At 40.3% G+C, this 47,617-nt stretch carries 36 protein-coding genes and 3 riboswitches; of the genes, 12 read left to right on the top strand and 24 right to left on the bottom strand.

Features of this window, described 5'->3' with window-relative positions; genetic code table 11:
- A riboswitch (purine riboswitch) is annotated at positions 1-64 on the bottom strand. This riboswitch is flagged as partial in the annotation.
- A gap of 179 nt (positions 65-243) precedes the next feature.
- From guaA to R2B77_RS15450, 7 genes are all read right to left on the bottom strand, one after another.
- Positions 244-1,554, bottom strand: a complete 1,311-nt coding sequence (gene guaA / locus R2B77_RS15480) for a glutamine-hydrolyzing GMP synthase (protein ID WP_203249032.1) — start codon at positions 1,552-1,554, stop codon at positions 244-246.
- Positions 1,555-1,675: 121 nt separating this feature from the next.
- Positions 1,676-3,865, bottom strand: coding sequence for a DUF4129 domain-containing transglutaminase family protein (locus R2B77_RS15475; protein ID WP_203249027.1), 2,190 nt, complete (start codon positions 3,863-3,865; stop codon positions 1,676-1,678).
- Positions 3,862-5,076 (bottom strand): DUF58 domain-containing protein, encoded by a 1,215-nt coding sequence (locus R2B77_RS15470; protein ID WP_203249026.1) that lies wholly within the window; start codon positions 5,074-5,076, stop codon positions 3,862-3,864. Before R2B77_RS15470 ends, R2B77_RS15475 begins: the two co-directional genes overlap by 4 nt.
- Positions 5,073-6,023: an AAA family ATPase gene (locus R2B77_RS15465; protein ID WP_203249025.1), complete on the bottom strand. Its 951-nt coding sequence runs from the start codon at positions 6,021-6,023 to the stop codon at positions 5,073-5,075. The genes R2B77_RS15470 and R2B77_RS15465 overlap by 4 nt, the downstream gene beginning before the upstream one ends.
- Before the next feature lie 220 nt (positions 6,024-6,243).
- Entirely contained in the window at positions 6,244-7,065 is an 822-nt protein-coding gene (nadE, locus tag R2B77_RS15460) for an ammonia-dependent NAD(+) synthetase (RefSeq protein WP_203249024.1), read from the bottom strand.
- Positions 7,066-7,170: 105 nt separating this feature from the next.
- Positions 7,171-8,646 (bottom strand): nicotinate phosphoribosyltransferase, encoded by a 1,476-nt coding sequence (locus R2B77_RS15455; RefSeq protein WP_203249023.1) that lies wholly within the window; start codon positions 8,644-8,646, stop codon positions 7,171-7,173.
- 161 nt (positions 8,647-8,807) lie between these two features.
- Positions 8,808-9,350 (bottom strand): DoxX family membrane protein, encoded by a 543-nt coding sequence (locus tag R2B77_RS15450; protein ID WP_212391906.1) that lies wholly within the window; start codon positions 9,348-9,350, stop codon positions 8,808-8,810.
- Positions 9,351-9,654: 304 nt separating this feature from the next.
- Here R2B77_RS15450 and R2B77_RS15445 point away from each other — a divergent pair, with 304 nt between their 5' ends.
- The 5 genes from R2B77_RS15445 (at position 9,655) to metC (ending at position 14,879) form a co-directional block, all read left to right on the top strand.
- Positions 9,655-10,686, top strand: coding sequence for an AI-2E family transporter (locus R2B77_RS15445; protein WP_203249021.1), 1,032 nt, complete (start codon positions 9,655-9,657; stop codon positions 10,684-10,686).
- A gap of 49 nt (positions 10,687-10,735) precedes the next feature.
- Complete coding sequence (locus R2B77_RS15440) at positions 10,736-11,467, top strand: ABC transporter ATP-binding protein (protein WP_203249020.1); 732 nt, start codon at positions 10,736-10,738, stop codon at positions 11,465-11,467.
- Entirely contained in the window at positions 11,464-12,210 is a 747-nt protein-coding gene (locus tag R2B77_RS15435) for an ABC transporter permease (protein WP_203249019.1), read from the top strand. The genes R2B77_RS15440 and R2B77_RS15435 overlap by 4 nt, the downstream gene beginning before the upstream one ends.
- 126 nt (positions 12,211-12,336) lie before the next feature.
- Positions 12,337-12,442, top strand: a riboswitch (SAM riboswitch).
- Between the two features lie 128 nt (positions 12,443-12,570).
- Positions 12,571-13,692 (top strand): methionine biosynthesis PLP-dependent protein, encoded by a 1,122-nt coding sequence (locus tag R2B77_RS15430; RefSeq protein ID WP_203249018.1) that lies wholly within the window; start codon positions 12,571-12,573, stop codon positions 13,690-13,692.
- Positions 13,689-14,879: a cystathionine beta-lyase gene (gene metC / locus R2B77_RS15425; protein ID WP_203249017.1), complete on the top strand. Its 1,191-nt coding sequence runs from the start codon at positions 13,689-13,691 to the stop codon at positions 14,877-14,879. Before R2B77_RS15430 ends, metC begins: the two co-directional genes overlap by 4 nt.
- Before the next feature lie 49 nt (positions 14,880-14,928).
- On the opposite strand, the gene R2B77_RS15420 is transcribed toward metC, so the two are convergent.
- Positions 14,929-16,197 (bottom strand): diguanylate cyclase domain-containing protein, encoded by a 1,269-nt coding sequence (locus R2B77_RS15420; RefSeq protein ID WP_203249016.1) that lies wholly within the window; start codon positions 16,195-16,197, stop codon positions 14,929-14,931.
- A gap of 137 nt (positions 16,198-16,334) precedes the next feature.
- The gene (locus R2B77_RS15415) at positions 16,335-18,203 is read right to left on the bottom strand and encodes a bifunctional homocysteine S-methyltransferase/methylenetetrahydrofolate reductase (RefSeq protein WP_322555745.1); all 1,869 of its coding nucleotides are present in this window, start codon (positions 18,201-18,203) and stop codon (positions 16,335-16,337) included.
- Between the two features lie 121 nt (positions 18,204-18,324).
- Positions 18,325-18,432: riboswitch (SAM riboswitch) on the bottom strand.
- 217 nt (positions 18,433-18,649) lie between these two features.
- Here R2B77_RS15415 and selD point away from each other — a divergent pair.
- Together selD and mnmH are read left to right on the top strand one after the other, a co-directional pair.
- On the top strand, positions 18,650-19,702 hold the full coding sequence (gene selD / locus R2B77_RS15410; RefSeq protein ID WP_404830761.1) for a selenide, water dikinase SelD: 1,053 nt from the start codon (positions 18,650-18,652) through the stop codon (positions 19,700-19,702).
- Positions 19,703-19,724: 22 nt separating this feature from the next.
- Positions 19,725-20,762: a tRNA 2-selenouridine(34) synthase MnmH gene (gene mnmH / locus R2B77_RS15405; RefSeq protein ID WP_203249014.1), complete on the top strand. Its 1,038-nt coding sequence runs from the start codon at positions 19,725-19,727 to the stop codon at positions 20,760-20,762.
- A 179-nt stretch (positions 20,763-20,941) separates the two neighbouring features.
- Here mnmH and R2B77_RS15400 read toward each other — a convergent pair whose 3' ends face one another.
- The 10 genes from R2B77_RS15400 to R2B77_RS15355 all read right to left on the bottom strand — a co-directional run bounded on the left by R2B77_RS15400 (position 20,942) and on the right by R2B77_RS15355 (position 32,795).
- Positions 20,942-22,015 carry a sugar ABC transporter substrate-binding protein gene (locus tag R2B77_RS15400; RefSeq protein WP_203249013.1) on the bottom strand — a complete coding sequence of 358 codons (1,074 nt, stop codon included), beginning with the start codon at positions 22,013-22,015 and terminating at the stop codon, positions 20,942-20,944.
- Positions 22,016-22,221: 206 nt separating this feature from the next.
- Positions 22,222-23,769: a response regulator gene (locus R2B77_RS15395; protein ID WP_212391904.1), complete on the bottom strand. Its 1,548-nt coding sequence runs from the start codon at positions 23,767-23,769 to the stop codon at positions 22,222-22,224.
- Complete coding sequence (locus tag R2B77_RS15390) at positions 23,744-25,207, bottom strand: sensor histidine kinase (protein WP_203249011.1); 1,464 nt, start codon at positions 25,205-25,207, stop codon at positions 23,744-23,746. Before R2B77_RS15390 ends, R2B77_RS15395 begins: the two co-directional genes overlap by 26 nt.
- Positions 25,207-26,184 (bottom strand): substrate-binding domain-containing protein, encoded by a 978-nt coding sequence (locus tag R2B77_RS15385; RefSeq protein ID WP_203249010.1) that lies wholly within the window; start codon positions 26,182-26,184, stop codon positions 25,207-25,209. The genes R2B77_RS15390 and R2B77_RS15385 overlap by 1 nt, the downstream gene beginning before the upstream one ends.
- Before the next feature lie 117 nt (positions 26,185-26,301).
- Positions 26,302-27,477 carry a sugar ABC transporter permease gene (locus R2B77_RS15380; RefSeq protein WP_203249009.1) on the bottom strand — a complete coding sequence of 392 codons (1,176 nt, stop codon included), beginning with the start codon at positions 27,475-27,477 and terminating at the stop codon, positions 26,302-26,304.
- A gap of 11 nt (positions 27,478-27,488) precedes the next feature.
- On the bottom strand, positions 27,489-29,009 hold the full coding sequence (locus R2B77_RS15375; protein WP_203249008.1) for an ATP-binding cassette domain-containing protein: 1,521 nt from the start codon (positions 29,007-29,009) through the stop codon (positions 27,489-27,491).
- 90 nt (positions 29,010-29,099) lie between these two features.
- Positions 29,100-30,206 (bottom strand): sugar ABC transporter substrate-binding protein, encoded by a 1,107-nt coding sequence (locus R2B77_RS15370; RefSeq protein ID WP_203249007.1) that lies wholly within the window; start codon positions 30,204-30,206, stop codon positions 29,100-29,102.
- Positions 30,207-30,489: 283 nt separating this feature from the next.
- Positions 30,490-31,218: an amino acid ABC transporter ATP-binding protein gene (locus R2B77_RS15365; protein ID WP_203249006.1), complete on the bottom strand. Its 729-nt coding sequence runs from the start codon at positions 31,216-31,218 to the stop codon at positions 30,490-30,492.
- Positions 31,215-31,859: an amino acid ABC transporter permease gene (locus R2B77_RS15360; protein WP_203249005.1), complete on the bottom strand. Its 645-nt coding sequence runs from the start codon at positions 31,857-31,859 to the stop codon at positions 31,215-31,217. The genes R2B77_RS15365 and R2B77_RS15360 overlap by 4 nt, the downstream gene beginning before the upstream one ends.
- A gap of 144 nt (positions 31,860-32,003) precedes the next feature.
- Entirely contained in the window at positions 32,004-32,795 is a 792-nt protein-coding gene (locus R2B77_RS15355) for a transporter substrate-binding domain-containing protein (RefSeq protein WP_203249004.1), read from the bottom strand.
- Positions 32,796-33,069: 274 nt separating this feature from the next.
- On the opposite strand from R2B77_RS15355, the gene R2B77_RS15350 reads away from it, so the two are divergent.
- Both R2B77_RS15350 and R2B77_RS15345 read left to right on the top strand, forming a co-directional pair.
- Positions 33,070-34,299 (top strand): ATP-binding protein, encoded by a 1,230-nt coding sequence (locus R2B77_RS15350; RefSeq protein WP_203249031.1) that lies wholly within the window; start codon positions 33,070-33,072, stop codon positions 34,297-34,299.
- Between the two features lie 4 nt (positions 34,300-34,303).
- Complete coding sequence (locus tag R2B77_RS15345) at positions 34,304-35,236, top strand: response regulator (protein ID WP_203249003.1); 933 nt, start codon at positions 34,304-34,306, stop codon at positions 35,234-35,236.
- An 83-nt stretch (positions 35,237-35,319) separates the two neighbouring features.
- Here R2B77_RS15345 and R2B77_RS15340 read toward each other — a convergent pair whose 3' ends face one another.
- A complete protein-coding gene (locus R2B77_RS15340; protein ID WP_203249002.1) occupies positions 35,320-35,919 on the bottom strand; it encodes a hypothetical protein in 600 nt (199 codons plus the stop codon).
- Between the two features lie 269 nt (positions 35,920-36,188).
- On the bottom strand, positions 36,189-38,312 hold the full coding sequence (locus tag R2B77_RS15335; RefSeq protein WP_212391902.1) for a glycoside hydrolase family 3 protein: 2,124 nt from the start codon (positions 38,310-38,312) through the stop codon (positions 36,189-36,191).
- 151 nt (positions 38,313-38,463) lie between these two features.
- On the opposite strand from R2B77_RS15335, the gene R2B77_RS15330 reads away from it, so the two are divergent.
- Positions 38,464-39,372 (top strand): helix-turn-helix domain-containing protein, encoded by a 909-nt coding sequence (locus R2B77_RS15330; protein ID WP_203249001.1) that lies wholly within the window; start codon positions 38,464-38,466, stop codon positions 39,370-39,372.
- A 793-nt stretch (positions 39,373-40,165) separates the two neighbouring features.
- On the opposite strand, the gene R2B77_RS15325 is transcribed toward R2B77_RS15330, so the two are convergent.
- The 3 genes from R2B77_RS15325 to R2B77_RS15315 all read right to left on the bottom strand — a co-directional run bounded on the left by R2B77_RS15325 (position 40,166) and on the right by R2B77_RS15315 (position 45,150).
- On the bottom strand, positions 40,166-41,980 hold the full coding sequence (locus tag R2B77_RS15325) for an ABC transporter substrate-binding protein (RefSeq protein ID WP_203249000.1): 1,815 nt from the start codon (positions 41,978-41,980) through the stop codon (positions 40,166-40,168).
- Positions 41,981-42,218: 238 nt separating this feature from the next.
- Complete coding sequence (locus tag R2B77_RS15320) at positions 42,219-43,715, bottom strand: ABC transporter permease (protein WP_203248999.1); 1,497 nt, start codon at positions 43,713-43,715, stop codon at positions 42,219-42,221.
- 13 nt (positions 43,716-43,728) lie between these two features.
- Complete coding sequence (locus tag R2B77_RS15315; protein WP_203248998.1) at positions 43,729-45,150, bottom strand: ABC transporter permease; 1,422 nt, start codon at positions 45,148-45,150, stop codon at positions 43,729-43,731.
- A 124-nt stretch (positions 45,151-45,274) separates the two neighbouring features.
- On the opposite strand from R2B77_RS15315, the gene R2B77_RS15310 reads away from it, so the two are divergent.
- Together R2B77_RS15310 and R2B77_RS15305 are read left to right on the top strand one after the other, a co-directional pair.
- Complete coding sequence (locus R2B77_RS15310; protein WP_232843524.1) at positions 45,275-47,014, top strand: ABC transporter ATP-binding protein; 1,740 nt, start codon at positions 45,275-45,277, stop codon at positions 47,012-47,014.
- A gap of 236 nt (positions 47,015-47,250) precedes the next feature.
- On the top strand, positions 47,251-47,550 hold the full coding sequence (locus R2B77_RS15305) for a hypothetical protein (protein WP_203248997.1): 300 nt from the start codon (positions 47,251-47,253) through the stop codon (positions 47,548-47,550).
- Positions 47,551-47,617 lie beyond the last annotated feature (67 nt).

The raw sequence follows: 47,617 nt of genomic DNA, 5'->3' as shown, positions 1-47,617 counted from the left end.
TGTCTCGGTAGAAACTTCTGGGCCATATCCCCAGCTTTATACGATAACTTCTATTTTATTCAGCAAAAGACTCCCACTTCCATAGGTGGAGAGATTAACGTGATTTTGTTCCTTGCTCAAGGAGTATTCAAACACCCGCTGAACAAAATAGAGCCTCCGGCGGATGTCACGGATTTTGAAAGGTGTCAATCGAGCTTGCTCGATTCAAAATTCGGACGCAATTACGCCGAGGCGTAATTGATTTTATTCCCACTCAATAGTGCCGCCCGGTTTCGGAGACAAGTCATAGCACACGCGATTAATATTTTTCACTTCATTAATAATCCGATCAGTGATTTTCAGAAGGATTGGCCATTCGATTTGTTCTATCGTTGCTGTCAACGCATCTACAGTGTTTACTGCACGAATAATGACTGGATATTCATATGTCCGCTCATTGTTTCGTACACCGACAGATTTGAAGTCAGGCACAACTGTGAAGTACTGCCAAACCTTTTGGTCTAATCCCGCGAGTGCAAATTCTTCACGTAAAATAGCATCTGATTCGCGTACTGCTTCCAGGCGATCAGGCTCAATTTCACCTAAAACACGCACACCTAGACCTGGTCCTGGGAATGGTTGGCGATATACCATATCATGCGGAAGACCTAACTCAACACCACATGCACGTACTTCATCTTTGAATAATTGGAATAACGGTTCCACTAATTCAAATTGCAAATCTTCTGGAAGTCCTCCAACGTTATGGTGAGATTTAACGACTTTATGCGTTTTCGTGCCGGATTCTACAATATCCGGATAGATTGTTCCTTGTGCCAAGAAGTCGATTCCTTCAAATTTACGCGCTTCTTCTTCAAATACACGAATAAACTCATTGCCGATAATTTTACGTTTCTCTTCTGACTCGCCTACCCCTTTTAGTTTACCTAAGAAACGCTCGCTTGCATCCACGTAAACAAGGTTTTCCTCCAAGTCTTTTTCGAACATTTGAATAACGCCCTCAGACTCGTTTTTACGCATTAAACCGTGATTTACGTGCACACAAACTAATTGCTTACCAATTGCCTTAATTAATAATGCCGCAACAACAGACGAATCTACTCCGCCTGAAAGTGCCAACAATACTTTCTTATCGCCTACCTGTTTCCGGATTAAAGCAACTTGGTCATCAATGAAATTTTTCATATTCCAGTTCGCTTCCGCCTTACATATATGGAACACGAAGTCTTTTAACAATGCTTTTGTTTCTTCTTCACTTGGCCATTGCTCGAGCACTTTCAATGCTTTTGTTGATGGGTGGTTTACGCTAATGACCGGAATATTTAGAGCGTAAATTTCATCTAATACATCAATCGCTTCTCCATCAATGACATTATTTTTACCGCCATTTACAATAATTCCTTTTACCGTTTTTAACTGTTCAATATTTTGAGATGTAATATCATGAGGATGAATCTCGCTATACACACCTAGTTCACGAATCCAACGGGCAATTGTCGTATTCTCACTACTACCTAAATCCAACACTAAGATATTGTCCTGCTTCAAGTTGATACAACCTCCTCTTAATCCAACTATTCTACACCTTTTCGGCTGTTTCAACAATTACTTTTTTTCTTCATCGGTAACCAAATTAAATCCTGAATATTTTATCTCTTACGACTATACCTCAAAATCACCCCGAAGTCCTTTTGATTAAATCTTCCCACATTTCCTTCAAACTTACCCACTCATGATTGGTTGTATTTCCACCATACAAACCTTTTTCATAAGCAGTCGTCAGTTTCCTCATTGTATCCCCACCAAAGTAGTCGTCCACAATCATTGCATAATCGGATAAAGTCATACCACTGGCACGCTTCAGTCCAAGACGATCAAGTTGTTTCAACAAACTTGTATACTGCTTACTGAATGTTTCCCAATCTTCTTTTCCAGAGCGACTTGCAAAAACTAGTATACGTGGCAGCCATTTTACTCGCATGGCAAATATTCGCCAAGCAACAAATACTAGCACAGCTGTACTAACTGCTAATACCCATTTGTTATCTTTCACCCACGTTACAATAGAATCTACGTACTTTGTAAATGCAGCATTTCCATTCTCTTTTGCAGGTTTTTTCACCTGCTCAGACTTCGGTCGTTCGGGCTCTTTCACTTCCGGATATTCTGGATTCGCTAAATCTAGCTCCAAATCATAATCGACATCCGCTAGGCCACCAAAGCCAATGGTCGGCTCAAATGGCATCCAACCAACTCCAGGCATGTACGCCTCCACCCACGAATGTGCTTCATTATTCGTAATCTTAAAAACTCGTTCTCCGCTTTCATTTAGTACAGATTCCCCCGGCGCAAAGCCTTTTACCCAACGCGCGGGGATATCAAGAGCGCGTAGCATGACAACCATTGATGTTGAGAAGTTATCACAGTAGCCACTTTTCGTATCGAAGAGGAACTGATCTACATAATCATCTTCGGCTTTTGGTACTGCTACATTTTGCTGTGTATACACAAACCCGTTTCTCTTGAAGTAACTTTCAATCGCCTTTGTCTTTTCATAAACATTATCAATAGGCGCTGTGATTTCCTCCGCCAAATCCCTTACCCGCTGCGGAAGCTGCTCGGGGAGCTGCAAGTACGGTGTGAAATCCTCTGGTTCAGTAGCATAATCAGACATTTCTGCAGCCCTTAACGCCGATAAACTATAAGACGGCTCTTTGAACTCCATTTCATATGTCTCAAGTGAGTCTTCATTCCCCAAAAGTGTCGTACTATACTTCCCTGACGTGTCCGAATGAAGGAAATTCACATCACCCGTCGCATATGCTTTCTTCAACCCATACGGATATATAATGAACGGAAATCGTTCTGACATTTGAAGTTCTGCAAGTAGCAATGGTTTATCTGATATTTCAAGTTCAGGTTCCCCTAGTTCCTCCCCCGGCATATAAGCCATCTGAGTACTGTCTGTAGCTGTTTGCTCCCAACCTTTTGATGTATACGTATCCTTCGTTTCGATTTTCCAATATTGCTTACTGGCTACTTTCGCTTCAAAAACGACCGTATCATCTTGAACAAATGACCCGCCGAGCCTTGAATCATCCGTATCATAACCACTTTTTGAAACTACCGAACCACCTCCTACCCCAGTTCCTTGAACAACCGACTTAATATAAGGGATAGGATCTGGCCAAATCGGTTCCTGCTTCGGCAATACATTAGCCAAAGCACCACTCACCGCTACCGTAAAAAGAAGCGGAAGCGAGAAGACAATGATGGCACCAGGCGTAATAGATTCTTTATACAATTCCAGCTGTTTGGAAATGTAAAGCAGACCGAGTAACAATAAACCTACTACCATAATTCTAATAATCGACCCATCCGCGGAATAAGGACTATACGTATCAATTGAAGCGATAAACACAACCGTCATTATGTAAAAAAGTAAAATACTTTTTCTCACTTCAATCCAGTGACGAATCAGATAGGTCGTCATCCATAATAAAAAGAAAAACAAAGCAGTTTTGAACGGATTCGTAATCGCATCCCAATCAGCACTGAAGATAATCGGAACATTCGACAGAAAATCTGAGAGTATGTACCACACCGTATCCTTTGAAAATAGAAGCTTATCCAAATAGACATAGTGAACGACCCACACGATATAGATTACTTTAACCGGTACAGCAATCCACCACTTCACACGCACTAATGCCAATAAAAAAGACAGAACAACAAAAAGCAAGAATATTTCCAAGTAATCCGTATCCGTCAATTCCATTACCGGCATAAGCCATTCTCTTAAAAGAACAAAGCTAAGTATATAAAGAAAAACTAAAAATCGTCTGTCCATTCGCTGTCCTGTCATTGGCCTGCCACCTCTTGAAAAGCTTCTTTAAACCGCTCTCTCCCAAGCACATGGACAAGAACTCCCTTTGATCTCGCTAATCGAATGTCATTCTCCATCCCTCGGTCAATCGGTTCATTCTCTTTCACCACTACAAAACACATGATTGAACGTGCGTTTTTAGCATTGCGCAACACGGACTGCATAAAGGGCCAATCTGGCTTTCCTGTAATGAGTACAATGCCGCCTCCATGCTGAAATTCCGTACTAAAATCTACTAATGGCGCAGTCTTTTCTTCATCCGTTGGTTTTATTTTCGCAAGGTGAATAAGCGCCTGATGGAGTTGCTCTTCAGAATGAATAAATGGAAATAAGGAAGATTCAAGCCCAGTCGTCATCAACGCTAGTTCCGCTTGATGATTCGAGGCTTCCTTCAATATAGAAGCAGCCAACTCTACTTGCGCCTCAAATGCCGTGGACGTTCTCCCATCTAATAGGAGCAGTACTTCTTGTGAACGCCTATCCTCAAATTCTTTCGTCATCAACGTCTGCGTTCGTGCAAACGACTTCCAGTGAATCCACGTTACTCGATCGCCCGGCTGATAGCCCCGAACGCCCGTCGCCATTGTCGTATCCTTGACAATGTTCAATAATGAAGCTAGCGTCCCACGGTCATATTGTGTATCGAATGGAACATAATTCAAATCTATCATTTTCGGAAACACTAAAATGGTATCTCTCGCCGCAATCATTTTCGTTTTCCGTAGCCAGCCGAAAAAATCCGACACTTCAATGACTACTCCCTGTAGAACATGCTCTCCCCTTGGCATTTGTTCAATTTCATATTGCCACTTCATCTCTTTGCGAAATCCAAAAAGAAACATTTTTTTTCGTTGCTCTCCTGCCAATAAAGCCGTTTCATCCTCTTCCCATCTTTCCTTTACAACCGTATACAATAATGGAAATCGACTCTTACGCCTTACCGTTAATGACACTTGACATTTACCGCCATTTTGAATATTCATCGTGTCAATCGATCGCTTTACTGTAACCTCTGAAAGTGGGTAGAAAAATAGCAATGTGGAATACACAACAAAAGGCAATAGACTATAAAAAATCGTCCAACTAACCTGGCCCCCTTGAAACATAGCGAAAACAAATGTCACCACTAAGACACCTACCACAAAAAGGAAGCGCCCGGAAATATCTAGCATCTTTCTGGCTTTTATCATTTGATTCCAACCTTATTGACCGGTACGCGCACCTTTGTCAATATTCGATCCACAATCTCTTTCGTGGAAATCCCTTCATATTTTGCTTCGGGACGCAGTATCATACGGTGACCAAAAACGAATGGTGAAAGGTATTGCACATCATCTGGCGTCACATACGCTCGACCTTTCATCAACGCAAAAGCCTGACACGCTTTCATCAATGCCAATGACCCCCGCGGACTCACACCTAAATAAACATAAGGATGGTTACGCGTTTGCGAAGCACAGTCCACAATATATGATTTAATCGTTTCATCGACCGTTACCGTTGTGGCCGCCTTTTGCAACTCTTTCAAATCGTCCAGCGAAATAACTGTTTCTAACTTGTCTAGCGGCACAGACTTTTCAGCTCGGCTTAGTATTTCCGACTCTTCCAACTTCGTCGGATAGCCCATTTTTAATTTGAATAAGAATCGGTCCAATTGTGCTTCTGGCAATGGATATGTTCCCTCATACTCAATTGGATTTTGTGTTGCCATAACGAAAAATGGTTGAGGTATCCTCATCGTTTCTCCGTCAATCGTCACGGAGGATTCTTCCATTCCTTCCAGCAATGCAGATTGTGTCTTCGGCGATGTTCGATTAATTTCGTCCGCGAGAACAATATTGCCCATAATCGGACCCGGCCTAAATTCAAACTCCATCTCTTTTGGATTGTAAATAGAAACACCAAGAACATCAGAGGGTAGCAAGTCCGGCGTAAACTGAATCCGTTTAAAATCGGCACCTATCGACCTTGCCAACGCCTTAACCATCATCGTTTTACCAACACCGGGCACATCCTCGAGCAGGACATGTCCACCCGCAAGAAGCGCCGTAACACTCAACTCTGCAATATCCCGTTTTCCAATCATCACTTGTTCAATATTCGTCAGAACTTTTTCAATCATTCCTTTATATATCATCCCAAATCCCCCAATTGGATACAATAATCACCTTATCTAAATATTAACAAAATATAATTTAATAATACAGGATAACCCTTTCTCACACAACTTAAGCCCATCAATCACATTTTTACTCTTGCTGGAAGTAAAGAACTTCTACAAAATTTGTGACATCCTCCGGAGGATTAATTTGCTTCAGCAAATTAAAAGGACCCCTATAATAGGAGTCCTTCAAATATCATTTCCAAAAATCATCAAAAATCGTGATTGGCATATGTCGTTTATGTTGGGAGCGTAAAAAATAATTCTCCAGTTTTTCTCGGGGCTCAGTCGGAATTTCTTTCCCCTCGAGATAATCGTCAATTTGATCATACGTAATCCCCAAGGCAACTTCGTCCGGCAATGCCGGCTTGTCCCCTTCCAAATCTGCAGTTGGTACTTTCGAATAGAGATGGGCCGGACAATCGAGTTCACTGAGCAACTGTTTGCCTTGCCGCTTGTTCAACCTAGCAATCGGCATTAGATCAGCGCCACCGTCTCCAAATTTTGTATAGAATCCAGTAATCGCCTCCGCCGCATGATCCGTCCCAAGCACCACACAATTATGCATCGCAGCAACAGAATATTGGGCCTTCATCCGTTCTCGCGCTTTTTCGTTGCCCTTGGAGTAATCCGTCAGCTTCACACCAGCGGCCATCAGTGTACGCTCACTTGCATCAACAGCCTCTTTTATATTTACCGTATATACCAACGATGGTCCGATAAAATCGAGGGCATCCTGACAATCATCCTCGTCAAATTGAACCCCGTAAGGCAAGCGAATCGCAATGAATTTATAGTGATTCGCCCCCACCTCATCGTTCAGCTCATCGACAGCTAGCTGTGCTAACTTTCCGACCAACGTTGAATCCTGTCCACCTGAAATCCCTAACACGAAGCCATTTAAAAACGAATTTTTTCTGGCATAAGCTTTCAGAAAGTCTACAGACTTACGAATTTCTTCCTGAGGATTAATGACAGGCTGTACCTTCAGCTCGGCAATAATCTTTTGTTGTAGCATTACCACTGTCCTCCCCCCCTTTTATATAACTACGTACCCTTCTCTACATCCAGCAAGCCACTAATGAGAAAGAGAAATTAATTTCACTTCTAACAGAGTGTGAAATTACTGCTGTTTGAAGTTAAAATCCTCTACCATTTCCTGAACTTCCTGGATATTACGCATTTTGTTATCCCAGCATTTCTGGCTTAAATCGACAGGGTACTCTTCTGGATTCAATGAGCGTTTATATTCATCCCATAATAAATTCAAATTCTCTTTCGCATAGTCACGCATTTGCAACAGCGGTGGGTTTTCGTAAATGATATTACCATTTTCAACAACCTTCTGATGCAAATTTTTCGCTTCAAAATTCGTTACAAATTTCGAGATAAAGGTATGAACGGGATGGAACATTTTAAGACGCTTCTCAGACTCAGGGTCTTCATCGTACATCGTAATGTAGTCCCCTTCAGCCTTACCATTTTCCAAGTCAATGATGCGGTACAATTTTTTCCGTCCTGGCGTTGTCACTTTTTCTGTTGTCGAAGAAATTTTAATCGTATCGGTCATTTCACCAAGTGCATTTTCAATGGAAACAATTTTATACACAGCCCCAAGTGCCGGCTGGTCGTAAGCTGTGATTAGTTTCGTGCCGATTCCCCAAACATCTACCCTTGCTCCCTGCGCTTTCAAGTTCAAAATTGTATACTCATCTAAATCATTAGAAACGACTACTTTCGCCTCCGTAAATCCTGCTTCATCCAGCATACGCCGTGCTTCTTTCGATAAAAATGAAATATCTCCGCTATCAAGACGCACACCGATAAAATTGATTTTGTCACCTAATTCTTTCGCCACTTGAATCGCGGTTGGTATACCAATCTTCAGCGTATTATAAGTGTCTACAAGGAAAACACAGTCCTTATGGCGCTTCGCGTAGGAATGAAATGCCTCATATTCACTTTTATAGGCTTGCACCATCGAATGGGCATGTGTCCCAGACACCGGAATATCAAATCTTTTCCCAGCACGAACATTACTAGTCGCTTCAATGCCTCCAATAACGGATGCGCGGGCACCCCAAATCGCCGCATCCATTTCATGCGCACGACGTGTCCCAAATTCCATAACGACTTCGTCTTTCACAACTTGTTTAATACGACTTGCTTTCGTCGCAATTAGCGTTTGATAATTGACGATATTCAAAATTGCCGTCTCAATCAGCTGTGCTTCAATAAGAGGTGCTTCAATTCGAATGATTGGCTCATTGGCAAAAACCAACTCACCTTCCACCATCGAATAGACATCGCCAGTGAAACGCACATCCTTCAAATAGTTAATAAAGTCATTCTCATAACCAAGGTCATCCTTTAAATAAGCCAAATCACTTTCACTGAATCGAAGATTGCGTAAATAATCGAGAACCTTTTCAAGTCCCGCAAATACCGCATACCCATTGCCGAATGGCAGGCTTCTGAAAAATAACTCAAACACTGATTTCCGATCATGGATCCCATCTGCCCAATACGATTCTGCCATATTGATTTGATAAAGATCCGTATGTAAAGCTAAGCTATCATCTGCATATTTCGAACTCACATGATCTCCTTCTTCCGATTACTTTAGGTACCAATAGTATACACCATTTACCCCAATTTCGATGTCATCTAACATAAAACGATCTTTCACAACAATTTCTTTGACCATAAAAACAGGAGCAATCTCCAATTACGAGATTACTCCTGTCAAAATCCGCTCTACTACTTATTCGTATTCTTCCATGGTGTTCCTAGTTTCGGTAGTGCAAAACGGTCAAGTCCATACCAGCCTGCTACTTTCCATGCGAGCACCAACCAAGTTGCCAAGATGAATAGAATCGGATTTGTACTTAATGTCCCGGCTAGCAAGAAGCTGACGTTCATTAATGCACCGAAAAACGCTGCAATTCCTGTTAATAGACCAAATATCAACCCTAGGCCAACTAATAATTCGCCGTATGCTACTACGAATCCGAATAGTTTAGCATTTGGTAATACGGCATTTTCCAAAAATGTCGCAAACCAACCTGATACGTCTCCACCCTCCTGAGACTTCGCAATAGCACCTGAAACAAATCCATTAATAGCTGCTCCGGCATTTTCACCAGTCCAAGCATCGCTCGTTACTTTGCCCCAACCAGCCGTCAACCATGCATAACCGACATAAAGTCTTATAAATAACCAAATAACTGCTGAACGCGTGTCACTAAATAAAAAACTAGAAAGCGGGTTTTCCGGGATGATAATTGTGCTTTTCTTCAACATAGTATCACTCCTTCTCTTTCTTATATTATACAATAATATTAGTCGATTTCCCATATGTTCACAGTAATGTCTTATTGTTTAGTCCATGCTCATACATATAGAAGACACACTTCTTTAACGTAAATTATAGGTAAATGCTTTTCTAATCGTTATATACATATTTAAATGGGTAGTCTATCTTTAAAAAGATGGATAACGAGTGAAGTTCACACTTGTAAAATCTACTCTATAAGCTGATACTATTATTAGACGTATCACGACAAAATCTTCACACAAAATAATTAATGAGGGGTATTATTAAAATATGGAAGTGATAACTGATTTCTTTAAGAATAAAAGTGTAAAACGGGTCATTATTTTTGCTTTAATTATTTTCATTCTATTTAGCGTAAGAAGTATGATGAATCTCATCTTACTTACATTTATTTTTTCATTTTTAATGAATCGACTTGTTGAATTCACAGTCAAACGAGTTCGATTAAATCGTAAACTTCTCGTTATTCTACTCTATACAACGATTGTCGGCATTCTAACAATCGGACTTGTTAAATACTTACCTCTTATTTCAACGGAAATCAGCCAGCTTATTAAGCAAATTACAAGCTTTTCTATAACACCACATAACAATCCGTTATTGGATTTTGTCGAATCTATCATTTCAAGCGAAAAAATAACTGCCTATTTGGAAAATGGATTTTCATTTTTACTAAAATCCTTCACAGATATTAGTAAAACGAGTGTCCAAGTATTAATTGCCTTGATTTTAAGTTTATTTTTCCTTCTTGAAAAACCACGTTTAATTGAATTCACGGGCAAATTTAAAAATAGTAAGATCGCTCCATTCTATTATGAAATTGAATTTTTCGGAAAAAAGTTTTCACGTACTTTCGGTAAAGTAATAGAGGCACAGTTTATCATCGCACTTGTCAATACAGTTTTATCAGTTATCTTGTTGATGGTACTTGGATTCCCACAAATCGTTGGCTTGGGCATTATGATTTTCTTCTTAGGGCTCATTCCAGTCGCTGGCGTTATTATTTCACTAATACCACTGGCAATCATTGGTTTTACGATTGGCGGATACCTGACTGTCATTTACTTGCTAATCGCCGTCATGGTCATTCATGCAATCGAAGCCTATATCTTGAACCCAAAATTAATGTCGTCTAAAACAGACTTGCCCGTCTTCTACACATTCGTCGTGCTCATTTTCTCTCAAAACTTCTTTGGCGTCTGGGGATTGATTATCGGGATTCCAGTGTTTGTGTTCCTGCTGGACATACTAGATGTCACAGATAAGGAACCCATCAACAAAAAAGACAAGGTAGATTTATAATCCCTTGTCTTTTTTCTTTATTTACTAGTAAGCAGTAAGGGAGAACTACATGTCAAATTCATATGAACCTGCCATTCACTTTCATGAGGTTGATTTTTCGATTGACGATATACATATTTTAAAAAAGATTACGGGGTCTTTTCCAAAAGGGAAAATTACGACACTTGTCGGTCCTTCTGGTGCAGGAAAAACGACATTGCTCAAATTATGCAATGGTCTGATATCCCCGACGTCCGGGACTATTTTTATTGATAATGAACCCATTTCAACTTATCCACCTATCGAATTGCGCCGCCATATTGGCATCGCCCTGCAAAATGCCCCGATGGTTAAAGGGACTGTCTTGCAAAATCTAGCTCTTCCTTTAGAGCTACAAGGTAAGCAATTGACTGAACGAAAAGCCATCGATATTTTGGAAGATGTCGGACTTGATAAACTCTTTTTACAGCAAAAAACAGCTGATTTATCAGGTGGACAACGTCAAAAGGTATCCATTGCTCGTACACTCATCAATCGGTCCAATATTCTATTGTTAGACGAAATTACATCCGCCTTAGACAGAACATCCTTACGTGAAATTGAGGAATTAATCGTCAAAATCAACCGGGAATTCGGTGTAACGATTATTTGGATTACACATAATTTGGAGCAAGCACTGTCCATTGGCGACTACACATGGGTACTCCGAGAAGGGCAAATCGTAGAAGCAGGTGACAGCAATTTGCTACAATCATCGACCAATGATTTCGTTAAACGCTTTGTACAGGGGGATGTTGAATGAGTTATCTGACGCTAGCCATCACTCTAATTTTCGTTGTCATTCCTCTGTCACTATCCAAAACATTACGATTGGGCTTGGAAAAAGATACGATTATCGCAACGTTTCGTTCCATTATCCAATTGTTTGCTGTCGGCTATATTCTTAAATTTGTTTTTGAATCGGATAGCTTGTTATACATCTTTTTAATGGTGACGCTAATGATTGCAGCAGCTACACAAAATGCCCGTAAGAAAGGGCAAGCCATCAAGGGGATTACGTGGAAAATCGCAGTAACACTTATTGTCGTTGAAGTACTGACACAAAGTATTTTACTTGGTTTTCATATCGTACCAGCGACTGCCCAATATATCATTTCAATTAGCGGCATGGTTGTCGGCAACTCTATGGTGCTCGCTATTTTATTTCTCAACCGATTCTCCGCAGAGGTTGAGTCACATCGCGAGGAAACCGAATTGATTTTGTCACTCGGAGGGACGCCAAAGCAAGCCATTCATCGACAGCTCATCACAGCCATTAAATCGAGTATGATTCCAACCATCGAAAGTCAAAAAACGATTGGCTTAGTCCAGCTCCCGGGTATGATGAGCGGACAAATTATTGCAGGTGCAGACCCTGTCCAAGCGGTCCAGTTTCAATTGCTCATTATTTTCCTATTACTAACGACCGCCGCCGTAACGAGTGCATTGCTCGGATTTTTATCCTATCCAACGTTATTCAATCAGCGCATGCAGCTGTTGAGATAAAAACTCCAGCACCTGTACAGAGACTGGAGCTAGATTGGGCAAGAAACTAAAAATCGCCTCTTGTCTTTTTTTTCATAACATGATAGAGTTGGATAAATTAATCTTTTCTAATAATTTCATATTTTATTCTTATCAAGAGAGACGTAGGGAGTGGCCCGATGATGTCTCAGCAACCAGCCTAGAAAGGTATGGTGCTAATTCCAATAGACGATAGCCGTCTTGAAGATAAGAAGATTGACTTCAATATTATTTGAGGGCCCTCTTCTTATAGAGGGTCCTCTTTTTAATTTTATTTTACAGAGATCCCCTCAGCAATTAAAGCCCAGTGTAATTCATTTCAAGTGAAAAGGATGATAAAAAATGACGAGCAAAAGTTTTGAAACACGATTAGTACAGCTAGGAAATAATAGTGATCCGAAAACCGGTGCGGTCAACCCGCCGATTTATTTATCGACGGCCTACAAGCACGATGGACTTGGTCAATCGACTGGCTATGACTACTCTCGGACGAAAAATCCAACACGCTCCATTTTAGAAGAAGGCATTGCGAACTTGGAGGGTGGAGATGCAGGTTTCGCCTGTAGTTCCGGTATGGCTGCGATTCAATTAGTGTTATCCCTGTTCCGTTCAGGCGACGAGTTGATTGGTCCGGAAGACATTTATGGCGGAACATATCGCCTGCTAGACTATTATGCCGACATCTATTCCATTACGACGACGTACACAGATTATAAAGACGTTAAAGAGACCGAGGAATTGATCACAGGGAAAACTAAAGCTCTTTTCATCGAAACACCAACCAATCCGTTGATGCTGGAAATTGATATTGTTCAATACGCGGAACTCGCCAAAAAGCATGATTTGTTGCTCATTGTCGATAACACATTTTATACACCATATTTCCAAAGGCCAATTGAATTCGGTGCTGATATTGTTTTGCATAGTGCAACGAAATACATTGGCGGTCATAATGATGTGCTTGCTGGATTGGTTGTGGCAAAAGGGGAAGAAATTTGTGCCAAACTTAGCTCCAACCATAATGCAATTGGCGCGGTCCTGTCCCCTTTCGATTCATGGTTAGTCGTTCGAGGATTAAAAACACTCCACTTGCGCATGAAACAACATGATAGCAATGCGAAAATCATTGTAGATTATTTACAAAATGAGCCGCTTGTCAAAGATGTGCTGTATCCAGGAAAAGGCGGTATGCTGTCCTTCCGCCTGCAAGAAGGCGAATGGGTTGGACCATTTTTAGAAAACCTGAAACTGATTACATTTGCGGAAAGTCTTGGCGGCGTAGAGAGTTTCATTACGTATCCAACAACTCAAACCCACGCAGATATCCCATTGGAAAAGCGGCTACGTCGTGGCGTCGATGACAAATTGCTACGCTTTTCCGTTGGAGTAGAAGATGCGGATGATTTAATTGCAGATTTAAAGCAAGTATTTGCGACATTACAAAGTGAGGTGCCTCAGCTATGAGTTCACGTGAAGAAAGATTGGAAACAACCATCATTCATGCATCAACACGCGGAGATTTCGAACAAAAAACAGGTGCTGTCAATGTGCCGATTTACTTATCCTCTACGTTCCATCAAGAAAGCTTTGATAAGTTCGGTCCTTATGATTACAGTCGTTCTGGCAATCCAACAAGAGATGCTTTAGAAAAAACAATCGCGGCTTTGGAGGGCGGTGCAAGAGGGCTGGCATTTGCTTCTGGCATTGCTGCTATTTCTTCAGCATTTATGCTGTTGTCTGCTGATGATCATATTGTCATCACTGAAGATGTTTACGGCGGAACATTTCGCTTTGTTACCGAGGTATTGACGAAATTTCGGATTGATCACACCTTTGTAGACTTGGGCGACTTGGAGGCTATTAAACAAGCAATCCAGCCGAATACAAAATTGATTTACATCGAAACACCGTCCAATCCACGTCTGGGCATTACGGATATTGAAGCTGTGGTCAATATTGCAAAAGCGAATAATTGCTTAACATTCCTTGATAATACATTCATGTCGCCGCTTTATCAGCGTCCACTCGATTTAGGTGTAGACGTTGTCCTGCATAGTGCAACGAAGTTTTTATCAGGGCATAGTGATATCATCGCTGGTCTAGCTGTGACAAAGGATGAGGAGCTCGGCAAACGCTTGGCATTTATCCAAAATTCCTTCGGTGCTATTTTAGGTGCGCAAGATTCCTATACACTTATTCAAGGGATTAAAACTTTAGGAGCTCGCTTGACGCAATCAACTGCCTCCGCGACTAAAATCGCCTCCTATTTGGATGAGCATGCACTAGTGGAAGAGGTGTTTTACCCTGGTTTAGCGAGTCACCCAGGACACGTGATTCACGCCAAACAGTCCACAAGTGCAGGCGCAGTATTGTCATTCCGTTTACCAAACAGAGAGACAGCCAAAGCATTTGTGGAAAATGTCAAAATCCCAGTTTTCGCTGTCAGTCTAGGTGGCGTTGAATCGATTCTCTCTTATCCAGCACAAATGTCTCACGCTGCGATGCCAAAAGCTGAACGGGAAAAACGTGGTATTACAGATGGTCTGCTACGCTTCTCAGTTGGACTTGAGCATGTCGATGACTTGATTGCTGATTTTGATCAAGCCTTACGGATTGCGGAGAGACTAGTAACAACAAAAACCTCATCATAAACCAACAACGCCCCTTGTAAATGGATGATCCATTCACAAGGGGCGTTGCTTATGCTTGATAAAACTCAAAATGATTGCGTTTTTCCTTGGCCTTGTACAAAGCTTTGTCAGCATTGTCCATCAATGTTGCCACATCAGCACCGTCTGCTGGATACATCGCAATACCAATACTGGATGTCGCGAACACTTTTTGTCCTGCAATTACATAGGGCTCACTAAAATGCTTCAACATTCTACTCACAATTTTTTCTACTTTTGAGGGATTCATATCTTGTAATAATATAAGAAATTCATCGCCACCAATTCGACCTACTGCATCCATACTACGAATATTGTCTCTCATTCTGCCTGCAAATTGGATAAGCAGTTCATCTCCCACGGCATGTCCTAGTGAATCATTTATGGACTTGAATTTATCTAAATCGAGATATAACACCGCAAAGATATCCTTTTGTTCAACGGCTATTTCTAATGCCTCAATGAACGTGCTTCTATTGACAACCCCTGTCATCGGGTCATAGGTAGCCATATAGGTCAGCTGATCCTCATAGTATTTCCGAACCGTTATATCTCGCAATATAGCCTGAATAACCCTCTCTCCCCCATGCTGAACAGGGATTGCAATCATTTCTACCCATATTGTTGTACCATCAAATCGAACAAATTTTTCAATCATCGGGTCCGTTTTCACCGCTTCTAAACTCTTCAACGCGTCAATGACACGACTCCTATCTTCCCCGTCCTTCGGTTCAATGAAATCCCAGATAGCCTTGCCAATGAGCTGATCCTCATTTTTAGCACCAAGAAGTTTAATAGCTTCTGGATTAACAAAGGTCAATGCATCATCACTTTGCACTAATATCGCATCCGGAGAATACTCGACCAATGTTCGGTAACAGCTTTCTGCAACGGTCAATTGATGCTGCGTTTGCTTTTCCTTCGTGATGTCTTTATACATCGCTACTGCCAACACATCTTCATTATTAATAGCACGGTAGGAGGCCAACACATCCTTCACGGTGCCGTCCTTATGCTTGCGCTTTGTTTCAAAATAATGCGTGCTCTCCCCACTTCTCAAAACATCGAGTTGCTTCTGATGATCTTCTTGTGTAAAGTCATCCATGAAAAATGGCGGTCTTGAAACCCCTTCAATTTCCTCTAAACTCCAACCTAAAATGTCCTGTAGGGCAGGGTTCGCTTGAATAATTGCACCATCTTTGCGTAATATAAAAATAGCATCATTGGTATTTTCCCAAATGAGTTGATACTCATCGATTGTTGGATTTACACCTATCCCTAAATTCGTTAGTTCGTCCATAATACTCCCCCCATATTCAACTTATAAACTATTATAATTCAAAACATGTTTGGAAGCAGTGCAGAGTGATTATAAAAGAGAGTGCTGAATTACTCGGCACTCTCTTTTCGATAGACATTATGACCATGTCGGCTTTATCAATAAACAACACTACCCGCTTGTTTTGGCTCTTTTGTCACACCAGCATCCACTTTTTCATGAATATATTCCGTTAAATCAACCGTCATATCATAACGTATAAACGGTGTAATCAAATAGATACCATGGAAATGTTCCAAAGCAACGTCAATCAATTCCTTTGCAACGGCTATGCCCTCTCGCGTAGACTGTTCACGGTCTCCCGCAAACAGCCCCATTCTTGCCCGAACTTCATCTGTCAGCTTAATACCCGGCACTTCATTGTGAAGAAACTCTGCATTTTGTGATGACGTCAACGGCATAATACCGATATAAATCGGAGCTTCGATATGCTTTGTTGCTTCGTACAATTCAATAATTTTTTCTGGGCTATAGATTGGCTGCGTGATAAAATAATCAGCCCCAGCCTCTATTTTCTTCTCCATTCGTTGTACAGCTCGATCGATATGACGAACATTCGGGTTAAAGGCCGCCGCTACTGTAAACGAAGTTTTCTGTTGCAACGACTTCCCAGACCATGAAATCCCTTCATTAAATTGCTTAATGAGTTGAATCAATTCAAAGGATGTCACATCGAAAACGGATGTTGCACCAGGGAAATCACCAATTTTCGTTGGATCTCCTGTGATTGCCAATAATTCAGTAATACCCATTGTGTGGAGTCCCATGAGATGTGATTGCAGGCCGATGATGTTACGATCTCGACAGGTCACATGGACAAGAGGCGTTGCACCAATATTTTGTTTTACTAATGACCCCATTGATGCATTACAAATTCTTGGGGATGCCAGGGAATTATCAGCCAATGTAATGGCATCCACACCTGCATTATGCAGGGCCTGTGCCCCTTCAAAAAAAGTAGCTGTATTTAAGTGTTTAGGTGCATCCAATTCCACAATAATCGAATGTCTTTTTTTCACCGTTTCAAGCAAGGTTGGTTTATCAAGGTTCTTTGGCTCCGTAGCATTCATTTTCGCCGCTTGTTCTTTCACTTGCTTATCTTGCACATGCACCCGATTCGTTAGCCCATCCACCAGTGCACGTATATGTGCCGGTGTCGTGCCACAACATCCTCCAAGTAATCCGACACCCTCCTTACGAAAATTAGGTGCCAGTTTACCAAAATAATCAGGTTCATTTTCATACGTCAATTTGCCATCCGTATAGCTCGGGAAGCTAGCATTCGGGTACACAGCCAATAAGGCATGCTTCGGCAACGGGACTTCCTCTAAAGCTTTCAGCATATGGTATGGTCCTAATCCACAATTGACTCCCACAACATCTGCGCCTAACGCTTCCAACTGCTGCAAAGCATCTGCGAGCGCCAAGCCATTTTGAAGGACACCCGCCTCATGCATCGAGACATTCGTAATAATGGGAATATCCGTCGCTTCCCGTGCAATTTTGAGCACTGCTGTTAATTCATCAAAATCATAATAGGTTTCTAATAGAATGCCATCCACACCTTCAGCAAGCAGACACTGTAGTTGCTGCTTAAAGCTTTGCTCGATCTCTTCCTTAGTACCAATCAATGTTTTGGAACCATGAATGCCCCCAATCGTTCCGAGAATAAATGTATTTTTCCCCGCAGCTTTTTTAGCAATAGCAACGGCCGCCTTATTGATTTCTTCGACACTATCCTCTAGTCCATAACGCGCTAACTTTATATAGTTGGCACCATATGTATTCGTTTGAATCACATCAGCCCCTGCCCCGATATAGGCTTGATGAACGTGAAGCACTTGTTCAGGATGCGTCAAATTTAGCTCCTCAAAACAACGGTCTACCCCGTTTGTATAAAGTAATGTTCCCATCGCACCATCACCAATTAAAATACGTTCCTTCATCGTCTCAAGTAAATTTGCCAACTGCCTATCCCCTCTCTAGTTCCAATTTCCATATAGCTAGTTTAAAAAATTTATATAGAAACAAAAAAGCTTCTTCCTTTATTGAATAAAGGAAGAAGACTCTGCATTCGACTAAGTCTTTTCCTCATCTATCAAGCCAATTTTTCGACTTGCTGGAATTAGCACCGTACCAATAATGGTGGTTGCTGAGGTGTCAACGGGCCAGTCCCTATACCTCTCTAGATAAGAAAAACTATTAAATTGTTTTTACTGCTAATTGAAGATCTATTTCTATTATTGACAACCTTACGCTATTTATAGAAAATTTGCAATACCTTTTTGGAAGTGATGAATTTAGAAAGGCACCTTCGCTGAAGATTACGGGGAATCATTAGTTCAACATCTAATAAGTATTTCCCATCATTGTGTTAAGATTAATAACAGATTTACAATCGAAAGGTGGATGCATGATGGAGAATACGATTCCAGTAAAATTGACTTCACTCACAACAAAAGGCGGCTGCGGCTGTAAAATTGGTCCTGCCGACTTGGCGCAAGTATTACGTGGGCTTCCGCCTGCTATGCCCGATCCAAATTTACTCGTCGGTCTCGATACAAGTGACGACGCAGGTGTTTATAAACTGACAGACGATATCGCAATGGTACAAACACTCGACTTTTTCACACCGATTGTCGATGATCCCTATGATTTCGGACAAATTGCGGCGACCAATGCCATCAGCGATGTCTATGCGATGGGTGGTAAGCCCATTACAGCATTGAATATCGTAGCTTTCCCGATTGCTACTTTGGATAAAGACATCCTTTCGGATATTTTACGAGGCGCTGGTGATAAATTAAAAGAGGCTGGCGTCACACTTGTTGGTGGACATTCCATTGACGACCAGGAACCCAAATTTGGATTAGCCGTCACAGGCGTCGTTCATCCGGATAAAGTACGGACAAATGCGGGGGCAAAACCTGGCGACAAATTATTATTAACAAAACCAATTGGCGTTGGCATCTACACAACATCATTGAAAAATGGGTTATTGTCTGAAGATGAAGTCGTTGAAGTGACAAAAGTAATGACTACACTTAATAAAACAGCTGCCGAAGCAATGGCGAAGTACAATGTCCATGCTGCTACGGATGTGACAGGCTTCGGGTTGCTTGGTCATACATCTGAAATGGCCAAAGCAAGTGATGTCGGCATTCATATCCATGCCACTCAAGTGCCCATTTTACCACGCACAAAGGAACTTGCCGCAGCAGGTAAAGTACCTGGAGGCACAAAAAACAACTTTGCCCACGTAGCAAATGTTGTGACATATGCAGATACACTCGATCAAATTGACCGTTGGATTTTATGTGATGCTGTCACATCTGGCGGGTTACTCATTGCATTGGCAGAGCAGGAAGCTACACAATTGCTGAATGATCTTCAACAACAAGGCGTTGACGCACGAATTATCGGAGAAGTAACAGAGGATAATAAAGGTCGTATCGTTGTTTCATAATTTAGTGTAGAAGGTGAAGAAAGTGTTTAGAGACTTAACGATAGACGAATTATTAGCCGTACAAGCCAAGGGACCACATACATTCATCGATGTACGGTCCCCGAAAGAATTTAATGAAGCAACCATTCCTGGTAGCATCAATATTCCCGTTTTTGATGACGAGGAACGGGCTGAAATCGGAACGCTCTATAAGCAGGTTGGACAAGATGCTGCGAAGGAACGAGGACTTGAAGTCTTTTCAAAGAAGTTACCTGATTTCATTCGCGCATTCAAACAAATTGAAACACCCATAACAGTATTTTGTTGGCGTGGCGGTATGCGCAGTAAAACGGCTGCCACTGTCCTCGACTTAATGGGTATCCATACGACTCGGTTGGCTGGCGGGGTCCGTACTTTTCGGCAATGGGTTGTCCATGAGTTAGAACGCGAGGACTTCCCACCGACCTTTGTTGTACTTAACGGCTATACCGGATCAGGCAAAACAGCTATTTTGAAGAAACTAGCTGACAAAGGATTTCCCATTCTCGATTTAGAAAACATGGCTGGACATCGCGGTTCTATCTTCGGTCAAATTGGATTGGAGCCCAGCAACCAAAAGAAATTCGACTCACTACTCGTCCATGAATTGGTCCGACTGAGAACAGCGCCCTATGTTTTTATCGAAGGCGAAAGCAGACGAATTGGCAAAGTCAGTATGCCCCCTTTCTTATTCGATAAAAAAGAAACAGGCGTACAACTTAGTATACATTTACCGATTGAAGAGCGGGTCAACAATATTCTTATTGATTATGAGCCACAAAAATATCCAGAACATTTTAAAGAAGCTTTTCAAATTATAAAAAGACGGCTACACACTCCAATTGCCAAAAAAATCGAAGATGACTTGGCAATTGGTGACTTTTCGTCGGTTACAAAACTCTTACTCGAACACTACTACGACCCACGTTATGAGCATTCTATCCATCAACATACCGAGGGGGAACATGTCCATATTACTGCAAATGATGTGGATGATGCTTTTCGACAGATACTTAGAGTTATAGATGAGCTGAATTTTTGAGTGAAGTCGTCCGATACTACAGTAAATTTAATCAGAATCTTTAATCTCAACATATAAACACCTATAATCTATGGACTTTTGTGGTCTTAAGATTCTGGGTGTTTATTTTTTACTGGATAAATCAATTATAAAACTGACTAAGGAGAATATTTCAGTTAGCTAGTTCAAAAAACGAATTCTTATTCCTTCGATGTCACTTGATACACATCCTCTAAAGAATGGAAGCCATCTGCAATAACTGTACTTTCCACATTGTCTTTATCTACAGCAATGGGTGTTAACAACACGGAAGGGACTTCAATTTTCCCGTTATTTACTTTTCTCTCAGTAAATATCGTCTCACCTTTAGCCATTGCAACCGCTAGTTTCGCGATTTCCTGTGAAAGTGTTTGAAGCGGTTTATAGACTGTCATCATTTGTGTCCCTGCAACAATACGTTGTACTCCTGCCAAATCCGCATCCTGGCCAGTAACCGGTATTTGACCCGCTAATCCAGCAGCGGCAAGAGCTTGAATGACACCGCCCGCTGTTGCATCATTCGCAGCAATCACCGCGTCAATTTGCATATTGGTTGTTCGAAGGGCTTCTTCCATATTGGCTTTTGCATTCACTGGAGTCCAATCCTCCGTCCACTGATCGTAAACAATGGTAATATCACCACGTTCAATGTAGGGACGCAGTACATTAAATACACCTTTTTTCAATAAATGTGCATTGTTATCCGTAATCGCCCCACCAATAAAAACATAATTACCTTTCGGCACAAGTGCAGTGATTGCTTCGCCCTGCAATTCACCTACTCGCTCATTATCAAAAGACACATACAAATCGAGATCTGCATTTTTAACAAGTCTGTCATAAGCAATGACTTTTATTCCAGCAAGATGTGCCTTGTGGACAATCGCTGCTGTTGCCTCCGCATTATGTGGCACAATGACTAAAAGATCAATCCCACTTTGAATAAGTGTCTCTGCCTGCGATATCTGAAGCGCATCATTCCCATACGCCGCAACAATCTCGACCTCGGCTCCCAGCGCTTCGACGGACTCCTTAAACATTTCACGGTCTCTCAGCCATCGTTCTTCAAGAAAAGTATCCATCGCAAATCCAATGCGAATTGGACCATCTTTCTCAACAGGAGGAACCTGTTCTTCTAACTCAACAGCCTCCAACTCCTGTTGCGGCATATTTATACAAGCACTTAGCAAGAAGACCATCCCCAAAAATAACGCGACGATTACCTTTTGTTTCAACCAATCACCCCCTAATCAATTGCGCCTCGGCGTAATTGCGTTGGGATTTTGAATTGTGCTTCTCTAAGTGCCTTAATTTCTGCAAAAAACGCAGAAATACGGCAAATCGAACCCTTGGCTGTTCGATTCACAATTAACTCCCCTCAAAATCCCTAACATCCGCCGGAGGCTTAAATAGAATCAGCAAATGCATTTGCTGATTCAAGTTAAACTTCAACTTGTTTACTTACTAACGTTTTCCGATATTCCTTCGGGGATACTCCACACATTTTCTTAAACACCTTACTAAAATAATTCGGCTCGTTATAACCAATTTCAAACGTAATCTCCTTTAAACTAAGCTCTGGATCCCGCATCAGCTTCTTCGCTTTTTCAATTCTGCACTCCGTTAAAAAGTCGATATAGTTAATGCCTAGCTTTTCCTTGAACATTTTACTAATATAAATTGGGCTTAAATTGACCCTTTGCGCAAGAACATCTAGTGAAATATCTTGATGTGAATGCTCACTAATATAGTGTTTTATTTGATGGATTTTATCGGCTTCTAAACGATCGTAATGTGTTTCGTAGCTGATATTCATTTGATCGATTAACAGCAGCGTCTCTGTACATAATTGACGATAATCCTGTACTTGAAATGAGAAAAATGCGGTATCTGTTTCTATCCCCATTTCGTCCATCACGCGGTTTGCGATCCAGAGTAACTCAAGGACTCTCTGCTGCGTGTATACTAGTGAATTCCCCTCATTCTCATGCTGCTGAATTAAATCTAGTACCCCCGAACGAATGGATCCCCAATCGCCCAAACGAATTTGGTCAAAGAAGTCCTTTTGCTGCTGCTTAATCACCTGTTTGTCTGTTTCAACACTAAGGGCTGGAACATCAGCATAAAATCGACTTTTGGTCGCTATTGTTGTATCTGCAGTCGCAATGAGCGCTTCTTGATAGGACTGACGAATTTCATCTAATGACTCATACACTTGACCGATTCCTATAAACCAATCCGAGCCTGCTTGCTCTTTATCCATTACTAAAATGGCTTTGGCTAGTGTAATTGCTTGCAAACGAAAGGACTTCTTTTGATCACGAAAAACAATAATAGGAAGTTGTCGCCCATATAAGGCACCTACCCAAGCATCTCCCATTTCGCGTACTTTTTCCTTAATTGACACATAATGACGCTCTGCTTTTTCCGGCAGCAATATGACCATGACAAACTTTTCATAGGTAGAGCGAATCGCCAACATCTCGACGAGCATATCGATATGCACTTCATGTACATGGTCGAATAATAACTGTGTCACAATGTCTGTTTCTGCTAGCGCCAAGGTCTTTTGCCACTTTTTCTGCTGTAGCTGACTCGCAACCTCAAACTCACGCTCACGCTCACATTGCTCCAATACTCTCCCCACTGTCGCTACAATCTCACTTGCCTTACTAGGCTTCAGCAAGTAATCCTTTACGCCTAGCTTAATAGCCTGCCTTGCATAATCAAACATATCAAATGCTGTCACCATGACAAACTTAGTCGTTGGATGACTTACTTGAATCTTTTCAATGGCTTCAAGTCCCGTCATGCCCGGCATCATTATGTCCATCAAAACCAAATCTGGTTGAATGATATCGGCCAATTCAATCGCCATCTTGCCATTTTTCCCTTGGTAAATTGTGAGTTCAGGGAAAGCCTTTTGTAAAATCGCTTGCATTCCTTCTAGTTCAGTCGGCTCATCATCCACAATAAGAAGCCTCATCATCATTTTCCTCCCTTACCGTTGGAATTTGTATGACTACCCTTGTCCCTCGCCCTTCTCTACTATCAATCGTGATGATATTTTCTTTTCCGTAAAACAAATACAATCTTTTTACGACGTTTTGAAAGCCTATGCCGGTAGAATGTCCTTCGGTTGGAACAACATGTCCGAGCAATAGTTGCTCCATCTTCTCCTGTGTCATTCCTTTTCCACTGTCCTCGATTTCAATCATGACACTGGAGTCATCCCTTTTTATTGTAAACCAAATAGTGCCGCCATTCTCCTCTGGCTCAATCGCATGGATGACCGCATTCTCAATAATCGGCTGAAGTGTTAAACCCGGAATTTTCACTTGTAGACATGACTCGTCAATGTCCACCTTAAATTGCAAACGATCTCTAAAGCGCGCTTTTTGGATATCCATATACTGATTCAACACAACCACTTCTTCAAATAACGTCACGGAACGGTCAATTCGCTTCAAATTATAGCGCAGTAAACCCGCCACACTGACGATAAGATCGCTCGTCTCCTCCGCACCATCCAAATAAGCTTTTTTCGACAAAGTGTTCAATGTATTAAATAGAAAATGTGGATTTATTTGACTTTGTAAGCTTTTAAACTGGCTCTCCTTCAATAACAGCTTACTTTGCTGGAGTTCATGCTCAAGCAATGCCTTTTGTTGGATTTCCACTATTAAGTCATTGATGTTTATCCGCATCTTGTTAAACGTTTTTGCTAAAAAGGCTATCTCATCATTGGACTTCACTTCAATTTGTTGATTAAAATGACCTCGAGATAATTCATTGGCCGCCTTCGTCAGTTGATGAATCGGTCTTGTAATACTAAGTGAAAACCAGTAAGTTGCTAATAATAACACAGCAGTCATTAGCAGCAGCAACCAAATACCGAGCTTTTTCAACTCCTCTGACTGTTGAATAATCGCTCTGTAAAAACGATTCGAAGACTTTAATTCACGGTCTAAAATCGTCAGTGTCATTTCTGATATATACAAAGAAATACGATTTGCCTCATTGAATTGATTGGTCGACCCCTCCGCTTCTCGCTCGTCTGAAAAGAGAATGGAACGGTTCGTCGTTTCAATTAGACTATCTATCAAATGAATATAATTTGTTACTGAAAATGTATTTTCAGCGTTTCTCAGCTCTGCTACGTCCTGTTTTACCTCTTCAAGAATACCTATACTCTTTTCAATTTGTTGCTTATGCCGGTCTGTTGGATTGACTAAGTAATTATTTAAATGAGTAATGATTTGTTGACTAGCTGTTGTCACTTCATTCATCCGCAAATAGCGCTGTAAAATCATATTCGATTGCTCTTGTGTTTTCTGATTATAATGTGTCAGCGTCAACCAAATAATGCCCATAATGAGGAGCATCATCGATACTAGCATCCAAATCTTTTTTTGAATCGTCGTCATTACTCTTCACCTTTCGCTTCAATCATTCTCGCTTCGGTGAGATAACCATTTGAATCGAGTGGAACAGTCTTACCCGATATCCATTCCATCATCCTTTTTACACTTTCGCTGCCCATTTTTTCCGGCTCCTGCCCTAAAACCCCATCAAGCTTGCCTTGTGCTAGGAGGGAGGTCGACTCTACGCCATCATCAAACGTGTAAATATAATAGGGGATCACTTGTGTGCGTCTCTCGATTTCCTGAATCATCGGTCCTGTATAATTTGCATTGATTGTTATAAAGGCAGTCGCGCTAGGCACTTCATTCATCACCCTTTGCGTCGTGGCAATCACTTGTTCCTTTGTATCTGCTGTCTCTTTCACAATCATGCTGATGTTTGGATATTTACCTAATATATCCTGAATCCCTGCCAAACGTTCTTTTTGATAAAAGGCCTGTTGTTGGTCTCCAAGAATCACTACTTCTCCAGATGTCCCCATTTCTTCTATCAATCGACTTGCCACTATCTCTCCCGCCAAATATTGGTCTGAACCAACATATGTTTTGCGTAAACTTTCTTCGACAGGCACATCATTTGCTACCGTAATGACAGGTATACCATAAAAAGCCGCCTTTATCTTTGTGAGCTCTTTGAATTCCTCATTATCTAGTCCCTGCACAATAATGCCGTCTACCTTCGAATGAATGGCAACCTCCATTTTCTTTAAAAAAGCATCTTTGTTATTACCATAGCTTCCCCAAACTTCGAGCTGAGCATTTTCTTTTCGTGCCTGCTGCATAGCCCCTTGACCAACCTGATTCCAAAAAGGAGTGTCCAGCTCTTGTGTAATGAGTACAAGACGAATAGACGCCGGTGCTGAGGAGAGGTTTGCAGGCATGTCACTTGTTGAACGGAATGCCTTAACAGCTGACATAACCGTCATATAGGTAAAAACGACGATGAGTGCAACAAGTATGAGCACAACTTTCTTCCGCATACGCCTCCCCCTTTCTAATACTTTCCTTTCATCTTACCACCTGTTGAAAAATTGACAACGCTCTAGTAAATTCGAAGGCACCCTACAGTTAGGGTGCCTCGTCGTTCTACTATTCTCTTAGGCTCTTTGCTTACGTGTCATCACATCAAAGATAACAGCCCCGGCTAAAACCCCACCGCGAATCATATACTGATAAGATATTCCTACACCTAACAAGTTCATCCCACTTGATAACGAAGCCATTACGATAGCTCCTATAATCGCACCTGTTACTTTACCGACACCACCCGCGGAAGAAACCCCACCGACATACGCTGCCGCAATTGCATCGAGTTCAAAAAGTGTTCCTGCTGTAGTCGTCGCCGATTGAAGGCGTGATGTAAATAGAATGCCAGATAACGCTGCAAGCATTCCCATCGATCCAAACACGATGTATGTAATCTTTTGAACATTTATCCCACTTAAATGCGCCGCCTCTGGGTTGCTTCCAACCGCATAAATATGACGACCGAGTACCGTTTTAGTTGTTAAGAAATGGTACACAATGACAACTGCTATGATAATCATAACCGTCCAGGAAAATCCATTATATCCAGCCAAAATCCAAGTGATATACGCAATAACTGCCGATATCAAGATGAGCTTTACACTAAATAATTGCCTAGACATCACATCAAAACCATATGTCAATTTGTTGCGTCGATTGGCAATTTCATTGTAAACAAAGAAAAGAATTCCGACAACCCCTACTATTAACGTTAGTAGATGCAAGCCATTGATTTGCATAATTGATGGAATAAATCCATTGCCTATCGCGTTAAATTGTTCGTCTCTCACAATAATCGTTCCTGTTTTCTCCGTAACTTGAAGGAGTGCACCACGGAAAATCAGCATTCCCGCTAGCGTAGCGACGAATGATGGAATCCCAATCTTCGCAACCAATGCACCGTTTAGTAGACCAATTACAGTACCTAAAATTAAAATCAACGGAATCGTAATCCATACCGACAGACCCCATTGCATCAAGAAAATAGCTGTAATTGCACCTAAAAATCCTGCTAAAAAACCAACCGATAAATCTATGTGGCGAATGACAATAACGAGTGTCATCCCAACTGCCAAAACTGCAATATATCCAGCTGAATCCAGCAAGTTACTAATATTTCGAGAAGACATAAATAGACCGTCTGTCATAATCGTAAACGTTAACAAAATAAAAGCTAACGCAATATACATCCCATAATCCCGAATATTGGCCTTGAGGAGCGCTTTCCCTTCTTTTAAAAATTCCATCGTTATCCCCCTTATTGCGTCGCAAGTTCCATAATTGTTTCTTGTGTCGCATCCTTCATGTTCAATTCTCCTTTAATAGCACCGTTTGCCATCACGTAAATACGATCGCTCATCCCTAGTACTTCACCAAGCTCAGAAGAAATCATAATAATACTCATACCTTCGTCAATTAACTGATTCATAATCGTATAGATTTCAAACTTTGCTCCAACATCAATTCCACGTGTTGGTTCATCCAAAATCAAGATCTTAGGTCCAGTAAACAACCATTTACCAAGCGATACTTTTTGCTGGTTTCCGCCACTCAAATTGCCAACCTCTTGCTCTAGTGAGCTTGCTTTAATGTATAACGAGTCTTTGTATTCTGAACCAACCTTCACTTCTTCGTTTAAATTAAGAATCCCCTTCTTCGAGATTCCCTTTAGGTGTGCTGCGGATACATTGCTTTTAATGTCCTGTAATAAAAACAGTCCGTCACCTTTTCGATCCTCTGTTACATAGGCAATACCAGCCTTAATGGCATCACTTGTATGCTTCAACACTGCTGGCGCCCCTTGAATCTCCAAATCCCCTTGTAACTTATAGTTTTTCGGGTTTCCAAAGATACTCAACGCAAGTTCTGTACGGCCAGATCCCATAAGTCCAGCAATTCCAATAATCTCGCCTTTTTTCACTTGAAGGTTGACATCTTTTACAACGTTTCTCCCTAGTTGCACATCATAAGCAGACCAATTCGACAATTCAAGGACAGTTTCCCCGATGATCTTGTCTGGGTGTTTTGGATAAATGTCTTCAATTTCACGTCCCACCATGTTTTTAATGATGACGTTTTCCGACACTTCGCCTTTACTAGCATCCAGCGTGCAAATCGTCTTTCCATCGCGTAAAACAGTTACTTTATCCGCTATATGAATGACTTCCTTCAGCTTATGTGAAATCATGATACAGCTAATCCCCTGGCTCTTCAGTTCCTTCAAGAGTTCTAATAGGTTTTCACTATCATCCTCATTCAGTGCCGCTGTCGGCTCATCCAAAATAAGTAGATTAACATCTTTACTTAATGCCTTGGCAATTTCAACGAGTTGTTGTTTTCCTACACCTAATTCCTTGATCAATGTTTCCGGTGTCACTTCTAGCTTTACTTTTTTCAGTAACTGCGTGGCTTGGACGATTGTTTGGTTCCAATCAACGAAAGGACCTTTCTTCACTTCATTGCCTGCAAATATATTCTCATAGACAGTCAAATCCGGAAAAAGTGCCAGCTCTTGATAAATGATGCCAATACCCGTTTTCACACTGTCGTTAATCTCACGGAACTGTTGAATTTGGTCTTCAAATACGATATCCCCATCGTATGTCCCATGTGGATAGACACCGCTCAACACCTTCATCAATGTCGACTTCCCTGCACCGTTCTCGCCGACCAAACAATGAATCTCTCCTTTTTTCACTTTGAAATTCACGTTCGATAGGGCTTTGACTCCCGGGAACTCTTTCGATATATCATTCATCTCTAAAATATATTCGCTCATTCCATCGCCTCCCTAACCCAAACAAAATAGAAATGGAGAAATAGTGATAGAAGATGCTATCACTATTTTTCCTTTTCCAATGTAGTACTTTTACTCTAAACCTGTGAAATCGCTTGCTTCGTAGTATTTAGAATCGACTAGCTCAGCTTTCACGTTGTTTTTATCTACTACGATAACGTCTGTTTGTTTCGCTTTCACTTCAATTGAACCATTATCATAAGAACCAGTTGTTTCTGGAGTATTACCGTCTAGGACTTCAACTGCCATCCCCATTGCATCTTTTACTAATGTACGAACGTCCTTGAACACTGTCATTGATTGTTTTTCATCAATGATGTATTGGATTGATGCTTTCTCCGCATCTTGCCCTGTTACAAAGAAGTTTGTAATTGCACTATCAGAGGCAAATACGTCTGCGATAGAACGAGCTGTTCCATCATTTGGCGCTAGCACTGAAACATCACCTTTTTGGTCGTCACTTGCTGCTGTTAAGTGTGTTTGTGCTTTGTTTTTTGCTTCGTTTGCATCCCAGTTCGTTGTAATTTGACCAATAATTTTTCCTAGTTGATCGCGTGAAAGATCCGCTGAACCTTTTAATGCTTCTGCTTCACTTGAGTTGGCAATTTTAAAAGTGCCATCTGCAATTTTCGGTTGAAGCACTTGCCATGCCCCTTCGAAGAATAAAAATGCATTGTTATCTGAAGCTGCTCCTGCATACAAGTAAAGTGGAACGTCAGAACCCTGTGCATTATCTACTAAATACTGTGCCTGTGCAGCACCAACTGCTAAGCTATCAAATGTTACATAATAATCCACTGCATCTGTATCTGTAATTAAACGGTCATAAGCAATTACTGTTACGCCCTCTTTTTTCGCTGCTTCTACTGCAGATGCAGCTGCTGCGCCATCATGAGGAGTGATGATTAATACTTTGATACCTTTATTTAGTAATGCCTCTACATTTTCTTTCTCTTTCGCTGAAGATCCTTGGCTAAATAGAATTTCTGTTGAATAATCAGAATCTGCTAACGCATCCTTGAAGCGTTGCTCATCTTGTACCCAGCGCGGCTCATCCTTTGTTGGCAATACAATTCCCACGTCAATTGAGCTACTACCGCCATTGTTACATGCAGCAGCTACTACCGCGAACACCATCAAAATCGCTAACAACATGAACCCCTTGAACTTTTTGACCATTTGTTTATCCCTCTCCCTTTGTTAAAAAATAACTACAACTTCATCATAGACTCTGAATATTCCAGAAGAAAGCGCTATCAATGGTATTCTTTTAACATTTACTGTACTTTTTTAATACAGCTCTTCGTTTAACCATATTCGTGAGCGTATAAAAAAGTACCTGTTTGTTAATTAACCAATAACCATGACAAAATAAATAGCGTGCCTGTAATAGTATCTTCAGGCACGCACATCGTGAATAAGTATATGATTTGATTAATTAATTGCTTTCGTTTTGAAATTATTACAGCACTTTGCTTAAAAATGATTGAGTTCGCACTTCTTGAGGATTGCCGAATAATTCCTCCGGAACATTTTCCTCTACGATATAGCCGCCATCCATGAAAATAACACGGTCCCCTACTTCGCGTGCAAACCCCATTTCATGTGTGACGACAACCATTGTCATTCCTTCTAGTGCAAGCTGTTTCATAACCCCAAGTACATCTCCAACCACTTCAGGATCAAGAGCTGAAGTTGGCTCATCAAACAGCATAATACTTGGATCCATCGCTAACGACCTCGCAATTGCGACGCGTTGCTTTTGCCCTCCTGATAGTTCTCCAGGGTATACATGTGCTTTATCAGACAGACCTACTTTTCGAAGTAGCTCCAGTGCTTTCTTCTCAATTTCGCCCTTGTCACTTTTACGAAGCTTCATTGGCGCAAGCATAACATTTTGTAAAGCGGTCATATGCGGGAACAGATTAAATTGCTGGAACACCATCCCAACATTTTCTCTAATTTTATTAATATCGAGCTTTGTATCCGTAATATCTTGGCCATCAATGACAACATGGCCACCTGATATATCCTCCAAACGGTTTAAACAGCGAAGAAATGTACTTTTTCCAGAACCAGAGGGTCCAATGACACAAACGACTTCACGTTCTTTGATTTCCACATTAATATCTTTCAGTACTTCAAGTTCCCCAAAGGACTTCTTTAAATTTTTCACTTGAATTAATGTCATCTTAGTTCAAACCTCCTTTCAACAAAGCTGGAGAGTAACGATAACAGGTAAATAACAATAAAGTAGATAACTCCAACAGTTAACCAAATCTCAAAGTGTTGAAAAGTAGCACTCGCTTGAACTTTACCTCTTTGCACAATATCAGCAATCCCGATGATAGAAAGGAGAGAAGTATCTTTAAAGCTAATAATCGTTTGATTCGTAATTGTCGGTAGCATTCTTCTAAAAGCTTGTGGCAAAATAACGGCACGCATCGTATACGCTTGCGAAAGACCAAGTGATCTCGATGCTTCTGTCTGCCCTTTATCGATTGATTGAATTCCCGTACGAATAATCTCCGAGAAATAGGCTCCAGCATTTAGCGAAACGGTTAAAATTCCGGCCACTGTTCGATCTAACGAAATAAATTCTAGTGAATTCATCCCGAAGTAAATGAAGAATAATTGAACAATAAACGGTGTTCCCCGAATGATATCAACAAAAGCCTTCGCTATCCAGTTAAAAATTCTAAATGGCGTAAGACGTATTAGAGCAACAACTAAACCGATTAAAAAACCGAAAATAATTGAAAAGAAAAAGATGTACAACGTAACTTTTAGCCCCTGGACTAAAAAAGGTAAAGCTGCAATAATCGTATCCATTTACTCACTCCCTCGAGAATGCCAAATTTCCAATCAAACACCTATCAAGCTACTATTTAGGTCGCTTGGTGCTTTACGGAGGCTACCCCTAAGGGCGCCTCCGCTGTCAAATATCAAAATTATTCACTTCACCAGGCAAGCAACTTACTCAGCAAGATATTTTGAAAGAATCTTGTCATATTCTCCGCTATCACGAAGATCTTGTAGACCATCATTAATCTTTTGCAATACGTCACTATTCTTTCCTTTAAGGACAGCGATTCCGTACTGATCTCCATTTAAACGATCCCCGATAATTTGTAAATCAAGATTGTTTTGAGAGATGGCATAAGAAATGACAGGATAGTCTTCAATTAATGCAGCAGCATTTCCGTTTGAAACCTCCTGGAACATTGCAGGACTATCATCGAACAGTACAAGTGTATAACCATATTCAGCTTCATGTTCTCCTGCAAATTTCGCCCCAGTCGTTCCATTCTTTGCAGCAATTGTTTTACCTTTTAAATCTTCAATAGATTCAATATCTGTTGTTTTTGCATCAACAACTAAAGTAAGACCCGCATCAAAATAAGGATCTGAGAAATCTACTACTTTTTTGCGCTCGTCAGTAATACTCATTCCAGCAATTGCAATATCTAGCTGATCCGCTTGCATCGCAGGAATGATTCCCCCAAAGTCCATTGCATCAAATTCAATTTCAATCCCTTGATTTTTTGCAATTGCGGTAATCAGATCAATATCGATTCCTGTATACTCGCCATCTACCTCAAATTCAAATGGTGGGTACGTTGTATCTATCCCAACAACATAGGTTTTATTACTGTCCCCCGAGCTTTTATCTGTCCCCTCTGTCGAACTGTCCCCTTTTTCAGCCCCACATGCTGCGACCAATAACAAGATCGCTACGAACATTGTATATATTCCAAACCTCTTCATACAAATTCCCCCTTTTTCTATTGTAAACATTGCTACCATTCCAAGTTATTAAGCGCTTTCATAACTCGTTCTCATTGTATATTCATAACTACAGAATCAGACGTAAACCTACAAAAGTAAGCGGAATAACCTAAATATTTAAAAAGGAACATTGTTTAAATGCTCTAGGAACTGTATACTAATTTTCAAACAAATAAAAAGCGAAAGTAAGGGAAGAGGGAACATCTTGCGGTTTAGTTTATTACTAAAGAAGGATATTTATATTATTGCAATGATGATTATAATCGTTCCTCTCGCTGGCGAAGTGAAATTTTATCCTTTAAATGACACATTTCGGGTAAGTTTTGGAGCCCCCGCAATCTTCTTTCTTTTACTATTACTAAAAAAAGTTCCTCCAGCCCTTCCAGGTTTCTTGACTGCATCGGCTTTAATACTCTTCCGTGTGGGCCTGGACTTCGTCTTTTTGAATGAAACAGATGTAATCTATTCTTTTCAACAACATTGTCCAACCTTTTTCTTTTACTTCACCTATGCTTGTTTGTTCCAATTCATTAACATCAAGCGATTTCGCAAATCATCTTTAATGATTGGGCTCATAGGCTATGTCGTTGAATTATTATCGGATAGTGCAGAACTGCTTGCACAATATTTGATTTTACAAACAACGATTACACCTTCCGACTTCAACGAAATGAATTTAGCCGCTTTTGCGCATAGTTTTATTGTCATTAGTTTTTTTAATATGCTGAAGCTATATGAGGCAGACTCCCGGGAAAAACAAATACGAGAAAAAAATGAGCATATGCTACTGCTTATTTCAAATTTACATGAAGAGGCTGTCTATTTAAAGAAGACATTAAAAAATGCCGAGACCGTTACAGTGGAATCTTATATTTTATATCGTGATTTACTAGTTGATAATAAAGAGGCTAGCCTGAGAGCCCTGCGAATTGCAGGTGAAATTCATGAAATAAAAAAGGATAACCAGCGGATTTTTGCCGGCCTTTCAAAGTTGATTTCTAAAGAAAGCTTTAAAGATTATATCGATGTGATGGAGCTCATTCAACTCGTTGTTCGTATCAATGAAAAATATATACTTCTTCTCAACAAAAATATTAAAATTACTTATTCAATTGAAGGTAACCACCCCGATTATCATGTTTACACCGTGCTATCGCTACTTAACAACTTAGTAGCAAATGCGATAGAAGCAATTTCAGACAGTGGGAAGATTCATTTACTATTTAGGGAATCGGCTGGAGTAGCCGAATTTCACGTTTTTAATAGCGATTCTACTATACCAGAAAAATATGCACATGCTATATTCCAACCAGGTTTTACATCTCGGTACGATGATTTAGGAAATCCATCTACCGGAATTGGCTTATCTTACGTGGAGGAAGCCGTTACGAATCTTGGTGGGAAAATCCTTTTTAACAATGAAACAAACGGTGTTACTTTCTCTATAAAAATTCCGATGAATCAGTTGACACAGAAAGGGTGATGTAATGCGCTTCTTTATAGTGGATGATGATATTGCCATTCGATCGATATTAACTCAAATTATCGAGGATGAAAACTTAGGTGAAATTGTTGGAGAGGCAGCGGACGGCGATCAGCTGGAAAGTTCTTATTTGAATATGCAGAAGGTGGATATTCTCTTTATTGACTTGCTCATGCCCCATCGAGATGGCATTGAAACCATTCGGCATTTGCTAAATAATTTTAAAGGCAAATTCATTATGATCTCCCAAGTAGAAACGAAAGAGTTAATCGGTGAAGCCTATTCGCTTGGCGTCGATTATTACATTATTAAGCCCATCAACCGGATTGAAATGGTTACCGTTATTCAAAAGGTAATCGAACGTATCCAATTGGAAAATTCAATACACGACATCAAGGCATCCATCGGCAATCTTTTGCATATAAAAGATCCTGCACCGAAGACGACTACCCAGTTGCCTGAAGAAAGTATAACAAAAATTGGTGAATTCCTATTAACAGAGCTAGGCATTTTGGGCGATAATGGCTCAAGAGATTTAATTGATATTCTACATTACTTATTCGCCTTAAGGCGCAATAAAACCGTTGAACAAGATTTTCCTTCTTTAAAGGATCTAACCCTTGAAATTTCAAAGAAAAAACTAGGACCATCAGCTACACAAGTAGAAATCAATAGAGAAATCAAAGCTTCCGAACAACGACTTCGCAGAGTGATTACCAGCTCACTCAATCATTTCGCGTCTTTAGGACTAACAGATTACGGAAATCCTAAATTCGAAAATTACGCATCTAGTTTTTTCGATTTCACTGTCGTTCGACAAAAAATGAGAGAATTAGAGGACGAGTCAAACGCTTCCCACCCACCCACTCGGGTCAACACAAAGAAATTCATTCAAGTATTATTTTTTGAGGCAAAGCGCTTAAAAGGGAGTACATGAACTTTATCGTTACAGTCACCAAATTCAATGCGTTTTTTGTATAGGGATGCGACTTCGCCGCATCCCTATATATGTTTTGTAGCTTAATCACCTCTCGTTAGTGTTCTCAACATCTCCTTGTCACCACGGTACGTTAGTTTCTCTATCCCTTCTTCACGCATAATAGCTATACCCGTGATTTCTACATTCATTTTCTCATTTCCTTTTTTCACATAATCGACATAAGCCGTAAAGTTATAATTCGTTGGAGTAACTTTATTTTGCTCTACTTCAATTTTAGTTACGGTTGTTTGATAGTTGTATTTGTAGGCTGGTTCGTGAAATAGTAGCCCTTGACCCGTCATAACGAATCTATCGTAGCCGCTATCTGTGAAATAAGGTCCATAGGTATCCTTTAAATGCACGTTATACTCGCCATCTAATGGATATTGTCCACCCTCCTTCTGTTCTTCCACCCACTTATCTAGAGCGTTAATTGCACGTATTGCTTCTTCATTAGGAGCATTCAGTTCATACTCTAGGAAGTTTTGAATGAGCTCTTTATTTTTATCTTGTGGTTCGGCTTGGGAGCATCCGGTTGCTAAAAGACAAATAAGAACAATAAATAGAGAGACTCCGGTTTTCAATTTAATGTTCTTATTTCCAATGATTGAAATAGTATTCCTTAGTGATTTTTGATACATTACATTCCCCCCTTTATTTTTTTGGATCTACTTCTTATACGTAGTAGACATAAGAAAAGGTTCATTTTCCAACTACTTCATCCCGTTAGTTAAGAAAGTGAATTATATTCCTTTATTATCCATAACGAGATGAATACATCCATTAGTTTATTCATTTAAATTGTCAAGGCCGGCGGGCCAAATAATTCATGTATAGCTTAAATGAATCCACGAAAAAAGAAGCCTTTTCGCGGTTAATTGAACTGTCGAATGGCTTCTTTTTTCAACTATTAATAACGCAATCCATGGCCAAGTTTATAGACATTGCCATCGCTATCCTTATAGGCATAGCTGAGACCTTCAGGCATATACTTGTCCTTGTCATAGCCCGGTACATCATTTCTCGATACACACTCACCATTCTGATAAACAGCAATGACTTGATCGCTTGCTGGCAACGTTAATGGTAAAACTCCTACAGGTTTACTATTTCCTGCGATCACTTCAAACTGTGCATTATAGAAAGTATCATATCCAACGATTAATGCGTCCGCCAATGGTTCAACATTTCCTAGTAACCATGGCAATGTCACATTCACACTTATTACCACTTTCCCACCACGGCTATGAATGTTGTCTGCCACCTCTTGTAGATGAGTCATGCCAGATAATGTTGTTTCTTGATACAACGAACCATCCAACCCTGATACTACTTTATCCTCGCAAATATCAAGTTCTAATAATCCTAGTGTTGCATCAAAATAGGATCCGGATTTTGGATGTAAGAATAGTATCGCGACGTCAGCTTCTTCATAGTTATCCGTCAACGTAAATTGCCCAAGCTCTAAACATTCTTTTCTTGCCTTTTCAGTGTAAGCAGTTGCTCGTGTCGTGTCCTTATGCAATACTTCCACATAAACCTTTTTATTCGTCAGCTTTTCAGCTGTTAAAGGCAATGTCTGCTGTTGATTTTTAAGGACAGTAACAGATTTTTTATGGCCCTCATAAGCTGCATCCCAATTCGCTTTGTTACTAATGACAGCTGTCGCCGATTCTGGTGAATTATACGTACGATCATCGAAAAGACCTAGCGTGAACATTTCCGTAAGGAGTCGGACATTCGCTTCATTAATCCGCTTTTCACTAATCCAGCCTTTGCTAACAGCTAATTTTAGATTTTCAATATCTCCTGTATCCGCAACAATATCTGTTCCAGCATTGACCGCTTTAGCAAAACGTTCAGCCTCACTTAACTCTTCAACACCCCAGCTCATCTTATTAACGATACCGCTGTCACTATTTACATAACCTTTAAATCCGAGTTTTTCTCTTAAAATATGGTTAATGAAATAATGATTAAATGTGAAGCCTACCTCTTCGAACGGAATGTCTTCACCTTCGAACTCTTGGACGACACTTTTCTTAATACTTGGGATTGAATAATACGGCATGATTGACGATGTACCATATTTTATCGCTGCTCTAAACGGCGGCAAATGGTACTTTTCTAAGCTGCCAGGAGTAGGATACAGGTTCCACTTTCCTTCTATATAATGGGGATCAAATCCATTTTCCCTAGCTCCACCACCCGGGAAATGCTTCGTTGTCATCGCAATACTATCTTTTCCTAACTCTTCACCTTGGAATCCTACGACAAGGCGACCAATCGCGTCAGAAATAAATTCTGAATCTTCTCCAAACGTACCGTATGTCCGTTGCCATCTTGGATCTGTAACGGTATCCGCCATATACATATAGCCTTTTCTAATCCCCGTAGCATTCCATTCTGCATGAGCAATTTTAGCAAATTCGCTAATCAACGATGCGTCTCCACCGTCTTTAATATCTCCTTGTGCTGCCGCTGCAAGCCCTAAAGTTCCAGGCCATGTAGAAAAAATACCACCCGCATCATTCATTCCAAAAATAGGTTCAGCATTTTCATTTCTTGAATTAGACGCTATGATAACTGGAATACCTAAACGCGTTCCCTCAGCAACTTCATTCATTTTATTAACCCACTCCGCCATTTCAGCTGGACTAAAGTTATCTCTTAAAATGAAGTGTCTTAAGTTTCTTTTGGCAATCGTATGTGTTGAGCCATAAATTTTGGATGCAGCAAACATATTTTCCCCTTTTTCTACAACCGCCTCATCCAACACACCATCATGACTGGTCTTCTCCTTATCTTCCTGAGCAAGTCCCATCTTACGTGAATTAATGAGCATCATCCCAACCTTCTCGTCGATGTTCATCAATGACACTAAGTTTTCTGCACGCTCTTTCGGGCTCAAACGCCAATCCTTATAAGGTTCTAGCTTCCCACTGTTATTCAAGTCTTTAAATTTTAGTCCATCCACTTCAATGATCTTCTTGACTCTGACCTCTAGATTGGGTTGTTTATGGTGCATTCCCATTTTAACGCCTCCTCAGTATAGTCTTGCTATATGTGCATTGAATTTGATAACGCTTTCTTTTATACTATAAGAATAACAGCAAAAAATTAAAAATATATAGCGTTTATTGCTTAAAATATTGTAAATGTTGCTGTATAGGAGATGGTGTCAAATGAAGCAATCTGATTTAATTCCAGTCGTCAATAAAGGCTTTGAAATAAATTACTTTAGTAAAAAAAATCATTCCCAAGGTTGGTTCAAAAAATTTAACGAATCATCTGAGGACTTTTCCCAATGGGAGTCTTTATTCCAATTACATAGGCATGATGTTTTGGAGGTTCTTGTCTTTTTAAATGGCGAGTGTGAATTCTTTTGTGAAGGGAAGACATATTCCTTACGGCGAGGAGACGTTGTGGTCATCCCTCCTTACGCTGTGCACAAAGCTACTGTTAAGCATATGGATAGCTATGAACGCATAATTGTTAGCGTGAGCGAGCATTTAATGGATGACTTTCTATTCAGCTCACCATCTATGAAAGAAAATATTGTTAATCAAAAGACACAAAGCTCGCACGTATTGCATCTGCATGAAAAAAAACTCCAAGACGTACATTTTTTACTCAATGAAATAAATCATAAAATTATAAATGAAGAAGAAAACTTTCCTTTCACCATAAATTATCAGTTGTTTCAGGCTCTTCAAATACTTTTTGATCCAACAAGTAGTATGCCCAACCTTAGCAACAACAATAAACTAGACCAACGATTCGTATCAATACTGGAATATATTGAATTACATTTGACCGAACCGGATTTAAGTTTAGACAAAGTATCTACTCATTTTCATTTGAATAAATACTATTTCTCTCATTACTTTAAAAAGAACATGAACCTCCCCTTTTACCGTTATGTATCACTGAAGCGTCTATCCTTTGCTGTTACGATGATTAAACAAAATCAGCTTCCCATTGAGGAAGTAGCCTTGAAATGCGGTTTTCTAGATTATTCAAGTTTCTATAGGCTCTTCAAGAAGGAATACAATCTTTCACCAAAAAAGTTACAAATGGAATATAAAAATTAATGTCTGTTGATTAACCAAACTTAATCAAATTATGTGCAATCTAAGTTCAATCGCTTTTGGTTCGCTTTGGATGGAACAACTTCTATACAATAACCGTGCTATTTTCATGTACAGGGATGCGACTTCGCCGCATCCCTGTACATTATTTTCGGTAATCGTATGATGGTCGTTCATCCGTCGCTCTCCAAAAACGTAGATACACGAAGTGCTAATACTTTTTGGGACGAGGGAATAGAGGGCTTCTTAACTAGAGAGGGCCGCCAAAGATTCAATTTTGGCGGCAGAGGCTATCTCCATCCTGTTTCCTATTCTTATTTTAAATCCTATCACTTACTTCTAAAATGTTTCGCAACATGAAGAAGTAAATACTTTGTTCAATAAGCAATAGTTCCCGAAATTGTATCTTCGGGAACTTACACACTTTAGCAATGTCATCTATTCTTTTCTTTCCAAGTACCTATATTCTTCATTTGAGCATTGGAGGTTTGCGACAGGCAATGATGCACAATAGGATAATCGATAACTGTGTTTCCAGTAATGACGGAGTCATCGCTGGAAACATGATTCCTACGGTTATTTTATCGTCCATCCATTGCCGAAAGTAAACCGGAAATGCCTAAGTCAACAGGAAGTTTTCTGATTCTGGCTTCCTAGTTTTAATTGCAAGTAAATGGTTAATAAGCAGACGAGATAAAAATTAAGAATAGGTCACGTCTAGTACAGCACTCATTCAAGCATGCCGCCATTACAAAGAAAGAGCATCCTCATAAACGGGATGCTCTTTCACTTTTATTTATTTAGTTGCTTTGTATTTTTCTAAAAACTCTTTTGCTTTTGCAGCATCCGCGATAAGCTCATTACCTGTATTCACAAGTGGGCTTACTGTAGAAAATGCTTTTTTCTTATTCCCTTGGTAGTAGCTTAAGAATTCATCTTGATTAATTGAATAGAGCACTGCTTTTCTTAAATCGTCGCTTGTTGCAACTTCACGATTGGCCGTGTTGAAAAGCAAGTATGAAACGGCATTGCTTTCATTTTTTTGCAAGAACAGCTTTTCATCATTCTCAACAAGGTCATATTTTGTTTCAGGCACACCATTGAATAAGTGAATTTCACCATTTCGTAATGAAGATAATGAACTATCTGCATCTGCGATGAAGCGCACAACGACATTTGAAATGAGTGGTTCAAAATCAGTTCCAGGTCGATACGCTGGATTTTTCACGAAATCAGCTTCGTAGTCATTCTTTTTCACCAAAATATAAGGTCCGCTTGCATACAATGTATTGTTATAGCTAGCACCTTCCGTAACGGTATTTTGATCACCGTATGGGATATCCTTATTCACGTCAAATGCTGCAACATCATACGTATTAATACTTTCAACTTGTTTTTTCGAAACAATTCCCGCAGATTGATGCGCCAAGTAATTCAATACTTGTGGGAAAGGTTCAGTTGTTGTCATTTTGATAACTTGATATTTTCCTTCTTTACTATTTGCCTGTGTTTTATCTCCAACAAGTTCTGAAATCTTTACATCTAGACCTTCTTCAAGCGCTTCTTTGACTGTCCCACTACCATCTGACTGTTGGATTTGGTCTAGAGCAGCAAGATCAGTTATAACTTCCGCATCTTGAATATGCTCATGTAAACTATATGTCCGGTGATCAGGAACGGAGTCTTTGTCTTTCGCACGGTTCAGTGAGAAAATTACATCATCTGCCCCTACACGCTCTCCTGTATCTACAGCTTTCCCATCTGCAACTGCTGCAAAGTTGATATCATCCCGAAGAATGAAGTAATACTCAGAATTACCTTCAGCAATACTATGATTATAAGATAAAGAACCATCTGAAACGACAACATCATCGTCCGTTAGATTGACAAGTCGAACATACATATTTGTGTTTAACGTATTAATGGACCCATCATTTCCCTTAACCGGGTCAAGTGACGTCAATGAACCCAATGCTTGTTGTGTAATTAAAGGTTCTGTTTCCCTTTTAGATGTATCGTTAAAGTCAATTGTTTCCCATGCAACCGCACGTGATTTCGCGAGTCGAACTGTATCTACATTCAGTACATCTTTATTAACCCCTTGCGCTTTGAAAGAATTATAAAGTGGTGCAATATAAGCTTTCTCTGCAACAAGCTGTTGTTCTAACTGCTTATAGGTCTCTACAAATTGATCTGGCGTTTCTGTACTTGCTTTATCGACCAGTTCATCTACTTTAGAATCGGCAAGAATACTATAGTCGCCGCCTGTTTTGAATAAAGAACGGACTGCATAATCCGGATTTCCAGTAACTGTCGTCCAACTAGAAACAGCAACATCATAATTCCCTGCATCTTGTTGCGCTTTGAAGCTACCATAGTCAGGCTGGATATTCAATTTCACGTCAAAGCCATTTTTAGTTAATTGATCTCGAACGATATTCATGTCCTCTTCACTAGAGCTCATACCAAGCACTTCAATGACAACCTGCGTATCGTCCTTAACGCCACCTTTAGCCGGTTCATCTTTTTCACTAACATCCGATTTTGTTTGCACGCAGCCAGTCAACACCAATATCAATGTCAGTAAGACTGGAAATAAAATTTTCTTCATATACTTTTTCCTCCTTCATAATTGTGTTCGTTCAACTTAATTCAGCAGAAGTCCCCCACTTCTATAAGTAGTGGGATGAATGCTAGATATGTCTTCAAATTCAGTGGTGTCCAAACCCCGGCTGAATCAAGTTAAGCCTCCGGCGGATGTCACAGATTTTGAAGGGAGTTAATTGCGCAAGCGCAATTCAAAATCTGGACGCAATCACGCCGAGGCGCGATTGATTCTAGCTGTTCGTTTAATCTAACTTTGGATCTAATGCATCTCGTAGGCCGTCCCCTAAAAAGTTGAATGACAGCACGAGAGCAATAATAGCAAGCCCTGGGAAAATAGCCAGATAGGAATGGGATTCCAGATAGGTGCTACCAATCTTCAGTATATTCCCCCACTCGGGAATATGTGGCTCTACGCCAAGCCCTAAATAACTTAAACTACTGGTCGCAATGACTGCGCTCCCTATTGTCAATGTCGACTTCACAATCATCGGTGCAAGTGAATTCGGCACAATTTGTTTAAAGATGATGGAGAAATCCGATGTACCAAGTGCACGCGCTGAATCGACAAAGTCATAGTTTGATACCATTAAGACATTTGCCCGCATCGTTCTAGCATATGTCGGAATGGAACCAACGCTGAGTGCGATAATAAGATTTGTTGTATTGGCACCAAAAGCAGCAATGATAGCAATAGCCAGTAGGATTCCAGGAATGGCATATAAAATATCAAGTAACCGCATAATGATATTATCCGTCCGATTGCTGTAATAACCAGCAATTGCTCCTAAAAAACCTCCGATAATGACTGGAATGGCGGTGGAGGCAAATCCAACAAGTAAGGATATCCTTGCACCGAATATGATTCTTGAAAATAAATCTCTACCGAAATTATCAGTTCCTAATGGATAAGCAAGGCTAGGACTCTGTAATAGATTTCCATAATCATTATCCACTGCAAGATCATAATCAAAGGTAAATTTACTAATGACTGAAATCGTAAGCAATAAGATTATGAAAAACAAGCCCATGACCGCTGTGGAGTTACGCGTAATTTTCAACCACATCGTATTCCACTTTATAATTCTTGATTGATCACGGCTTCTTGACTTCAGTAACAAACTATAGCCTAGAATCAGTGCAAAAAGATTACCCGATAAAGCAGTGATTATAGTTACGATCGCAATCACAGACATCACAGGCGAAGCCTTTGTATCATCGACAAATTTGATTACTAGTATTAATGTAACTACATAAAAAGCCATCATTCCTATTAAAACACCCATTGCCGGTAAAAATGTATCCGACACATATGGTTTGAATACATTAAGTGCAGATATCGCAATCGCAAAAATCTGCGTTAACAGCATATAGACTGCAAATGTATACTCCGGTGTTTTTTTCTTGTTTAACAAACTAAATGCAAATGCCACAGTAAAAATATTTGCGGTGCACAGGCTCAGTAATTGAATGAAACCTAGACGCCTCGTCACCTTTTGAATGTCACCATATCTTATTAAATCCCTTTTCACTCTCCAAGTAATGAACACTTGAATCAGCGTGAACAAAGCATATGCACTAGCAAGGATAAGCATATTCCTATTTAGATCGCCCGTTTTAAAATCGAAACTGTTCAAAAGAAAAATTACCGTCAAGGCCAAGGTAATAATCCAAGTAAAAATTGACTGTGAATATTCCCCAGACAATTTTAGAGCATGCCTTTTGGTCGATGTTGCTTTCATTTTCACACCTGCTTTACGATTGTTTCATCTTGGAGCGAATACGCGGATCAAGGAAAGCATACAAAATATCAATAAGCAAATTGACCAGCGAAATGGTAATCGCAATATAGACGACCCCACCCATAATGGCTGGAATATCCGGAATGAACTGCTTATCAACGATATAGCTACCAATTCCTTTAATATTAAAAACTTTTTCCGTGACTGCCGCTCCGCCCAGCATGCCTCCAAATAACAAACCGATAACTGTAACAACTGGAATCATTGCATTTCCCACCGCATGTTTCCACAATACTTGGTGTTTGTTTAACCCTTTAGCTTTGGCAGTAATGATGTAATCTTCATGAATGATTTCCAATAAAGAAGAGCGCATCATCCTAGCTACAGATGCCGTCAGCCCTGTTCCCAGTACAACAATCGGCATAATCATCGACAACCCATTCTGGGGGCTGAACGTAGCGGGTAGCCATTGGTGTTTTATCGAAAAGTTCAGGATGAAGATTAGTCCTTGCCAAAAATTAGGGATGGATAGGCCTATCAGCGCTATGAACATAAACGTATAATCTAGAAAAGAGTTCGGCTTTGTCGCGGAAATGATGCCAACTGGAATGGCAATTAGTATAGCCATCAACACAGAATACATCGCAATTGTAAAAGTGATTGGGAATTTATTTGCAATACTTACTGCTACGTCCTCATTGCCTGCAAAAGATGCACCTAAATCGAATGTTGCAATCCCCTTAACAGCGTTCCATAATTGCTGCAAATAAGGTAAATCTAATCCGTACAAACGATTAAATGAAGCAATTTGTTCTTTTGTTGCAGAAACTCCAATAATATTAGAGGCTGGGTCAAATGGTGATATGTAGAGAATTGTAAATACAAGAACGGCAACACCCGCAATAACGAAAATACTTTGTACAAGTCGTTCTACGATATATTTAATAAACGGATTACTGAGCAAAAAAAGGAGAGCATACATGAAAATACCGGGAACAAAAGAAATAAGTAAAAAGGAAGGTCGAGCAAATAGCGACTCAAAATAGCTGGAATAGCTTGGCTTGCCTATCCCTTTTTGTCCAGTAAGCTCATCCGTCTTTTCAATTGCCTTCTTTTCAAATTGTTCTTCAGCCAGCTGAATAGCTTGCTGATTTGTTTTCTCTATATTTCCCTCTTCTCCAAAGAAAACTTGTTTCTTTAGCAATTGCTCTTTATACAAACCTAGTAATTCTTCCTTGTAACCAGCCGCGATCATCTCGCTCTTCACTTCTGCCAGAGAAGAAAAATAGGTATGATCCTTTCTTTTAAATAAGTAGAATAAATAAGTGATCAAGTGAATTGGAATACCGGCTAGTAAAAGCAGATACTTATACATCCATCTCCCTTGCATCTTCCTATGGGATTGTTGAAGGATATCCGGCACCACTTGCTTCATTAAATAAAACCTCCTCCCTAAATTGCATTATCCCTACCTGTAAACTATACTATATGTAAAGAGCTCAATATTGTCAATTCTATTATTTTTTCTTACTAAATATGTCAACAGGAAGGTGTCTACATTGGATACTGTTTTAAAAGTTACCGATTTGCATGTCTCCTTTGTATCTCAAGAGGATGATTTCAATGCAGTACGCGGTGTTAGTTTCGAAGTTAAAAAGGGTGAAACGCTAGGAATCGTAGGTGAGTCAGGGAGCGGAAAAAGTGTAACAGCCCGTTCGATTATGCGTCTCCTACCTTCTCCCCCTTCCTATATGAAAGAAGGCATAATCGAATTCCAAGGCCAGAACCTTACGCAGAAAACGGAAAAAGAGATGGAAAGCATTCGCGGACGAGATATTAGCATGATTTTTCAGGATCCGATGACATCTCTTAACCCAACGATTAAAATTGGTAAACAAATTGCTGAAAGCTTGATGAAGCACCAAAATCTTTCAAAGCGAGAAGCTAAAAAGGAAGCACTAGATTTACTTAAAGTAGTTGGTATTCACAATAGCGAAGCGCGGTTTAATCAATTCCCACATGAATTTTCGGGAGGTATGCGCCAGCGTGTCATGATTGCCATGGCACTTGCCTGCCGCCCTTCTCTTCTGATTGCAGATGAACCGACAACTGCGTTAGATGTAACGATTCAAGCCCAAATTTTAAATTTAATGAAAGATATGCAAGAACGTTTCGGTACATCCATCATCTTAATTACGCATGATCTTGGTGTTGTTGCTGGGATGTGCGACCGTGTTGCTGTTATGAAAGATGGAGAAATTGTAGAAACGGGTACAACAAATGAAATTTTCGAAAATCCACAGCACGCTTATACAAAAAAGCTATTAAACGCACTGCCAAGATTAGATGAAAGGAAAAAGGCCAAAAAACCTCCCCGTATTAAAGACGGCTTAGATCCTGCTAGCCCTTTACTTGAGGTAAAATCCTTGAAGCAGTATTTTGACGCTGGAAAAGGAAACTTGACGAAGGCTGTGGATAGCATCAGTTTTCATATTCGACCTGGTGAAACACTGGGACTTGTTGGCGAATCTGGTTCTGGAAAATCGACAACAGGTCGTGCGATTTTACGTCTTCATGAACCAACGGATGGTGACGTACTTTATCAAGGAATGGCTGTCAATCGATTATCAAAAAATGAAATGAAAACAATGCGGCGCCATATGCAAATGATTTTCCAAGATCCTTATTCATCCTTGAACCCACGCTTCAAAGTGCTCGATATTATCGGTCAGGCACTTGATATTCATCGCTTAAGTAAAAATAATGAAGAACGTAAAAAAAGAGTCGAAGAATTGCTCGTCATGGTCGGATTAGAACCGTCACATGCTATGCGATACCCACATGAGTTTTCGGGCGGACAGCGCCAACGAATCGGCATCGCACGTGCATTAGCGGTGGAACCTGATTTCATCGTCTGTGACGAGCCCTTATCAGCACTCGATGTATCGATTCAATCACAAATCGTAGAATTACTAGAGGACCTTCAACATCGTCTTGGACTAACCTATCTTTTCATTGCCCATGATTTGTCGATGGTCAAACATATCAGTGACAGAGTCGCAGTTATGTATGCTGGAAAAATTGTTGAACTTGCTGAAAGTGAGGAGTTATACAACAATCCGCAACATCCGTATACAAAATCATTACTTGCCGCCATTCCAATTCCAGATCCTCGTATCGAATCGAAGAAAAAGCGAGTACTGATGGAGGAACAAACGACAGAAGACCGCTACCAGCTGAACAACTCCGAGTTTGTAGAGGTATCTAAGGGGCACTGGGTGGCTGTTCCTATTAAATAATTTGACACACGCACTTGAAACTAAAAAAGCAATCCGACCTTTACGTTGAAAGGTTGGATTGCTTTTTAAAATGGCGCATGAAGTATAGAGGCGACTATGGATACTAACATCATATTTGTTTGGCTAACTGATACCATCCGCGAATTTTTTATTATAAAAAGGACAAGCAGACGTTTGTCCATTACCACAATCTTTTTAGGACATACATTAAGTTAATGGAAAAGAGGTGATACTATATGTCAAGTTACTACGATGATTCTTGTTCCAGTCGTGATGAAATAAACTGGCTTCGTAGACAGCTGGAAGGATTTGTTGATAATCGGGTTGTTTTCTTCACGAAAGGCGGTATTCATGTTGAAGGGACTATTCGAAGAGTAAGAAGTGAGTTTGTAGAGCTAATCCCAACAACTGATAATCCTGTTGAAGTCGTTGAAGTTGAAAGCAACTCAACTGGCGATGCGTTAGAAAATTTCTTGAATTTCTATCTCCGCATTAGCGACATCGTTGGATTCGGATTAGAATCTCTCGGAGACTAATCCGATTTAAATGGTGACCGCCACCAAAAAGAGCATCCCGATACACGAGGCCACTGAAAAACCTACG

The organism is Sporosarcina beigongshangi, assembly GCF_033485195.1.
Taxonomy (GTDB): Bacteria; Bacillota; Bacilli; order Bacillales_A; family Planococcaceae; genus Sporosarcina; species Sporosarcina beigongshangi.
The sequence above is the reverse complement of the archived record's forward strand: the minus strand, read 5'-3'. Positions and strand labels throughout refer to the sequence as shown.

What these genes read in the sequence shown, in the direction of transcription:
- R2B77_RS15475 (WP_203249027.1), bottom strand. Translation starts at nt 3,865, where the DNA reads ATGACAGGACAGCGAATGGACAGACGATTTTTAGTTTTTCTTTATATA.
- R2B77_RS15470 (WP_203249026.1), bottom strand. Translation starts at nt 5,076, where the DNA reads ATGATAAAAGCCAGAAAGATGCTAGATATTTCCGGGCGCTTCCTTTTT.
- R2B77_RS15465 (WP_203249025.1), bottom strand. Translation starts at nt 6,023, where the DNA reads ATGATATATAAAGGAATGATTGAAAAAGTTCTGACGAATATTGAACAA.
- nadE (WP_203249024.1), bottom strand. Translation starts at nt 7,065, where the DNA reads ATGCTACAACAAAAGATTATTGCCGAGCTGAAGGTACAGCCTGTCATT.
- R2B77_RS15450 (WP_212391906.1), bottom strand. Translation starts at nt 9,350, where the DNA reads ATGTTGAAGAAAAGCACAATTATCATCCCGGAAAACCCGCTTTCTAGT.
- R2B77_RS15445 (WP_203249021.1), top strand. Translation starts at nt 9,655, where the DNA reads ATGGAAGTGATAACTGATTTCTTTAAGAATAAAAGTGTAAAACGGGTC.
- R2B77_RS15440 (WP_203249020.1), top strand. Translation starts at nt 10,736, where the DNA reads ATGTCAAATTCATATGAACCTGCCATTCACTTTCATGAGGTTGATTTT.
- R2B77_RS15435 (WP_203249019.1), top strand. Translation starts at nt 11,464, where the DNA reads ATGAGTTATCTGACGCTAGCCATCACTCTAATTTTCGTTGTCATTCCT.
- R2B77_RS15430 (WP_203249018.1), top strand. Translation starts at nt 12,571, where the DNA reads ATGACGAGCAAAAGTTTTGAAACACGATTAGTACAGCTAGGAAATAAT.
- metC (WP_203249017.1), top strand. Translation starts at nt 13,689, where the DNA reads ATGAGTTCACGTGAAGAAAGATTGGAAACAACCATCATTCATGCATCA.
- R2B77_RS15420 (WP_203249016.1), bottom strand. Translation starts at nt 16,197, where the DNA reads ATGGACGAACTAACGAATTTAGGGATAGGTGTAAATCCAACAATCGAT.
- selD (WP_404830761.1), top strand. Translation starts at nt 18,650, where the DNA reads ATGATGGAGAATACGATTCCAGTAAAATTGACTTCACTCACAACAAAA.
- R2B77_RS15395 (WP_212391904.1), bottom strand. Translation starts at nt 23,769, where the DNA reads ATGATGAGGCTTCTTATTGTGGATGATGAGCCGACTGAACTAGAAGGA.
- R2B77_RS15390 (WP_203249011.1), bottom strand. Translation starts at nt 25,207, where the DNA reads ATGACGACGATTCAAAAAAAGATTTGGATGCTAGTATCGATGATGCTC.
- R2B77_RS15385 (WP_203249010.1), bottom strand. Translation starts at nt 26,184, where the DNA reads ATGCGGAAGAAAGTTGTGCTCATACTTGTTGCACTCATCGTCGTTTTT.
- R2B77_RS15380 (WP_203249009.1), bottom strand. Translation starts at nt 27,477, where the DNA reads ATGGAATTTTTAAAAGAAGGGAAAGCGCTCCTCAAGGCCAATATTCGG.
- R2B77_RS15375 (WP_203249008.1), bottom strand. Translation starts at nt 29,009, where the DNA reads ATGAGCGAATATATTTTAGAGATGAATGATATATCGAAAGAGTTCCCG.
- R2B77_RS15370 (WP_203249007.1), bottom strand. Translation starts at nt 30,206, where the DNA reads ATGGTCAAAAAGTTCAAGGGGTTCATGTTGTTAGCGATTTTGATGGTG.
- R2B77_RS15365 (WP_203249006.1), bottom strand. Translation starts at nt 31,218, where the DNA reads ATGACATTAATTCAAGTGAAAAATTTAAAGAAGTCCTTTGGGGAACTT.
- R2B77_RS15360 (WP_203249005.1), bottom strand. Translation starts at nt 31,859, where the DNA reads ATGGATACGATTATTGCAGCTTTACCTTTTTTAGTCCAGGGGCTAAAA.
- R2B77_RS15355 (WP_203249004.1), bottom strand. Translation starts at nt 32,795, where the DNA reads ATGAAGAGGTTTGGAATATATACAATGTTCGTAGCGATCTTGTTATTG.
- R2B77_RS15350 (WP_203249031.1), top strand. Translation starts at nt 33,070, where the DNA reads ATGATTATAATCGTTCCTCTCGCTGGCGAAGTGAAATTTTATCCTTTA.
- R2B77_RS15345 (WP_203249003.1), top strand. Translation starts at nt 34,304, where the DNA reads ATGCGCTTCTTTATAGTGGATGATGATATTGCCATTCGATCGATATTA.
- R2B77_RS15340 (WP_203249002.1), bottom strand. Translation starts at nt 35,919, where the DNA reads ATGTATCAAAAATCACTAAGGAATACTATTTCAATCATTGGAAATAAG.
- R2B77_RS15335 (WP_212391902.1), bottom strand. Translation starts at nt 38,312, where the DNA reads ATGGGAATGCACCATAAACAACCCAATCTAGAGGTCAGAGTCAAGAAG.
- R2B77_RS15330 (WP_203249001.1), top strand. Translation starts at nt 38,464, where the DNA reads ATGAAGCAATCTGATTTAATTCCAGTCGTCAATAAAGGCTTTGAAATA.
- R2B77_RS15325 (WP_203249000.1), bottom strand. Translation starts at nt 41,980, where the DNA reads ATGAAGAAAATTTTATTTCCAGTCTTACTGACATTGATATTGGTGTTG.
- R2B77_RS15320 (WP_203248999.1), bottom strand. Translation starts at nt 43,715, where the DNA reads ATGAAAGCAACATCGACCAAAAGGCATGCTCTAAAATTGTCTGGGGAA.
- R2B77_RS15315 (WP_203248998.1), bottom strand. Translation starts at nt 45,150, where the DNA reads ATGAAGCAAGTGGTGCCGGATATCCTTCAACAATCCCATAGGAAGATG.
- R2B77_RS15305 (WP_203248997.1), top strand. Translation starts at nt 47,251, where the DNA reads ATGTCAAGTTACTACGATGATTCTTGTTCCAGTCGTGATGAAATAAAC.